We start from the raw sequence: 57671 nt of genomic DNA on the forward strand, positions 1-57671 counted from the left end.
GCGCGGCCGGGGCGGTGCCGACCGGCGCTGCAGCCGCAGGCGCGCTGGCCTGCACCGGAGCCGGAGCCGCCGGACTGTCGTCCACACGCGTAGTCAGGTAGCTCATCCCCACCAGCAGCCCAAGGGTCAGCGACCCCAGCGCGGCAATGGAAATGCGCCGCACGGCCTCGCGCCGCGCTGCCTTCTTCACCGCCGACTCCATGTCGCCGGGCAGGTAGGGAATCAGCATCGGCCACAGCGACTGGCCGTCCAGTACCTCCACGCCCTGCTTTTCAGCCGCGGCACGGCCGTCGCGCTGGACCTGGCCTTCGGTGATCAGGATGCCGCCCTTGGCCCCGGCCAGACGCGCGGCCGTGCCCAGTTCGTTCACTGCCGCCGGGCCGATGCGATACGCCAGGCCATGCTTGCAGGCCAGCAGCCATCGCTTGTGCTGCGGGTCTTCCATCAGGAAGTCGCTGCGCGGCTCGCGGTGGTCTTCGTCTTCATCGGGCACGTCGACCAGGCCGCGCTGTTCACGCATGGCGCGTTTGACGATCTCGGAAAAGTCCCGCCAATGCATGCCCGCCAAGGCGTTCAGCCCGAGCTTGACCTCCTTGCGGCGGCGTTTGACCAGCCAGAAGTAGGCGGTCGCCAGGGACCAGACGACGAGGGCCAACAGCAGAGCCAGAATCCAGGAGAACATGAGGTGCTAGAGAATGAACACGGAGTGCGTCGGGACAGTGTATATGCGCCCGCCGCCGTCTGCGTGGTGTCGTTTTCGGTTTTTTTAGACCGGCTTCGGCACCCCGGGTGACGAATGTCTCACTTTGTGCCGCGCTTTTCGGCAGGCAACAAAAAACCCGCCAATCCGGAGCCGAGAGGGGAGGGAACAATCGGCAAGCACTGGGATTGGCGGGTCGCGTTCGATTGTCAACAAACTTCTGCTGCTTTGCAACAATTCAATCCGTCGGCGTATGGCGCGCGGTCAGGCTCCGCCCGGCGATTGATGCGAACCCGGGGCCGGATCGTCGCTGGGTGAGGCTGCGCGGGCTTCGGCCCGGTTCAAACGGGCATTGAGCGCGTCGATTCGGGCGTTCAGTGCCGCCACCTCTTCGCCGGTGGGGATGTGCAGGCGCTTGAGTACGCCCTGGACGCGGTCATCGAAGGCTTTCTCGACCTTGTCCCAGGTGCCGGCGGCCTTCTCGCGGGCCTCGCCCAGCTGCTCTTCCACGTTGTCGCGCCAGCGCGGGGCGTCACCCGTGCGCTCGCGATTGCGGGCGTCGATGGCTTCGCCTTCCTTGACCAGGTTGTCGAAGAAGCGGCTGCCCTCGGCCTGCGCGCGACCGAACGCGCCAAGACCGGCCAGCCAGACCTGCTGGGCCGAGTCGGTCAGTTTGCGCGAGAAGCGCTCGGCCTGGTCCTGCAGCGAAGGCTTTTCGTCGGTGCTGCGGTCATCGAAGTCGTCGTGTGAGGTCATGGGGCGATTCCTGTGAGTGGCCACCCCTTGATCCTAGCCAGCCCCACCGTTGAGCGGCGTGATGGCGCGGCGCTGGTTCAGCCCAGCTTTTCCTTCAGCACACTCTTGATCTGGTCTTCCACCATGCCTTTCATCATCGAGACCGGAAAGCTCAGCTCCGCCACCACGTTGACCGCACCCGGTACCAGCTTGATCGCGCCTTCCACGCCGGAGCCGCTGAGGCTCAGGACGTCACCGGCCCAACTGCTGCGCACCTGGAACTTCTCGGTCAGCTTGGCGGCCATGGCGTCGATGGCGTGACGTGCGGCATCGCCGCTGAGGCTGTGGGCATGGGTGATATCGATCCTGGACATGTGTGCTCCTGGCAGGTGGGCGGGGAAGGGTCTGCATTGTGCGCAGGGTCAGCCATCCCGCCAAGAGGCGCGTCACACTTCTTCTTCCCGGACAGGCAACCTGATAGGCTGCGCCGCGTGCAGAACCTGCTAGTTCACTTCACCCAACGCCAACACCCCGACCAGCCGCTGCGGCCCGGGGTGCAACGGATCGTGCGCCACGCCTCCGGCAGTGTCCGGCTGGGTGGCGAGGCCGTGGGCACGCTTTTGCTGGCCCAGTTCTGCCTGGACGACCGCGGCCTGTGGCTGCAGGTGGCCAACGGCATGCGCGGCATCCACGTCAACGGGCGGCCGGTGCGGCGCATGGCGCTGCTGCGTCCGGGTGACGCGGTCTATGCCGACGGCGTGGAAATGCTGATCCAAGGGCCGTGCGAGGCGCTGCAGCACGCGCCGGCGCGCAGCGACGAACAGGGCGAAGACCCGCGCCTGCTGCGCGGTGTTGGCGGTCAGCATCATGGCCGAAGCTTCACCCTGGACCGCCCCCGGGTGATCGGGCGCGGTGCGGAGTCGGACATCCTGATCGACGACCCGGCCTTTGCCGAGCAGCACGCCCGGTTGGAGCGACATGGCGAGCGCCTGCTGCTGCGCGACCTCGGGTCAGGCGAGTCGACCCGGGTCAATGGCGTCAGTGTGCGCCACTGCTGGCTGCAGCCCGGCGACCAGCTGGTGTTCGACACCCAGCACCGCTTCGTGCTGGAAGTGCCGCACGACAGCAGCAAGCGGGTAGTCCGCGAGGAAGAGGACGATATTGAGCCGGTGGCGGCGGAGGAGGCACCGACGGTGCCGCGCCGGGTGAGTCGCTGGCCGTGGCTGCTGGGTAGTGCGCTGTTGCTCGGCGGTGTGATCAGCCTGTTGTTGCTGTTCGGCGCGCGATAGATTCAAACGCAACCAATTTCGCCTTGTGCGGCAAGGCCTAAACGCTGGTGCGCTGCGGCATACTAGGGGTCTTGCCCCATAGGTGTGACATGACGCGCGCGTTCAATTTCAGTGCCGGCCCCGCAACCCTGCCGGAATCGGTCCTGCGCCAGGCGCAGGCGGAAATGTTGGAATGGAACGGTGCCGGGGCCTCCATCGTGGAGATGAGCCACCGTGGCCCGGAATTCATGGCCGTGGCCGCCCAAGCTGAAGCCGACCTGCGCACCCTGATCGGCATCCCCGATGACTATGCCGTGCTGTTCCTGGCCGGCGGGGCCACCACCCAGCAGGCGCTGCTGGCGCTGAACTTCGCCGCACCCGGTCAGACCTGCGATTACGTGGTGACCGGCCACTGGGGCAAAACCGCAATCAAGCAGGTCGGGCACTACGTCCGCCCGCACGTGGCGGCCAGCAGCGAAGCCGGTGGCTTCCATGACATTCCCGCTCGCAGCAGCTGGCAGCTGTCGCCCGATGCCGCCTTCGTGCACATCACCGCCAATGAAACCATTCATGGCGTGGAGTTCCGCGACACCCCGGATGTCGGCAACCTGCCGCTGTTTGCCGACTTCAGCTCGTCCATCGCCAGCGAGCCGATCGACGTCTCGCGCTATGGCCTGATCTACGCCGGTGCGCAGAAGAACCTGGGCCCGGTCGGTGTGTCGGTGGTGATCGTGCGCCGCGACCTGCTGGAACGTGCCGGCCAGCCGCGCGCGGACATCTTCGATTACCGCTCGCACGTGGCGCGCGATTCCATGCTCAACACGCCGCCAACCTGGAACTGGTACCTGGCCGGGCTGATGTTCCAGTGGATGCTGGCGCAGGGCGGGGTGGAGGAGTTCGCCCGCCGCAATGCGACCAAGGCCGCGCTGGTGTACGACGCCATCGATGCCTCGGGCGGCTTCTACCGCAACGAGGTGGTGCCGGCGGTGCGTTCGCGCATGAACATTCCGTTCTTCCTGTCGGATGAAACCCTCACCGCACGCTTCGTCGGCGAGTCCAAGGCCGCCGGCCTGCTGGCGCTGAAGGGCCACAAAACCGTGGGTGGCATCCGTGCTTCGCTGTACAACGCCATGCCGGTGGAAGGCGCGCAGGCCCTGGTGGCCTTCATGCGCGATTTCCAGCAGCGCAACGGCTGACGCATTCGTTTTTACCTGGAGCCGATATGGCCAACAAACCCGCCAAGCCCAAGGCCGCCGCCGTCAAACCGGCGAAGAAGGCCAAGGCTGAGACCTCTCCCGCAGTCGCCGCACCGGTGCTTTCGGATGTGCGCGCCAAGATCGATCAGATCGACCGCAGCATCCAGTCGCTGATCGCCGAGCGCGCGCAGTTCGCCCATCAGGTCGGCAAGGCCAAGGGCAAGCTGGCCGCCGCCGTGGATTACTACCGCCCCGAGCGCGAAGCGCAGGTGCTGCGCATGGTGGTGGACCGCAACGAGGGGCCGCTCAGCGACGAACTGCTGGTGCACGTGTTCCGCGAAATCATGTCGGCCTGCCTGGCCCAGCAGGAGCCGCTGAAAATCGGCTACCTCGGCCCGGAAGGCACCTTCAGCCAGCAGGCCGTGCTCAAGCACTTCGGCCGCTCGGCGCTGGGCCTGCCGCTGGCCAGCATTGAAGAAGTGTTCCAGGAAGTGGAAGCCGGCAATGCCGATTTCGGCGTGGTGCCGGTGGAAAACTCCGGGCAGGGCACGATTCAGATCACCCTGGACATGTTCCTCACCTCCAACCTGAAGATCTGCGGTGAGGTGGAGCTGCGCGTGCAGCAGTACCTGATGTCGCGCAGCGGCCGGCTGGAAGATGTCGAGCGCGTGTACGGTCACCCGCAGTCGTTCATGCAGACCTCGTCGTGGCTGCGCGCCAACCTGCCCAAGGCCGAGAAGATTCCGGTGTCCAGCAATGCCGAAGGCGCGCGCCGCGCACGCAATGCCGATGACGCCGCCGCCATCGGCGGGGAAAGCGCCGGTCATGTGTACGGTCTGAAGAAGGTCGTCACCAAGCCGATCCAGAACGACGCCGACAACACCACGCGCTTCCTGGTGATCGGCCGCAACATCTTCCCCGGCTCCGGCCATGACCGCACTTCGGTGCTGGTGTTCATCCACGACAAGCCCGGCGCGCTGTTCGACGTGCTCAGCCCGTTTGCCCGCCACGGCATCAGCATGAACCGCATCGAGTCGCGTCCGTCGCACAACGCCAAGTGGGAATACGGCTTCTTCATCGACCTGGCAGGCCATGTCGAAGACGAAGCGATGCAGGCCGCGCTGGCCGAACTCAAGGCGCATTCGGCGCAGATCAAGGTGCTGGGTTCGTACCCGGTCGCTGTGCCCTGATTCTCCGCTTCCAACGAATTTCGCACGACTGCCGCCCATCGGGGCGGCCTTACAGGATTCTTCGATGACCGCTTCCGCTTCCTGGATCGCCCGCAAGGGCCAGCCCCTGCAGGGCAGCCTGACCATTCCCGGCGACAAATCCGTGTCCCATCGCGCGGTGATGTTTGCCGCGCTGGCCGACGGGGTGTCGCACATTGACGGCTTCCTGGAAGGTGAAGACACCCGTGCCACTGCGGCGATTTTCAGCCAGTTGGGGGTGCGCATTGAAACCCCGTCACCGTCGCAGCGCGTGGTGCATGGCGTGGGCGTGGATGGCCTGAAGGCTCCGTCCGCGCCGCTGGACTGCGGCAACGCCGGTACCGGCATGCGCCTGTTGGCGGGCCTGCTGGCGGCACAGCCGTTTGATTCGGTGATGGTGGGTGATGAATCGTTGTCGCGGCGCCCGATGCGCCGCGTCACCGGCCCGCTCGCGCAGATGGGCGCGAAGATCGACACCGAAGCGGACGGCACCCCGCCGCTGCGCGTGCACGGCGGCCAGGCGCTGCACGGCATTGATTTCGTGTCGCCGGTGGCCAGCGCGCAGGTCAAGTCGGCCGTGCTGCTGGCCGGCCTGTATGCGCAGGGCGAAACCGCCGTGACCGAGCCGCATCCCACTCGCGACTACAGCGAGCGCATGCTGCGTGCCTTCGGCGTGGACATTGAGTTCTCGCCCGGCAAGGCGCGCCTGCGTGGTGGCCAGCGCCTGCGCGCGACCGACATCGCAGTGCCTGCGGACTTTTCTTCGGCGGCGTTCTTCCTGGTCGCCGCCAGCATCATTCCGGGTTCGGAACTGCGCCTGCGTCAGGTCGGCCTGAACCCGCGTCGCACCGGTCTGCTGTCGGCGCTGCGCCTGATGGGCGCGGACATCACCGAGGAAAACCACGCCGAGCAGGGCGGGGAGGCCGTGGCCGATCTGGTGGTGCGTTATGCGCCGCTGCACGGCGCGCAGATTCCCGAGGCGCTGGTGCCGGACATGATCGACGAGTTCCCGGCGCTGTTCGTCGCCGCTGCGGCGGCGCAGGGCAACACCGTGGTGACCGGTGCGGCCGAGCTGCGGGTCAAGGAATCGGACCGTCTGGCCGCGATGGCCACCGGCCTGCGCGCGCTGGGCGTGCAGGTGGATGAAACCGAAGACGGGGCCACCATTCACGGCGGTGGTGTGCTGGGCAGCGGCACCATCGAAAGCCACGGCGATCACCGCATTGCGATGGCGTTTGCGATTGCCGGGCAGCTCAGCAGCGGCGAAGTGCGGGTGAATGACATTGCCAATGTGGCGACATCGTTCCCGGATTTTGATGGCTTGGCGACCGGGGCAGGATTCGGGTTGGCGGTGGCGTGATCGCGCCGACGGGCATGGCCCGTCGCTACGCAGCATGTAGTGCCGGGCCATGCCCGGCAAGGCCGTAACCAAAAGAAACGGGGCCATTGGCCCCGTTTCTCTTTACACCTTTCCCGTCAGCTTAGCGCTGCGTACGGAAATCCACCGGCACGCGCACCACGCTGGCCACGGCACGACCGTTCTGCATGGCCGGCTCGAACTTCCAGTCACGCACGGTGCTCAGCACGGCACGATCCAGATCACGGTCACGCGAACCGGTGCGCTGCACGATGCTGGCATCGGTTACCTGGCCACGGGTATCCACGTTCAGGCTGGCCACCACGCTGCCCTCAGAACCGTTACGCAGCGCACTGGCCGGGTAATCCGGCTTGGCATTGCTGGCCAGCGGACGCGCATCACGGTTGCGCACGGCGGGCACGGCGCGACGCTCACTGGTGGCCGGTGCGGCCTGGCGCTGTGCGGCCGGGGCCGGCGTGGTGGCGACCGGGGTCTCGGTGGCCGGCAGCATGCGCTGGCCCACCGGTGCGGTCATGGTGTCAGTCGGATTGGCATAGCGCAGCCACACCAGGGCAGCGGCAAACATCGCCACAATCAGCGCCATCCACAGCCAGGGAGAAGCGCGGCGGCGCGACGGATCATCGGTGATGTCGCGCTGCTGCTGCGGCGAGCTGTGCATGTCGTGGGCATGGGTAACACTCATGGCGGACTCCTCGTGTCGAGTTGACGTCCGCAGTCTTGCCCGCTTCCGGTTGCGTGGGTGTCACCGCGACGTCAACGCGGCGACTGCATTCCCATTGAGGTTCAGCTAGATGAGCCGCGCCTGCACATGGGCATGACGCGGCGATGAATCGGCCCGCGGAGTTTCACTCCGCTTTGAAATCAAACGGCACTTCAATGCTGCCCGGCACCGCCTGGCCATTGCTCTGTGCCGGCATGAAGCGCCAGCGGCGTACCGCATCGACGGCGGCGCGGTCGAGATCGCGCGAGCCACTGCGCTGCACGATGGTTGCGTTGAACGGCATGCCGGTGGCGTCCACATCCACGCGTACGACGACGCTGCCGCTGTCGCCACGGCGCAGCGCGGCGGGCGGGTAGGTCGGCGGCGGTGACTGGTCGGCGATCGGCTGCGGACGGTCACCCGCCGCCATAGGCTGCTGCGGTGCGGCGGTCTCGGGCAGCGGGGCGGGGGCTTCGGTCGGCGGCGGGGGCGCGGTTTCCACCAGCTGCGGCTTTTCTTCCTCGGCCGGCAGGGACTTGGCATCGGGCATGTCGCTGGAACCCGCGGCGGCCGCCAAGGGCTCGGGCAGGGGCTCCACCTCGGCCACCTGCTGCGGAGTCGGGGTCGGGCCCGCGGTGTAGAAGTCCTTTTTTCGGTTACCGGCCCACACCGCCACGAACAGCAGGATGCCCACGCCAAAGGCGACGCCGGCGATCTTCAGGCTGTGCGGGGGCAGGTGCAGGGTCAGGGTCTTGCCAGAGGAGGAACGGGACGCAGACATGGGCCATACCGGTGTGAACACCCCGATTCTGCCACGCCGGATATGAACCGGGCGGCAGAAAAGTGCATAACAGGCGATAATCCCCCTCCAACCCTGTAACCAACCGACTGCCATGCTCGATCCAGCCCTGCTGCGCCAGAACCCCGCCGACCTTGCCGACCGCCTGCGCGCCTCGCGCGGCTTCGAGCTGGACGTGTCCGGGCTGGCGTCTCTGGAGGCCGACCGCAAGCGCATCCAGGTGCGCACCCAGGAACTGCAGAGCCTGCGCAACAGCCGCTCCAAGGCCATCGGCCAGGCCAAGGCCAAGGGCGAAGACGTCTCCGCCATCATGGCCGAGGTCGCCGCCTTCGCCGACGAGCTGAAGGCCTCGGAAGTGGCCCTGGACGAACTGCGCGAGAAGATCGAAGCCATCGCCATGGGCATTCCCAACGTGCCGTCTGATGACGTGCCGCTGGGCAAGGATGAAAGCGAGAACGTCGAGCAGCACCGCTGGGGCACCCCGCGTACGTTCGATTTCCAGGTGCTCGACCACGTGGAACTCGGTGCGCGCCACCAGCGCCTGGACGCCGAAGCCGGTGCCAAGCTGTCCGGCTCGCGCTTCACCGTGCTGCGCGGCCCGATTGCCCGTCTGCACCGCGCGCTGGCCCAGTTCATGCTGGACCTGCACACCGGTGAACACGGTTTCGATGAAACCAACGTGCCGGTGCTGGTCAACCCGGAATCGCTGCGTGGCACCGGCCAGCTGCCGAAGTTCGAGGACGACCTGTTCAAGACTGCCGTGGGCGAGTCGCCGCGTTACCTGATTCCGACCTCGGAAGTGTCGCTGACCAATATCGTGCGCGACGAGATCGTGGACGCCGAAAACCTGCCGCAGCGCATGACCGCCCATTCGCTGTGCTTCCGCGCCGAAGCCGGCAGCGGTGGCCGCGACGTGCGCGGCATGATCCGCCAGCACCAGTTCGAGAAGGTGGAACTGGTCACCGTGTGTGCGCCCGCCGACAGCGAGGCCGAGCACCAGCGCATGACCCGCGCCGCCGAAGTGGTGCTGGAAAAGCTGGGCCTGCCGTACCGCAAGGTGCTGCTGTGCACCGGCGATATGGGGTTCTCGGCCATCAAGACCTACGACCTGGAAGTGTGGCTGCCCTCGCAGGACACCTACCGCGAAATCTCGTCGTGCTCCAACTGCGGCGACTTCCAGGCCCGCCGCATGCAAGCCCGCTGGCGCAACCCGGAAACCGGCAAGCCGGAACTGCTGCACACGCTCAACGGTTCGGGCGTGGCGGTCGGTCGCGCGATGATTGCGGTGATGGAGAACTACCAGAATGCCGATGGCAGCATTACCGTGCCGGACGTGTTGAAGCCTTATATGGGTGGCTTGGATACCATCGCCTGATGCATGAGGAACCCGCCGCAAGGCGGGTTTTTTGTGCGGCATCCAGCCGGTGCAGCCACGCAGGGCGTGGCTCTACGTTGCGTTTGGCGTAACGACGTGTGGCCTGAACAATCCACGCACCGTTGCTCGCAACGACGGACGGTCGGACCCATCGACGCGCCATTGGTCGCAACATTGCGTGGTCTGACCAATCGACGCATTGCCCGTAGAGCCACGCCATGCGTGGCTGGGGCTTTCCACGGAACATGCACTTCACCCGGCGCTAACCCACAGCCCCGCAAATTCCGCTGGTCGGGGGCGACGTCCTGCAGTCATTCCATTGACTGGAGTAGACACCATGAAGATGCCCAAGTCGCTTGTGCGTTTCAGTGGGGATCCAGCGAGACACTTCCAGCTCAGCAGGGTTCGGGAACCGCTCAGTCCCATGCGGCTCTTCGCACAACGCGAGCCCGCCTTCTCGGCAAGAGAGGTTCTGCCTGCGGAGGGCTGGGGATTGCTGGTTCCCGGCGAAACGGTTGTGGATAGGGGCTCCACCTCCATCCGGATCGACCCTCAGACTTCGCCTCCCGGATCGACATTCTTTCTACACTTCGAAGCAGATGGGGGCGACCGACATGAGCAGTCGCTGCCCTACATAGGGACGGAACCCGCTCTCATCTTCTTTCTGCCTCAAGAGTGGATGAGTGCCGCGATGGCAAAGAATGTGACGCTGGGCTACGAAGTACAACGGCCCGACGGTTCCCGGGTTGAGGGGCCTGGCATGTCATTCCGGATCCTTCCGGCGTTGGAGATATCCCCCATCCAGATCGAAGGGGTTGAATATGGCGAAGACATCGATACGGATCAGCTGCCCGAAACTTTCAACATGACGGTGGAGCGCATTCGCAATCTGGAAAACTTCCACGGCGCGCGGATGCGCTTCATTGTCAGTGGGGTGGACCCCGACGGATGGTATGGACCACACCTGGATTACCACTTCGATCTGGAAGGCGTGGGCGATGAAGCGCAGATCCTGCCGGTGATTCGAACGTGGTTGACCGGGCCTTATCTGTATTACGGTTACACGGATGTAGACGTTGCGATATATGTGCGGTGGACGATGTTGCCCCCGCCCAATTCGACAGACAATTGGGGAGTCCACACTCTCATAGGACGAAACAAGGTGTTGCCGCCTCAAGCGGGGCTTGCTTAGACGCAAGACTTCGGAGCCACGCCCCGGGACAATGCCGTCCCGGGCCACCACGATTCACACACCGCTAACCCGACTCCCTCAAACTCAGCACGTCGGGGGCGACGTCCTGCAGTCAATCACTTGACTGGAGTACGCATCATGAAGATGACCAAGTCGCTCGTACGTTTGAGTAGAAATCCGGCACTGCGATACAAATCGCGCCGGACGCAGGAGCCGCTGGCACCGGTACGTTTGTTTTTGAGTGACGCCCCGGGGCATGCATGGAGGGAAGTGCTGGCCGCGGTGCCGTGGGGACTACTTGTTCCGAGTGAAATCGTGTTGGACGGTGGCTCATGTTCTGTCTGGATCGATACCCAGTCCACGCCATCCGGATCGACATTCCATCTGCGGATCGAAGTTGAGGGGGGCGACCAGCACGAGGAGTCGGTCGAGTTTGTGGGGATAGAGCCCGACGTCGCCTTTTTCCTGCCCCAGGAATGGATGCTGGCCGCCATTGGCAAGCAGATGAAGGTCGATTACGACGTGGAATGGCCAGACGGAACACGGGTTCCTGGACCGGGGACGTCGTTCCGCGTACATCCGCCGCTGGAGATTGCTCCGCTGCAGATCGAAGGCGTGGGTTACGGTGAACCGATGGATCCGGCCCTGCTTCCAGAAAAGATCAAACTCACGATGGATCGCATCCGCAATCTGGAATCGTTCCACGAACCTCTGTTACTCATCATGGTGTTTGCCGGTTGGGACGGGCATGCGAATCCCGTTCTGACCGTCAATGTTCCACTGGACACTGTCGGCGACGGAGCGCAGATCGTCGAGATTCCTCGATCGTACCTGACCCAGCCATTCGAGGACGGCTACACCAAAGTGTTCGTTAGTTTCCTTCTCAATGTGACGATGTTGCCTCCGCCGAACGAGGAGGGGGACTGGGGCACATACATAGCCCTTGGCAGGAACGACGTAGTACCGCCAGCAAAAACGTAGAGCCACGCCCTGCGTGGCTGCCCCAAGAAAAGAAACGGCCCCGCAAAAAGCGGGGCCGCAGGGTGGGCCGGAAGGGGGAGGGGAGTTCCGGCCCCGGCAGGGCGTCCGACGAGGACCAACGCCTGCCGTGGGGAGACGTCAGGCCTCAGCCACTTCTTCAAACTCGGCGGCCGGCAGGCTGGCCAGCGCAGCCGCAATCGCGTCTTCGCGGTGCTTCGGCGAATAGGCAATGCCTTCAGCGCGAACAAATTCCACGTCGTTGATGCCCATGAACGCGAACACCTGGCGCAGGAACGGTTCCTGGAAGTCCGCCGGCGAATCGGTGTAGATGCCGCCACGTGCACTGGCGATGATCACCCGCTTGCCACCGGCCAGGCCGACCGGGCCGTTCTCGGTGTACTTGAAGGTGCGCCCGGCCACCGCCACGCGGTCAATCCAGGCCTTCAACGTCGACGGAATGCTGAAGTTGTACATCGGCGCGCCGATAACAATCACGTCCGCAGCCAGGAACTGCTGCATGATGACTTCGGCTTCGGTTGCCTCGGCGGCATCCGCCTGGGCCAGCGAACGGCTGGTCAGGTGCGGAATCGGGTTCTGGTCCAGGTCGCGGTAGGTCACATCCAGCGATTCGACCGTCTCATTGAATCGTGCGACGACAGCCGCAGACAGCTGACGGGAAACCGAGTTGTCGCCAAGGACGCTGGCGTCGAGGTGCAGAAGCTTCATGGCAGTTACCTATATTCTGGGAGGAGGCGGTCGTGCCGCCGACGGAGAGAACGATAGGTTGTTGCCAATTTGGAATAAAGGTGGTTGAATGCCACGTATTGTTCTATGAGTGGAACTGCCGTCATGCACGACCTGAACGACCTCTATTACTTTGCCATGGTGGTGGACCACGGCGGATTCGCCGCCGCCGAACGCGCCCTGGGCATCCCGAAGTCCCGCCTGAGCCGCCGTATCAGCCAGCTGGAAACCGACCTGGGTGTGCGCCTGCTGCAGCGCTCCACGCGCCGCTTTGCGGTCACCGACGTTGGCACCAGCGTGCACCGCCACGCCCAGACCATGCTGGCCGAAGCCCAGGCCGCGCGCGAGGTGGTGGACCGCCTCAGCGCCGAGCCGCGCGGCGTGGTCCGCGCCAGCGTGCCGGTATCGCTGGCGCAGATGCAGTTACCCAAGCTTCTGCCGAAGTTCCTCGCCCAGTACCCGAAGGTGCGGCTGCAGCTGAACATCAGCAACCGCCGCGTCGACATCATCAACGAAGGCTATGACGTCGCCCTGCGCGTGCGTTCGCGCCTGGATGACGACGGCAGCCTGGTGATGCGCAGCTTCGGCCAGGTGCAGGAACTGCTGGTCGCCAGCCCCAAATACCTCGACCGCGCCGGCCGCCCCAAGGACCCGGATGAACTGGCCAACCACGTCACCCTGAGCATCAGCGAAGACGAAGCCCGTCAGCGCTGGGAACTGCATGGCCCGGAAGGCGCGGTGCGTCGCGTGGACCTGCAGCCGCGCGTGGCCGGCTTCGACTTCCCGCTGCTGCAGAGCATGGTCAAGGACGGCTTCGGCATCACCATGCTGCCGGAAACCGTCTGCGCCGAAGCCGTGCGCAATGGCGAGCTGGAAGTGGTGCTGCCGGACTGGTCGCTGCCGCAGGGCATCTGCCACGCCGTCTTCGCCTCGCGTCGCGGCCTGCTGCCGGCGGTGCGGGTGTTCATCGACTTCCTGGCCGAGCACCTGCCGCCCCAGCTGGAGGCCTCGCGCCTGGACTGCGGCGGTGCCTGCGAGCGGGCCAAGGAGAAGATCAAGGCCAGCGCCCTCGGGGCTCTGGCGGTGGATGCTGGCTGATTGCGCCACCGGGGCGCGCAAAGTTGCCCCGGAAATGCGAGAATGCCCGCCCGAACGGAGAGATGGCCGAGCGGTTTAAGGCACCGGTCTTGAAAACCGGCGAAGGGTCAAACCTTCCGTGGGTTCGAATCCCACTCTCTCCGCCAGACACAAAAAAGGCCCCGCTGGGGCCTTTTTTGTGTCTGGCGGAGAGAGTGGGCAAGAGATCCCGCGCGGGTTCGACGGATTCGCCCGGAGCGAATCCGGACAGCCGAATGGCTGGCCCCGGAGCGCAGCGGAGGGGTTGGGTGCATGGATGCACCCAACAATCCCAGGCCGCCGGCCAACTATCAGTTCGTAAAGCAAATACGCCTAGCGCCCCGAAAGGAGCGTTCTGCGTATCCGCCGTAGTGACACGCCATGCGTGTCAGCATATGAAGCGCTCGCTAGCCTTTCTTTCCAAGTTCAACCGCCGCGGTAATCGCCGCCCTTGCCTGCGGACTGTTCTTCCAGCACGTGGATCCCACAGCAGCCGAAGCCTGCTCCAGAATCACACTGACATCTGCCGCACCCAGTTCGTGCAGCGTTGAGAACCCAAGCTGTTCCAAGCGGGAAATAACGGTGGGGCCGACGCCTTTTAGTTCAAGAAGGCGTTGCCGTTCATCGGGTGAAAATTCCATGCGTCATCGTCGCGGCCACGCGGCGCAGGTGTCAACCGACGCGCTCAGGTCCGCTCCAAAATCCGGCACAGAGCTTTCAATTCCCCCAAGCGATGTGTTGATCGGGCCAGCCGCCACACAGCCCCGCCCAGCAGGGTTGCAGCGGAAGCAAACGCTGCCATCGCCAGCGCGCTGTTAGTAACCCAAACCGCAACCGCACTACACAGAAAGAACGCCCCGGTTCCGCCCACCGCCATCCACCCGGCCACCACCTGCTGATGTACCAGCAGCGTGTCCCTGCGGGTCAGCGCCCACCCGGCATACACCGCCCAACCCGTTCCAAGCGCCAGCAGGGCCGAGAAGGCCACCTGCGTACGCCCCGGCAGGCCAGTCTCAGTGACCAGTAGCGCGCCCAGCAGCGTACACATGATCAGCGCAAGCACCAGCACCGCCACATGGAAATAGCGTGCGGGCGAGGACAAGGTCCGCTGGGTAAGCGTGCGAAGCCGGGCTTCCAGTTCAGCATGCTCAGTCGTGGTGTTCATCAGGTGGTCTCCAGTGCAGTGAGGTGGTGACGCAGCAGAATTCGGGCGCGATGCAGCCGTGATTTCACGGTGCCAATCGGGATGGCGAGTGCGGTCGCGATGTCGGCGTGTGGCATGTCCTCCAGATAGAACAGCGTGAGAATTTCGCGTTCGGTGACAGGGAGCGCGTCCAGGCCTTGGTGAACCGCGTGCTGTAACGAAAACGCATCCTCACCAGCATTCGGATCGGGCAGGGCATCGAGATCAATGTGCGCATCCGCAGGCTGCGCGTAACGAATACGGAGGCGGTCAACGAAGGTGCGGTGTGCGATGCCGAACAGCCAAGGGCGGAAGCGTTCTGGTTCGCGGAGGCGGCCGAGGCCTCGGAGGACTTTCAGCCAGACGTCCTGTACCAGGTCGTCAGCCAGGTCGCGGTCCTGGGCCAGCTTCAGGGCGTAGCGGTGGAGGGATGGGGTCCAGCGGGAGATCAGGGCGTCGAAGGCGGCCCGTTCGCCTAGTTGGCAGCGGACGACCAGCAGGGTGTCTTGCGGGTTGGGGGCTTGGCCCGGGGCATCCACTGTCGCGCTCCTTTCATGTGTTGATGGAGTAGTCGGATCAGGGGTGGGGAAGGTTCATGCCGGGTTTGGGGGTTTGGTGCGTGGGGCAGGCAGTTCAGCCACGCAGGGCGTGGCTCTACGTGTGGTTGGGGATTGTGTGGACACGCATGGCGTGTCCCTACAGTTTTCCTTTTATGCCTCGGTAGTCGCGGGGGGACATCCCTACGGTTGCTTTGAACTGTCTTGCAAACGCGCTCTGGTCGGCAAAGCCACATTGCTGCCCGATACTGGCGATGCTTTCCTCACCATGCAGCAGCCGCATCGCAGCCTCGATTCTCAGCTTGGTCAGCAGCTGCTGCGGCGTTACCTGGAACACGCGGCGAAAATGCCGCTCCAGTTGCGCCACGGAAAGTTCCGCGAGATTGGCCAAAGCCTGCACCCGCAACTGCTCGTCGTAGTGGTTCTGCATGTGCTCCAGCACCCGGTTCAGGCGCTCGAAGGCGGAGTGCTTGTTATCCGGCTGCCCCAGGTCGCGGGAGATGCCGATCACTCCGGACACGTCTTCGCTGTTGCACACGGGCCGCTTGAAGGTGAGGCACCATCCGGGCATGCGGTTGGGGTAGAGATGTACTTCCAACTGGTTGTCGATCACCTCGCCACACAGCACGCGGCGGTCCTGGATGGTGTAGCTGCCGCCTAAGGGAAGCGGGAAAAGCTCCAGTGGTGTTCTGCCGATTACGTCGCTGCGCTGCTTGCGCCCGAGGCGTCTGACCAGGGTCATGTTGCAGTGCGTGTAGCGACCTTCCTGGTCCTTGATGAAGAACACCACTTCAGGGAGTTCATCGAACAACGACTGCATTTCTTTGCCGGAAAGGTTGACGTCCATCGAATCCACTGGCGATCTGCTGGAGGGCACGTAGGTCCGATCCTAGCGCAAAGCATGGCCACTGCGGCATTCCGGCATTGTGCAGATTTCCGCATTTGCCACCGCCATTCCGCGCTAGTCGTCGGGACAGCCTGGGTGGGAGCATCGATGCCATGCACACCATCGACGTGATCGACTCCCACACCGCCGGCGAACCGACCCGGGTCGTGATTTCCGGCTTCCCCAGCCTGGGCGAGGGCGACCTTGCCGCCTCACGCGAACGCTTCCGCCGTGAGTTCGACCACTGGCGCAGCGCGATTGCCTGCGAACCCCGGGGCTCGGATACCATGGTCGGCGCGCTGCTGCTGCCGCCCCGCGACCCGAAAGCGGTCGCCGGGGTGATCTTCTTCAACAACGTGGGCTATCTGGGCATGTGCGGCCACGGCACCATCGGGCTGGTCCGCACGCTGGTGGAACTGGGCCGGATCGGCCCCGGCCAGCACCTGATTGAAACGCCGGTTGGCAACGTCGGCATCGAGCTGGACGCGGACGGCAACGTCTCGGTCGACAACGTGGAAAGCTACCGGCATGCCGCCGGCGTCGAGGTCGAGGTTGCCGGCCACGGCACGGTGCGCGGTGACATCGCCTGGGGCGGGAACTGGTTCTACATCACCGACCAGTCGCCCTGCACGCTGGAACTGGCCAACCAGCGCGAGCTGACTGCCTATACCGAGGCCATCCGCCAGGCGCTGGAGGCCGCTGGCATTACCGGTGCCGACGGTGGCGAGATCGACCATATTGAAGTCAACGGCCCAGCGCCGGACGGCAGCGGGCAGGCGCGCAATTTCGTGTTGTGTCCGGGGCTGGCCTACGATCGCTCGCCCTGTGGTACTGGCACCAGCGCCAAGCTGGCCTGTCTGGCCGCCGACGGCAAGCTGGCCGAGGGCGCCCGCTGGGTGCAACAGGGCATTCTGGGCAGCGCCTTTGAAGGCAGCTACCGGGTGAGCGGGCGCGGCATCGCGCCGCGTATTACCGGCACGGCCCATATCACCGCACGCGCGCAGCTGCTGATCGATCCGGCGGATCCTTTCGCCTGGGGCATTGGTGCGGAGCCTGTCGCGCAGGGATGAACACCTACGACCTCATCATCGTCGGTGCCGGCATTGTCGGTGCGGCCTGCGCCGAAGCGGCAACGGCGCAGGGCCTGCGCGTGGCGCTGGTCGAGCCGGGCCCGATTGGCGGCGGCGCGACGGCGGCGGCGATGGGGCACCTGGTGGCGATGGATGATGATCCGGCAGAACTGGCGTTGTCGGCCTTCTCGTTGGGACTGTGGGAACAATATGCGCAGCTGAAAGAGGCAGAATTCAGCCGCTGCGGCACCTTGTGGGTGGCCCGCAATGCGCGTGAACTGGCCGCGGTGCCTGCCAAGATCGAACGGTTGGCGGCGGCAGGGTTGCGCGCCGAATACGTGGATGCCACGCAGTTGTATCAGCTGGAACCGAACCTCGTCGCGGGCCTCGCAGGTGGCATGCGCGTCGCCCGCGAAGCGGTGGTGTATCCACCGCGCATGGCGCGTTACCTCGTGGATCAGGCCTGCCAGCGGAACGGCGAACTGTATGCCGGTCGCCGCGTGGTCGCGCTGACGGCAGACGGGGTGCGTCTGGACGACGGCGTAACACTGTCCGGCCCGGTGCTGGTCGCCAACGGCGTGGACCTGCCACAGCTGCTGCCGGAACTGCCGATGCGGCCGCGCAAGGGGCAGCTGGTCATCACCGACCGCTACCCGGGCGTGGTGAATCACCAGCTGCTGGCACTGGACTACGCCGATTCCGCACACGGTGACGCCGACACCAGCGTGGCCTTCAATGTGCAGCCGCGCCCGACCGGGCAGATCCTGATCGGCTCGTCGCGGCAGTTCAATGTGTCCGATCGCGAGGTGTCGCTGCCGCTGCTGCGGCAGATGTTGGCACAGGCGTTTGCGTTCCTGCCGGCGCTGCGCGAGCTGCAGGCGATCCGCATCTGGACCGGGCTGCGCCCGGCCACGCCGGACGGCCGTCCCTACATCGGGCCAGTGCCGGGGCGTCGCAACATATGGGTGGCCGCCGGGCATGAAGGCCTGGGTGTCACCACTGCGCTCGGTACGGCGCGGTTGATCGTGGACGGTCTGCTGGGGAGTACGCCGGCCATTGATCCCGCGCCGTACCTGCCTGATCGGGCCATTACCGGGAGGGCGGCATGAGCGCGTTGCTGAGCCTGATGGTCAATGCGCAACGCGTGTCCGTGCCCGAGGGCGCGACCGTGGCCGTTGCGGTGGCGATGGCCGGCACGGCATTCCGGACCTCGCGCGGTGGAGAGCCGCGCGCGCCGCTGTGCGGCATGGGCGTGTGCTTCGAATGCCGGGTGCAGATCGACGGCGTGGCTCAGCTGCGCGCCTGCATGGTGCCGGCACGTGAGGGTATGGAGGTGCTGACCGATGGCTGAGTCCGCGCTTCATTTCGATGTTCTGGTGGTTGGTGCAGGCCCGGCGGGATTGGCCGCCGCGCGCGCGGCTGCGTCACACGGTGTTCGGGTGGGCATCGTGGACGCGCAGCCGCGCGCGGGTGGGCAGGTGTGGCGGCATGACGTGACCCATGGCGTGCCAGGCATCGCCCGACGTGCGCTGGAGGTGCTCGGCACGCGCGAAGTCGAATGGCTGGCACAGACCCAGGTCACGCTGGCGCAACCGGGGTGGCTGCTGGCTGATGGGCCGGCCGGTGCCCGGCAGCTGCACTATCGTCATCTGGTGCTGGCTACCGGCGCACGTGAGCTGCTGCTGCCGTTCCCGGGCTGGACGCTGCCCGGCGTCACCGGTGCAGGCGGCGCGCAAGCGCTGGCTAAACAGGGCTGGCCGCTGGCCGGGAAGCGGGTGGTGGTGGCCGGCAGTGGGCCGCTACTGCTGGCCAGTGCGGCCACGTTGCGCCGGCATGGCGCACAGGTACTCGGCATCCATGAGCAGGCCGCGCGCGGTGCGCTGACGCGCTTCGCGCTGCAGCTGCCGCGCTGGCCGGGCAAGGCAATGCAGGCGGCTGCGCTGCAACTGCAGTTGGCCGGCGTCGGTTACCACGCGGGCAGTGTGGTGGTGGCGGCGCTGGGGGATACGCGCCTGCGTGAAGTCAAGATCGAAGGACCGCGTGGCCGCTACACCATCGCCTGCGATCAGCTGGCGGTCGGCTATGGTCTGGTGCCCAACACCGAACTGGCGCAACTGCTCGGGTGCCGGCTGGCGCACACCGGTGCACACCCTCAGGTGGACGTGGATGCGCAGCTGCGCACCAGCGTGCCGAACATTTTTGCCGCCGGCGAGGCGCTTGGCATCGGCGGCCGCGACAGTGCCGTGGTTGAAGGTGCGATTGCCGGCCACATGGCGGCCGGCGCACCGCGCGCAGCCGCTGCACTGCAGGGCCACCGGCGGCGCGCGCGCGCCTTCGCGGTGCAGCTGCAACAGACGTTCGCGCTCGATGCCCGTGTGAATGGGCTGGCCCAGGACAGCACCCTGGTGTGTCGCTGCGAAGACGTGCCCTTGGGCGCGCTACGGGACTTCACCGATAGCCGCGACGCAAAGTTGATCTCACGCTGCGGCATGGGGGCCTGTCAGGGCCGCATCTGCGGTACCGCGCTGGCCGAGCTGGGTCTTGGCAACGCTGAATCCTCCACCGATGGCGGCCGCCGGCCGCCGTTGTTCCCGGTCCGCCTCGCGGCGCTGGCCGACTCTTTCACCGACGACTCGCAAGGGATCCATCCATGAGCAATGCTTCTTTCTGGAAGGGCGTGCTGCCCGCCATCACCACCCCGTTCAATGCCGACGGCAGCGTCGACCACGCGTTCCTTGCCGAGCACGCGGTGAAGCTGGTGGATGCAGGTTCCACCGCCATCGTGCCGCTCGGTTCGCTGGGTGAAGCAGCCACACTGAGCTTCGACGAGAAGGTCGCCATCGTCACCACGCTGGTGAAGGCTGTCGGCGCACGCGTACCGGTGGTGCCCGGCATTGCCGCGCTGTCCACTGACGAAGCAGTCAAGCTGGCACAGGCGGTGAAGGCAGCCGGTGCCAAGGGCCTGATGGTGCTGCCGGTCTACGTGTACACCTCCGATTGGCACGAAGCCGCCGCACATGCACGTGCCGTGCTGGGTGCCACCGACCTGCCGTGCATTCTGTACAACAACCCGGTGGCGTACCGCACCGACATCCTGCCGGCGCAGATCGCGCAGCTGGCCGGCGAGTTCCCGAACCTGCAGGCGGTGAAGGAATCCTCCGGAGAGATCCGTCGCTTTGCCGCGATCAAGGAACTGCTGGGCGACCGTCTGGTGCTGCTGGTCGGCATGGACGATGCCATCGTCGAAGGTCTGGCGATGGGGGCCGAAGGCTGGATCGCCGGCCTGGTCAATGCATACCCGGTGGAATCGGTGAAGCTGTTCGAACTCGCCCGCGATGGCGGTTATGCGGCCTCCGCCGAGCTCTACAACTGGTTCCTGCCGCTGCTGCGCCTGGACACCGTGCCCAAGTTCGTGCAGCTGATCAAGCTGGTGCAGGCCAAGGTCGGCCTGGGCAGCGAGACCGTGCGTGCACCGCGCCTGGTGGTGGAAGGTGCTGAACGCGCCGAAGCGCTGAAGATCATCGACCACGCCATTGCAACCAAGAAGGCCTGATATGAGCAACGTCGAACCGCTCCTGCTGGCGGGACGCTGGCAAGCCAGTCTGTCATCCGAGGGAAGCTTCCGCGCGGCAGACCCCACCACGGGCGACGCCATCGGACCGGCATTCCCCGTCAGCGGCGCGGCCGACATTGAAGCGGCGGTTGCTGCGGCCAGTGCTGTCGCCGCCGAGTTGGCGGCGGCACCGGCCGAGCGCATCGCGGCGTTCCTGGAAGCGTATGCCGATGCGCTCGATGCCGACGCCGATACGCTGGTGGCGCTGGCCAACGCCGAGACCGCGTTGCCGGCTCCGACGCGACTGCGTGGCAATGAGCTGCCGCGCACCAGCGGCCAGCTTCGCCAGGCCGCCGCAGCGGTGCGCAGCTACAGCTGGACCCAGCCGGTGATCGATACGGCGGCCGGGCTGCGCTCGCACTTGGCACCGCTGTCCAAGCCGGTGCTGGTGTTCGGTCCCAACAATTTCCCATTTGCCTTCAATGCCATCGCGGGTAGTGATTTCGCCTCGGCCATTGCCGCGCGCAATCCGGTCATCGCCAAGGCGCATCCGTTGCATCCGGCCACCAGCCAGCGCATGGCACAGTTGGCGCACACCGCGCTGCTGGCAGCCGGCCTGCCGGCGGCGGCGGTGCAGCTGCTGTATCAGTTCGACAACGCGCTGGGACTGAAACTGGCCGGCGATGCACGCCTGGGTGCAATCGGCTTCACCGGCAGTCGCGGTGGCGGTCTTGCATTGAAGGCAGCGGCCGACGCCGCAGGCATTCCGTTCTATGCCGAGCTCTCCAGCGTCAACCCGGTCTTCATGCTGCCGGGCGTCCTGGCCGAGCGCGGGGAAGCACTGGCCCAGGAATTCTTTGCGTCGTGCACGCTGGGCAGTGGGCAGTTCTGTACCAATCCCGGCGTGGTCGTCGTGCCGCACGGCGCCGAAGGCGATGCGTTTGTCGCCGCAGCTACGGCCCACTTCGCAGCAGCGGCACCGATGGTGCTGTTCTCGCAGGGAGGCCTGGATCACCTCACCCAGGGCATTGCGACGCTGCGCGCGGCCGGTGCCGAACTGCTGGCCGGCGGTGCGGTGGGCGAGGGCGGCTTCCGCCATGCGCCGACCCTGCTGAGCGTCGATGCCGGTGCCTTCATCGCACAGCCGCAGGCGCTGCAGACCGAAGCCTTCGGTCCGGTCAGCCTGCTGGTGCGGGTGTCGGATGTGGAAGCCATGGTCCAGGTAGCGACCGCGTTCGAAGGCAACCTCACCGGTACGCTGTACCGCGCTGCTGACGGCAGCGACGATGCCGCCTGGCAACGCATCGCCCCGGTGCTGCGCGCACGCGTGGGACGCCTGATCAATTCACGTATGCCGACCGGTGTGGCGGTAAGCGCGGCACAGAACCATGGCGGTCCGTTCCCGAGTACCGGCCATCCGGGCTTCACCTCGGTGGGCATGCCGGCGGCGATCCAACGTTTCGCGGCGCTGCACAGTTACGACGCGGTGCCCGATGTGCTGCTGCCGGTGGAACTGCGCGACCGCAATCCGGGCAACGTGCAGCGCACGATTGACGGCGTGACTGGCGTTTCCGACGTGGGGGCTGCCTCGTGAGCGCTCAGATCGGCGGACTCACGCTGGCCGACGCCCAGGCCCAGCTCAAGCCATGGGAAGACCGTGCCCCGGCCATCGCAGCCGAGGAATACCAGGCGCGCATCGCCCATGCCCGTGCACTGATGCAGGCGCAGGGCGTGGACGCGCTGCTGGTGGGTGCCGGCACGTCGCTGCGCTACTTCGCCGGCGTGCCCTGGGGCGCGACCGAACGGCTGGTGGGCCTGCTGCTTACCCGCGAAGGCGAGCCGCTGCTGGTCTGCCCGGTGTTCGAGGAAGGCTCGCTGGACGCGGTGCTGAAGATCCCGGCGGACAAGCGCCTGTGGGAGGAGCACGAGGACCCGCACGCGTTGGTGGCCGGGTTGATGGCCGATCGCGGTGCGCGCACGCTGGCGCTGGACCCGGGCATCGCCTTCGGCGTGCACACGGGTCTGACCGTGCACCTTGCGGCGACCAACATCCGTGACGCCACGGCAATCATCGACGGCTGCCGCATGTGCAAGTCGCCGGCGGAGCTGGCGTTGATGCAGCAGGCCTGCGACATGACCCTGCACGTGCACCGCCTCGCCGCGGGCATTGCACGGGAAGGCATCGGTACCGATGAGCTGGTGCGCTTCATCGACCAGGCGCATCGTGCCCTCGGGGCCGACAACGGATCCACCTTCTGCATCGTGCAGTTCGGTCATGCCACCGCGTTCCCGCATGGCATTCCCGGTGTGCAGCATCTGATGCCCGGCCAGCTGGTGCTGATCGATACCGGATGCACGGTGCAGGGCTACCACTCCGATATCACCCGGACCTGGATCTTCGGTGAGCCCAGCGATGAGCAACGGCGCATCTGGGATATCGAACACGCTGCACAGGCAGCGGCGTTCAAAGCAGTGCGTCCCGGCGTCACCTGTGCCTCGGTCGACGCGGCAGCGCGCGCGGTGCTGGAAGCCGCTGGGCTGGGCCCCGACTACCGTCTGCCCGGGTTGCCGCACCGCACCGGCCATGGTTGTGGTCTGGCCATCCACGAAGCCCCGTACCTGGTACGCGGCAACGACACCGTCCTGCAGCCGGGCATGTGCTGCAGCAACGAACCGATGATCGTGGTCCCGGGTGCGTTCGGTGTGCGCCTGGAAGACCATTTCTACGTGACCGAAAGCGGCGCGCAGTGGTTCACGCCGCCGTCGCCGACGATTGACCGCCCGTTCGCCTGAGGACATCACGCCCCTACCGGAGTAAGCGCATGGCCCCGTTCCGTCCCCTTGTCATCGGCGTGCTTGCCGCAGCGCTGTTCACGGCCTGCTCGCCGTCCACGCCTACGCCGGGCGCTGCCGATGCATCGGCAGGCGCGGCAACCCAGGCGACTGCCGCACAGGGCTTCGATGCGCTGCTGGACGAGCAGTGGCAGTACCAGCTGGCACATAGTCCGGAGTTCGCCAGCATCATCGGCGACAAGCGCTACAACGACCGCTGGACCGACTACAGCCTGGCGGCGGTCGCGGCGGATCGTGCGGCCACGGCGGATCTGCTCACGCGCTTCGAGGCGGTGGATGCCAAGGCCCTGGACGAGCAGCGCCAGCTGAGCCTGCAGATGATGCTGCACCAGTTGCGTGACAGGTTGACGTCAATCGATCTGAAAACGCATGAGATGCCGCTGGAGCCGGTCGGCGGCATCCAGCTGTCGCTGGCCGGCATGGGCGATGCGTTTCCATTCGAGAATGCCAAGGACTACCAGGACTACATCGCGCGCCTGAATGCCATTCCGGCGTTGCTTGACCAGATCGTCGAGGTTTCGCGACAGGGGGCGAAGGATGGCCTGGTGCAGCCGCGCTACCTGCTGGAGAAGCTGCCGGCGCAGATCGCGCGGATTGCCGAACCGTCAGGCGCGGACAGCGCGTTCGCGTCGCCGCTGAAAAAGCTGGACACCGCGGTGACGGATCCGGCGCAGCGGGCGGAAATCCGCAAGCAGCTGATCGCCGCCATCGACGAACAGGTGCGACCGGCCTACACGAAGCTGGCCGCCTTCGTGAAAGACGAATACGCCGCGCAGGGCCGGGCGCGCGAAGGGATCTGGTCGCTGCCGGATGGCGACAAGCGCTACCAGTTCGCCGTGCGGACCCAGACCACCACGGACAAGACGCCGGAAGAGATCCACCAGATCGGCCTGGCCGAAGTGGCCCGGATCGAAGGCGAGATGACCCGGATCGCGAAGGAGCAGGGCTTCGCCGATCTGGCCAGCTTCCGCAAAGCGGTGGCCACCGACAAGCGTCACTTCGCCACTTCAAGCGAGCAGATTCTGGCCTTGTACCGTGGCTACATCGCCGACATGGAGCCGGAGCTGCCCAAGCTGTTCGGCCATCTGCCGAAGACGCCGCTGGTGGTGCAGGGCATGCCGGCATTCCGTCGTGAGGCACCCGGCGCGGAATACTGGCAGAGCAATCCGGAGGGCACCAAGCCGGCGATCGTGATGGTCAACGCCAACGATGCCACCGAACGCACCCTGGTGAACATCGAAACCACCGCGTACCACGAAGGCGTGCCAGGGCATCACCTGCAGATCTCGCTGTCGCAGACGCTGCCGCTGCCGCCGTTCCGTCAGCAGGCCAGCTACAACGCCTTCATTGAAGGCTGGGCGCTGTATGCCGAACGACTGGCCGGCGAGGTCGGTTTCTTCAAAGACCCGTACAGCCGCTACGGTCACCTGGCCGGCGAACTGCTGCGCGCCAACCGCCTGGTGCTCGACACTGGCGTGCACTACAAGCGCTGGACGCGCCAGCAGATGGTGGACTTCTTCCACGCCCATCCGTCCGACGACGAACCCAGCATCCAGGCCGAGACCGACCGCTACATCGTGTGGCCGGGCCAGGCGCTGGGCTACAAGATCGGCCAGCTCGACATCCTCGCCCTGCGTGCCAAGGCCGAAAAGGAACTGGGTGATCGCTTCGACATCCGCGCGTTCCATGACGCGGTGCTGGGCGGTGGTGCGATGCCGCTGGACCTGCTCAACGCCCGCATCGAGGCCTGGATCGCCCAGACCAAGGAGACTCCATGAACCTGCGTTCCCCGCTTTCTCTTGCCCTCATGCTCGGAATCAGTGCCTCCGGTTTGCTCAACCCCGTCGCGTCTGCCGCCGATACCGATGCCGGTGCGCGTTTCAAGGCGCTGTACACGCGTGAATGGACCTGGCGGTCGCAGCAGAATGCAGGGGGCGATGATGAAAACGGCGGCAGCCGTCCGGCCGACCACCTGCCCAAGGTGGACCCGGCCACGCAGGACCAGCGCACCGCGTACTGGACGCAGGTGCTGAAGGAGCTGAAGGCCGTGCCGCAGGCGCAGCTGTCGCCGACTGACCAGGTGAACTACCAGGTCTATCAGCAGCAGATCGAGGTGCTGCTGGACCAGCAGCGCTACCGCGCCTGGGAGATGCCGTTCAACAGCGACACCGCGTTCTGGACCAACCTTGGTTTCACTGCGCGGGGTACGTTCCACAGCGCCGACGACTATCGCCGCTACCTGGCCCAGCTGGCCGACATTCCGCGCTACTTCGACGACCAGACCCGCAACATGCAGGCCGGTCTTGCGCGTGGCTTCAGCCAGCCGCGGGTGACGTTGACCGGACGCGACCAGTCCATCGCCGATGTGGCCGAGGCCAAGGGCGAGACCAACCTGTTCTACACCCCGTTCAAGCAGATGCCGGCCAGCATTCCGGCCGCGCAGCAGGCGGAGCTGCGTCAGCAGGCGCTGGCCGCCATCGACGCCAGTGTGATACCCGCCTACGAAAAGCTGCTGCACTTCATGCGCAAGGAATACCTGCCCCAGGCCCGCACCACGCTGGCCGGCGAAGCATTGCCTGATGGCAAGGCCTACTACCGTGCGCAGATCCGTGAGTTCGTCACCCGCGACATGGACCCCGCGCAGATCCACCAGATCGGCCTGGACGAGGTCGCCCGCCTGCGCCGCGAGATGCAGGAGGTGATGGACGAAGTAGGCTACAAGGGCAGCTTCGCCGACTTCCTGACTTTCCTGCGCACCGATCCGCAGTTCTACGCGAAGACCCCGCAGGAGCTGCTCGACCGCGCGGCCTGGATCTCCAAGACCATGGATGGCAACCTCGGCCGCTATTTCGGCCGGGTGCCGCGCCAGCGCTTCACCATCAAGCCGGTGCCGGATGACCTCGCGCCGTTCTACACCGGTGGGCGTGGCGGTCTGGACACCTACTGGCTGAACACCTACAACCTGCCGTCGCGGCCGCTCTACGTGCTGCCGGCGCTGACCCTGCATGAATCTTCCCCCGGTCACTCGCTGCAGATGTCGCTGGCCGCCGAGGACACGCAGCTGCCTGACTTCCGTCGCTATACCTACATCTCTGCCTACGGCGAAGGCTGGGCACTGTACTGCGAGTACCTGGGTCTTGAGATGGGCATGTACACCACGCCCTACGAGCGCTTCGGCTACCTGACCTACCAGATGTGGCGCGCGGCACGGCTGGTGATCGACACCGGTGTGCACAGCCAGGGCTGGACCCGTGAGCAGGCACTGGCGTACCTGCGCGACAACGCCGCGCTGAGCGAGCACGAGATCACAACCGAAGTGGACCGCTACATCGCGTGGCCGGGCCAGGCGCTGTCGTACTACCTGGGCGAGCTGGAAATCCTGAAGCTGCGTCGCAAGGCCGAAGCCGCACTGGGTGCGAAGTTCGACATCCGCAACTTCCACGATGCAGTGCTGTCGCTGGGCTCGGTGCCGTTGCCGGTGCTGGAGGCGAGGATCGACCGCTTCATCGCCGAAGGCGGCGCATCGCCGTGGAGCGACACGAAACACTGAGGCCACTCGCACCACTTCTGCTTGCATTTCATGCACCAACCGGGGAACCCCATGGCACCTGCAGGAAAGTTCCACAAGCGCCTGAGCCTGACCGATCTCACCTTCATTGGCCTCGGCTCGATCTTCGGCTCAGGCTGGTTGTTCGCCGCCAGCCACGTGTCTTCGATTGCCGGGCCGGCCGGCATCCTGTCCTGGATCATTGGCGGCATTGCGGTGTTCCTGCTGGGCCTGGTGTACTGCGAGCTGGGTGCGGCGCTGCCGCGCGCGGGCGGTGTGGTGCGCTACCCGGAATACTCGCATGGCACACTGCTGGGCTGGCTGACCGGTTTCATCACCCTGATCGCGTTTTCCAGTCTGATCGCCATCGAGGTGGAGGCCTGCCGGCAGTATGCAGCGGCGTGGTTCCCGTCGCTCACCCAGCCCAACAGCACGCATCCGACGCTGCTGGGCTGGCTGCTGCAGTTCGCGCTGCTGGTGGTGTTCTTCCTGCTGAACTACTTCAGCGTGAAGACCTTCGCGCGGGCCAACAACATCATCAGCGTGTTCAAGTTCCTGGTGCCCCTGCTGGTGATCGTGCTGCTGCTTGCGCACTTCAACCCGGACAACCTCACCAGCCAGGGCTTCGCGCCCTCGGGCATGGCCGGTGTGGAAGCGGCGATCTCCGCTGGCGGCATCATCTTCGCCTACCTCGGGCTGACCCCCATCGTTTCGGTTGCCAGCGAGGTGCGTAACCCCCAGCGCACCATTCCGTTCGCGCTGATCCTGTCGGTGGCGTTGTCCACGGTGATCTACGTGCTGCTGCAGGTGTCCTTCCTCGGCGCGGTGCCGGGCGACGTGCTGGCCAATGGCTGGGCCGGCATGGACAAGCTGTATTCGCTGCCTTACCGCGACATCGCGCTGGCGCTGGGCATGGGGTGGCTGGCCACGCTGGTGGTGGCCGATGCGGTGGTGTCGCCCAGCGGCACCGGCAACATCTACATGAATGCCACGCCGCGCGTGGTGTACGGCTGGGCACGCGGCAGCGGGTTCTTTCCGGCGCTGACCAAGGTGGATGCGAAATCAGGCATTCCGCGCACGGCGCTGTGGTTGAGTTTTGGGCTTTCGGTGTTCTGGACCCTGCCGTTCCCGTCGTGGGAAACGCTGATCGGCGTGGTCTCGGCAGCGCTGGTGCTGAGCTACGCCATCGCCCCGGTCACGGTGGCGGCCCTGCGCCGCAGTGCGCCCGATCTCGAGCGCCCGTTCAAGGTACGCGGCCTGGCGGTACTGGGACCGCTGTCGTTCATGATTGCCGCGTTGATCGTGTACTGGTCCACCTGGAAGACTGTCTCGTGGCTGCTGGGCCTGCAGGTCGGGATCTACGTGGTGTATGTGGTCTCGCAGCTGTTCAGTGCCGAGCGGCGGGTGCGGGTGCTGCGGCAGGTGCGCAGCTCGGCATGGCTGATCGCATTCTTCGTGCTGGTGATGGCGGTGTCCTATCTGGGCACGTTCGGCGGCATCGGCGTGATTGCGCACCCGTGGGATACCGCAAGCGTCGCGGTCATTGGCTTTTTCATCTATCAATGGGGTGCCCGCAGCGGCTTGACCCCGAGCGAACTGAAACTGGACGAAGACGATGGGGAATAAGGGGTATCGGGGGCTGGCGCTGGTGTGCATGGCGTGGGCAAGTGCCACGGTGTCGGCCGCTCCGGGTGTTGATGACTATCGCCGCTCGCTCGGCCTGCGTGAGGCCTGGAGCGGGCTGACCCGCGACGTGGCGTTCCCGGCGCAATGGCGCGGCGATGGGCACTTCTACTATCGCCACACGGTGAAAGGTGGTTTTGCCTTCGTGCTCGGTACGCCGGACAGCGCGCAGCTGCAGCCCGCATTCGACGCGGTGCGGCTGGCGCAGGGGCTGTCCTCCGCCAGCGGCCAGGACGTGGCACCGTTGAAGCTGCCGTTCTCGCAGTTCACCTACGTGGCTGAAGCAGGCAACCCGAACGGTGCGATCCGCTTCACGCTGGACAGCACCTATGCCGCATGGCGGTGCACCTTGACCGATTACCTCTGCGCGCCGGTCACGCGGGCCGGCCGGCCGCGCGGCTTCGGCGTGGTGCGCGATCTGCGTGTACCGGCCGACAACGCGCCGCGTCGGTCGCCGGACGGTCAATGGGAAGCCTATGCCGACGGCTTCAACGTGGTGCTGCGCCACGTGGCCGACGGCAAGGTCACCCCTCTGACCCGCGATGGGCGCGGCGATGCCTTCTACGATCCGGAGACCATCGCATGGTCGCCGGATTCCCGGCATGTGGCGTTGTACCGGGTGACGCCCGGGTTTCCGCGCCTGGTGACCCGTGTTGAAAGCTCCCCGGCCGGCCAGCTGCAGCCCGTGCTGCAGACCCAGCTGTATCCCAAGCCCGGTGATGCGGTGGACATCGAGCAGCCGGTCCTGTTCGACGTGGCGGGAAACCGCAAGATCATCGATACCCCGTTGCTGTCCAACCCGTATTCGATGTCGCCCATTCAATGGCGCAGCGACAGTGGCAGCTTCAGCATGGAGTACGTGGCGCGCGGCTTCCAGACCGTGCGGGTGGTCGCGGTTGACGCGGGCACCGGCAAGGCGCACGCGGCCGTTGAAGAGAAGGCCGACACCTTTGTGTATGCCGATCGCACCTTCCTGCACGACGTTGGCGGGCAGGGCAGAGAGCTGCTCTGGATCTCCGAGCGCGACGGTTGGCGGCATCTCTACCTGATCGATGGCACGGACGGCAGCGTGCGAAAGCAGATCACCCAGGGCGACTGGGTGGTGCGCGATGTACTGCATGTTGACGATGCCCAGCGCCGCATCTGGTTCAGTGCCAGCGGCATGGACGCGGGCCAGGACCCGTACCAGCGGCATCTGTTCAGCGTGGACTTCGACGGCCGCAACCTGACCCGCCTGACCCAAGCCCGCGCCGATCACGATGTGTCCATCTCCCCGGACGGGCGCTTCTACATCGATGTGTATTCGCGCCCGGACATGGCTCCGGTCGCGTCGCTGCACCGCATCGACGGCACCCCGGTCCGTGAGCTGGCACGTGGCGATATCTCGCGGCTGCTCGTCGCCGGCTGGAAGGCACCGGAAACCTTCGTGGCCAAAGGACGCGACGGCAGCACCGACATCTGGGGCATGGTGGTGCGCCCCCGTGATTACGACCCCAAGCGGCGCTACCCGGTGGTGGAGAACATCTATGCCGGCCCCCACGATGCCTTCGTGCCCAAGACGTTCTGGCCGTTCGGCTACCACTCCGGTGGTGACAAGCAGATCGGCATGCAGGCACTGGCCGACCTCGGCTTCATCGTCGTGCAGATCGACGGCATGGGCACCGCGCACCGCTCCAAGGCCTTCCATGACGTAGCCTGGAAAAGCCTGGGCGACTCCGGCTTCCCCGACCGCATCGCCTGGCACAAGGCGCTGGCGGCCAAGGATCGGTCCTACGACATTTCCGGCGGCGTGGGCATCTATGGCGCATCAGCGGGCGGCCAGAGCACGCTGGGCGCGCTGGAACGGCACCCCGAGGTGTACACCGTGGGGGTGGCCTTGGCCGGTTGCTTCGACAACCGCATGGACAAGATCAGCTGGAACGAGCAGTGGATGGGCTGGCCGGTGGACGCCAGCTACGCGCGTGCCTCCGGTGTGACCCATGCGGCCAGGCTGCGTGGCGACCTGCTGTTGGTGGTGGGCGAACAGGACAGCAACGTCGATCCGGCCTCGACCGCACAGGTCGTCGATGCACTGATCAAGGCCGGCAAGGACTTCGATCTCTTGAATGTTCCCAACGGCGAGCACTCGGTGGGCCGCTCCACCGGGCCCATCGACTACGTCACCCGACGCCAGTTCGATTTTTTCGTGCGCCATCTGATGCGCGCGCCGACGCCGCGCTGGAATGCAGAAGAGGACGCACAGCCATGACCGTCTCCGGAACTTCCCCGCGCCGCGCCATGGCGTTCAGCGTGACTGGCCTGTTGCTGGCATGCCTGAGCCTGCCTGCGTTCGCAGCCGAACAGATGCCGCGCTTTGTGACCGAGAACGGTCGGCATGCGTTGCTGGTCGATGGTGAACCGTACACCGTGCTGGCGGCGCAACTACACAACTCCAGCGCCTGGCCAGCGGTGTTGACGGGAGCGCTGGACCAGGTGGTGGCGTTGAACGCCAACACCGTCGAGGCCCCGATCTACTGGGAGCAGTTCGAACCGGCACCGGGGCAGTACGACACCACCAATGTCGACGCGCTGATCGAGCAGGCCCGCCGCCGCAACCTGCGGGTGGCCCTGCTGTGGTTCGGCAGCTGGAAGAACGGGCAGATGCATTACGTGCCCGAGTGGATCAAGCGTGATGCGGTGACCTACCCACGCACCCTGGACGAGCGCGGCGAACCGGTGGATGTGCTGTCGCCGCACGCCAGTGCGAATGTCGAGGCGGATGCGCGCGCGTTCGCTGCGTTGATGCAGCATCTGCGCAAGGTCGATGGCCAGCGCCATACCGTGATTCTGGTCCAGGTGGAGAATGAGCCGGGCGCGATCGGTGCGGTGCGTGACCACGGGGCTGCGGCCAATGCCGCGTTTGCCCAGCCGGTACCGACGGCCATCACCACGCGCCTGGGAAAGCCGGCCGGCACCTGGCGCGAGGTGTTCGGGCCGGAGGCAGATGAAGCCTTCAACGCCTATGCCACCGCTCACTACATCGAACAGGTGGCGGCCGCCGGCAAGCGTGCCTACGACATGCCGATGTATGTGAACACCTGGCTGCGCTACAAAGGCAAACGCTACCCGGGCGTGGACTACCCCTCCGGCGGGGCCACGGTCAATGTGTTCGACCTGTGGCGCGCGGCCACGCCGTCGATCGATTTCATCGGCACCGACATCTACACCACCGACTACAGCGAATACACCAAGGTCATCGGCCAGTATGCGCGTCCGGACAATCCGGCCTGGGTGTCGGAGACCGGCTTTGAGCCGGGCACCGCGCCTTATCTGTTCCACGTGCTGGGGCAGGGCGGGATCGGCTTCTCGGTGTTCGGCATGGACGGGCTGGATTCACCGGAGAAGCGTGCGGCAACCACGGCGCATGCCGCCAACTTTGGACAGCTGGCACCGCTGCAGCGAATCATTGCGAAGGCGGCGTACGAGGGCCGGCTCCAAGCCGTGGCCGAGCAACCGGGTCAACCGAAGCGCAGCCTGCACTTCGGCGACTGGGAGGTGCGCGTGTCCTACGGCGCGCCGTACTGGGGCGATGCCGATCCGATCCTGCCCGGCAACGCCGACCACGGCGGCCGCTTGCTGGTGGCGCAGACCGCCAAAGATCAGTTCCTGTTGACCGGCTTTTCCGCCCGCGCTGAGTTCGTGCGGGTTGCCAAGGATGCGTTGCATGGGCAGCTGCTGCGGGTGGAGCAGGGCCGCTATGTGGACGGCCAATGGCAGTTCGAACGGCTGCTCAACGGTGACCAGACCGACTATGGCCTCAACTTCGTGCGCGAGGATCCGCCGGTGCTGCGGGTAACGGTCGGGACCTATTGAGTACGCGAAACTATGCGGAAAGCCGCATCGATGTCATCGGTCGGTAACAAGACGCCCAAGGTCGCACCGCGCAGCATGGAGACTCGTCACCACAGGTGGGGTTGAATGGATCGCAGAACATTCCTGCGTCAGGGCGCAGTGGCTACCGCCGGCATGGGCCTGCTGCCGTCCCTGGCCAGCGCCGCCGCTGCGGAAGCTTCCACACCGGCCGTGGCAGCGCCGCCGGTCCCGTTGCTGGAGCCTGCATCTACGGTCGACCTGACCGGATTCACCGCGCTGGCCACCTTCCAGCATCGCGGCACACAATGGACCGTCCATGAAGATCTGCGCACGCCGCAGGGGGCCTTGGTATGCGTCTGTGCAGCCGGCGTACTGAATCTCGGCAAGCGCACCGAAGCGGTGTGGGGCAGCGAAGCGCCGCCGTATCTGGGGTTGCCACTGGCCGAACTGGCGATGGCCGAAGCAGACCTGCTGGCCGACCGGCTGCTGCGCGATGGGGATCCGGATGAGGCCGCCGTGCGTGATGTCGCACCACCGCCGGCGTCCCGGCTCGACCCGAAGGATCACAACGGGAGACTGCCGTGGACAACCTTCGTCGGCACGGTGCAGGGCAACGACACCATGCAGATCTACCCGGACGGGCGCAGCCGCACCTACCGGCCGATTCACGCGTTCCCGGAGCTTGCCGACGCGGACAAGGTCGCACACCGCGAGGAGGGGCTGCTGGGCGGGTGGATGCCGGCGGTGCACAAAGTGGTGCCGGCCGGTGAGGGGCGCTGGTACGACGTGTCGGTGTTCGCCGACGTCAACGCGCAGGACCGCTTCATCGTGCAGACCTGGCATCGCACCGTGCTGGTCGAACACGGCACGGCGGTGCGCACCGTCGTGGGCTACAGCTATCCTGACTTTCCACCGCGCCGCCACGGTGCCAGCGCCGAGGACTTCTACCGCGGACTGATCGACTTTGCCGCGACCTGGCAGGCCCAACTGGCCGAGGCCAGTCCAGCGCGGCTGCCCGATGCGAGCTGGTCCGACCTGGCCCGCTTCGCCTTCGCACGTGAGCTCGTCGTCCGCCCGGGCGGTGTGTATCCGAAGTATGGCGCGGTGGATCGCGATTACGCCGGCAACGAATACGACGGCTTCCAGGACACCTTCACCAGTTCGCTGTACGCCAATCTCGAATGGGGCCGCTTCGCGCAGGCGAGGGCAGTGCTGGACAACTATCTGGGTGAGTACACCCAGGCCGACGGCCTGGTGAACATGCGGGGCCCTCAGGTGGGGCAGTTTGGCCTGACCTTGTCACTGCTGGCGCGCTACCTCCGATACACCGGTGACACGGCGCTGCTGCGCCGCCATCAGGCAAAGATCGAAGCGACCGCCGCGCTGCTGGTCGAACTGCACGACGCCAGCCTCGCCTTGCCGCGAAGTGATCGCGGCCATGGCCTGATCCATGGCTGGAGCGAGTCCGATGCCTGCCTGTATCCGGATCCCTCGCTGTGGTGGAAGCCGTACTTCGGCAACAGCGCCTTGGTGATCCGGGGTTGGGAGGACATTGCCACGGTGTGGCCGGCGCTGACCGGCAACGACGCAACCAGCCGCGACTGGCAACGCCGCGCCCGGCAACTGCGCCTGCGCCTGCTGGACAGCATCCGCGCGGATTTCCGGCATGACCTGCAGCCGGCTTATCTGGGTCCGCTGCCGGGCACCAACGAGACGTTCCGCCAGGCCATGTCGCAGGAAGACCCCAGCAAAAGTGAACAGCTGTGGTCGCACCGTTCCTATGCCGAACTGCTGCAGGCCGACGTGCTGCCGCCCGATCTTGCCAGCCTGGTGATCGATTGCCTGCGCGGCCATGGCGGCACCACGCTGGGCATCGTGTCCAACATCTGGAAGCCCACCCCGGAAGCGCGGGACATCCTCGGTTTCATCTCCTACGGCCACGCCCAGCAGCTGCTGCGGCTGGACCGGATCGAGGAGTATCTGCTGTTCCTGTATGTCCATCGCTACCAGGCGCATACCCGCGGCAGCTGGACCGCAGGCGAGGTGGCGGGCATCACCGGCGGCATGCCGCTGTTCTGCATGCCCGCGCAGATGACGGTACCGCTGCTGCTGCGCTGGATGCTGGTGTTCGACCAGCACCAGGACCTGTATCTGGCGCGTGGCGTCCCGCGCGACTGGCTGGCCACCGGCCAGCCGATTGCACTGCAGGACGCGCCTACGCCTTGGGGCCGGGTTGGCCTGCAGCTGCGTGCGGACCCGGCGCAGCAGCGCATCGAGGCCGAGGTGACCCTGTCTCCGCAGCAACCCGGCACCACCTGGCTGACCCTGCGGGTGCCGGCTGGCACTCGCCTGCTGGAGATTTCGGTGGATGGCAAGGCGGCCAAGGCCGGCGGTCCCCACCACGACCGCGTGCCGCTGCCGTTCACCGCCGGGGCCACCGTGCGCGTGCAGGCCCGCTATGGCTGAATCCATCGAGGAGACTTTCATGACTGATCCGTCCCGCCGACGTTTCCTGCAATGGAGTGCGCTGGCCGTTGCCGCCGGCATGCTGCGCTTCCCGCTGGACGTGGCCGCGTCTACCGCTGGACGGGTGACCGCGCTGCCGCTGCAGGATGTCACGCTCAAGCCGTCGATGTTCCTCGATTCCCTGCACGTCAACCGCCGCTATCTGTTCGAACTGGAGCCGGACCGCCTGCTGCACAACTTCCTGCAGCAGGCCGGGCTGCCGCCCAAGGGTGCGGTCTACGGCGGCTGGGAAGGCGACACCATCGCCGGCCACACACTCGGCCATTACCTCAGCGCACTGTCCAAGCTGTACGCGCAGACCCGCGATGTACAGGTCCGGCAGCGCATCGACTACATCGTGTCCGAGTTGGCGCGTGCGCAGGCCCAGGACAAGGATGGCTACGTCGGCGGCCTGACCCGCAAGACCGATGCGGGCGATATCGAGGGCGGCAAGCACGTCTTCGAGCGCATCCGCGCCGGTGAAGTGACCGGCAGCAAGTTCAACATCAATGGCAGCTGGTCGCCGCTGTATACGGTGCACAAGCTGTTCGCCGGCCTGTTGGATGCGGATGCGCTGGCAGGCAGCCGCCAGGCGATGTCCGTGCTGCTGCCGCTGGCGACCTACCTGGCCGATGTGTTCGACGCACTCGATCACGACCAGATGCAGTCCCTGCTGGCCACCGAATTCGGTGGCCTCAACGAGTCGTACATCGAGCTTGGCGCGCGTACCGACAACCCGCGCTGGATCGCGATCGGCAAGCGCCTGCGCCACGAAGGCATCGTCGACCCGGCCATCGCCGGCAAGGACAACCTGCCGCACCATCACGCCAACACGCAGGTGCCCAAGTTCATTGGCGAGGCCCGCCAGTTCGAGGTCACCGGTGATCTCGATTCCGCCGCTGCGGCGCGCTTCTTCTGGGAAACGGTGACCACGCACTACAGCTATGTGATCGGCGGCAACGCCGACCGCGAGTACTTCCAGCAACCCGATACCATCGCCGCGTTCCTGACCGAACAGACCTGCGAGCACTGCAACAGCTACAACATGCTCAAGCTGACCCGGCACCTGTATCAGTGGACGCCGCAGGCGCGCTACTTCGATTACTACGAGCGCACGCTGCTCAATCACACGATGTCGGCCCAGCACCCGGAGACGGGCATGTTCACCTACATGACGCCGATGATCACCGGCGGTGAGCGTGGCTTCTCCGACAAGTTCGATTCGTTCTGGTGCTGCGTGGGCAGCGGGATGGAGGCGCATGCCCAGTTCGGCGATTCCATCTACTGGCAGGACGGGCAGTCGCTGTCCGTCAACCTGTACATCCCGTCCACGCTGGACTGGAAGCAGGGCGGGCTGGGCCTGACCCTCGACAGCGGCGTGCCGCTCAATGGACAGGTGCGCCTGCAGGTAACGCACGCGGACGACGCCGCACCGCAGCGGCTGCTGCTGCGGATTCCCGCGTGGACCGAAGGGCGCTTCGCGCTGAAGGTGAACGGCCGCAAGGCGGCAACTACCCTGCATGACGGTTACGTGCTGCTGGAACGTCGCTGGAAGGCCGGCGATGTCGTCGAGCTGGACCTGGCCACCCCGTTGCGCTTGGAGCCCGCCGCCGGCGATCCCGATACCGTCGTGGTGATGCGTGGTCCGTTGGCCCTCGCGGCCGATCTCGGCGCGGTCAGCGATCCCTGGGATGCACCCGATCCCGCGCTGGTCGCCGATGCGTCGCCGCTGGCAGGGTTCAGCGCGTTGCCCGAACCGGGTCGCTTCCTCGCCAGCACCACCCGTCCGCAGGCGCTGGAGTTCGCTCCGTTTTACGCCCAGCACGACCGCCGCAGCGCGCTGTATTTCAAGCGCATGGATGCCGCGCAATGGGCCGCCGAAGCGAAACGCCGCGAACAGGCCATTGCGGAACGCGCACAGCTGCAGGCCGATGCCGTGGACATGATCCAGTTCGGCAACGAGGCCTCCGAGAAGGCCCATGGCCTGACCAGTGACACGTCGTTCGCTGCGGCGTATCGGCGACAGGAATGCCGTGACGTACGCGGCAAGGGCTTCGTTGAATTCGTGATGCAGGGCAGCCCCCAGCCGCTGGCGCTACGGTTGCGGTTCTGGGGAAGCGACAAGGGGCGTTTCAACATTCTGGTGAACGGAACGCTCGCGGTGGAGGTCGAGGTGGAGCGGGGGCAGGTTCTCGATTTCGTCGACCACGACTACGCCTTGCCGCACGCGCTTACCCGCGAGGGGACGCCGCTGAAGATCCGCTTCGAGCCGCAACACGGCGACACCGCAGGCCCGCTGTTCGGTGGCTGGCTGACCCATGCAACGTAGCGCCACGGCCTGCGTGGCTGGGCCGTTCCCAGTGCACCTGCCGCCATGCCTTATTCCGCATCCAGATGCAGTAAAAGCGTCAAGACGTCGCACGGGGTGGCCGGCACATTGTGACCGTGTGATGAAAAACACGTAGTCATCTTCAGGGCGTGGAACGCCCGTCCATAACTCCGAAAGAACCGATCCACTGGCGCATGCCGGTGCGGGGACGTGTTGTCCCCCGAACTCCGGCAGTCGCATGACCGAGGAAATTCGCCATGACGTTCCACCCGTTCCATGCACCGAATGCGTCGTCGTTGTCCCTGGCGGTGGCCGCCGTGCTGCTGCTCGCGTCTGCTGCACCCGCCGTGGCGCAGGAAGCGCCGGCCGCCGGCAGCGGGGCGACCACCAACCTGGACAGCATCGTGGTGACCGGCTCGCGCCTGCGCCGTGTCGATACTGAAAGCGCCAACCCGGTGGTCACCGTCTCCCAGGAGCAGATTGCCGCCACCGGCAAGGCGACCGTGGGCGACCTGTTGCAGGAGCTGCCCTCCATCGCGGGTAACTCCACCAACCCCAACACCAACAACGGCGGCGGTACCGGCGCATCGACCATCTCGCTGCGCGGCCTGGGTGACAAGCGCACGCTGGTGCTGGTCAATGGCGTCCGCCTGGCCTACAACGACGTCAATGCGATTCCGGCCACCATGATCGAGCGCATCGAAGTGCTCAGTGATGGTGCTTCTGCCATTTACGGCTCCGACGCCATCGGCGGCGTGGTCAACTTCATCCTGCGCGACCGCTTCGAGGGCGTGCAGTTCACAGCCGACTTCGGTACCAGCAGCGAGGGCGATGGCAACCGCCGCAACTTCTCGCTGACCGGCGGCAAGGCGTGGGATCGCGGCAGCATCGTGGCCGGCGTGTCCTACCACAACCTCGATGCGGTCTCCGCGCTTGATCGTGACTACTCCAAGGACGCGTTGTACCTGAGCAGCGGTGAGGCGGTGAAGCAGGGCTCGTCGGCCACGCCGAGCGGGTCGATCAACTTCAATGACGGCTCGGCCGCCTCGGATGCCCTGGCAGCCGCCAATGGCTGTTCGCGCGTGACCTTGAACAGCGGCGTGTCCGGTGCCACCGGCCCGGGTGATTTCCACTGTTACAACGCGGCCAATGATTCGTACAACTACCAGCCGTACAACCTGCTGCAGACCCCGCAGGAGCGCAGCAACGCGTTTGTGCTGGCGACCTTCCGTTTCACCGACAACATTGAAGGCTACGTCAACACCTGGTTCAGCAAGACCGAGTCGGCCTCGGTGATCGCGCCGATTCCTATCTTCGCCAACGGTGACAACTTCCTGGTGTCCGCCGACAGCTACTACAACCCGTTCGGGGTCAACTTCGGCACCGATCGCACCACGGGGGTGTCCTACAACGACCTCAACGGCCGCGCCACCGTGCTCGGCAACCGCCGCTACGAGTACAAGACCGACAACTTCCAGATCAGCCCGGGCCTGCGCGGGGGCTTTGGCAGCAGCTCCTGGCAGTGGGACGTCAACGTGAACTACGGGCGGGTGAAGCAGACCTCCACCAACTATGGCTTCCTGGACTATGCGTCGTTCAACCAGGCGGTGGGTCCGTCGTTCCTCGATGTCGACGGCACGGTGAAGTGCGGCAGCGCCGGGAACGTGATCGCGGGCTGTACGCCGCTCAACATCTTCAACCTCAACGACGCCTCCAGCTTGGGCACGCTGCAGTCGATGATCGTCAACCCGGTGGTCAGCAGCGTCTACACGGTCAAGCAGGCCGAAGCCAACGCCAATGGCGATCTGTTCGAGCTGCCGGCCGGCATGGTCGGGTTGGCGGTCGGCGTTTCCTACCGCGAGGAGAAAAGCACCAGCAAGGCCGACGCGCTGTGGACCGGTGACGAGAACGGGCTGTGCGGCGTCATCGAATTCTGTGCCTCCCAGCTGAGCGGCAGCTTCGACGTCAAGGAAGCCTACGCAGAAGCCCTGTTCCCGCTGCTGAAGGATCTGCCGGGCATCCAGTCGCTCAACGTCAGCATCGGTACGCGCTTCTCGGATTACAGCTCGGTCGGCAGCAAGACCAACAGCAAGCTGTCCATCGAGTACCGCCCCGTGCAGGACCTGCTGCTGCGCGGTACGGTGTCGGAGGTGTTCCGTGCGCCCAACATCAACGAGCTGTACTCGGGCGTGGTGGGCGACGCGCCGACGGTCAATGACCCGTGCAACGGTTACACCGGTGGCAATGACGTGGCCTGCGCCAACGTGCCGACCGATGGCAGTTACCACCAGGCCGACGGCCAGATCTCGGGCAAGGCCTCGGGCGCTGAAGTGGCGGGGTACCAGCTGAAGCCGGAAACCGGCAAGTCCTACGACGTCGGTTTCGTGTATGACCCACGCTGGCTGGAGGGACTGTCGATCAGTGCAGACTGGTGGCGCATCGACCTGGAGGACACCATCACCGGCGTCTCCGCCCAGACCGTGCTGAACCAGTGCTACTCGAACCCGGCAAGTGCGTTCTGCGCGCTGATCCACCGCAACGGCAACGGCACCATCAACTATGTGGCCGAGCCGACCGTCAATCTGGGCACGCTGGCCACCCGCGGCGTGGATTTCAGCGTGAACTACCGGCTGCACGAAACCCCGTGGGGCCGCTTCAGCGCGAGCCTCAACGGCACCTATCTGGAGCGCTACGACGTGCTGCCGGACACCACCGACCCGAGCACCGTCACCATCCGCAACGGCGGCATGTACACCTACGCCTATGGCAACTTCCCGCGCTGGCGCGGGCTGGGCACGTTGAGCTGGAACAAGGATGACTGGAGCGCCTCATGGCGGGTCCGTTACATCGGCAAGACCCGGATCGGCAGCAGCGACCTGGATCAGGGCCTGTCAGCCGATACCGACGAGGCAGGGGTAGTGCGCAGGATCGGATCGTTCGTCTACCACAACCTGCAGGTGGGCTACACCGTGGCTCCGTGGCACACCGCGTTCGAGCTCGGCGTGGACAACGTGACCAACAAGCAGGCTCCGCTGTACTACGCCAACAACGGCGGCAACGGCAACACCGACGTGGCCACCTATGACGTGCTCGGCCGCTTCTACTGGGCGCGCATGTCGATCAAGTTCTGATCAGCGTGTTGGGCGGCCGGCCACCGAGAGGTGTCCGGCCGTCCTTGGCCGAAACTTCTGAAATGAGAGTTATCTGATAGCCGAACCTGCCTTCTCAGTGCGTCATAGACGTCCCGTTGAATCGTTCATCGGACGTTTGTCTCCACACGTGACGCGAGAGGGAATCAAGGATGTGCAAGAGGACACTGGCTACGGCCATCGGTACCGTGGTGATGGCAGCTTCGGTAGCTACCGCACAGGCTCAGGACGCGGGGCAGCCTGCGGACGAAAGCTCCGATGTCAAACAATTTGATGCAGTGACCGTCACCGGCTCGCGCATTCCACGGGTGGATTACCTGTCTGCATCTCCGGTCGGTACGCTGACCGCCGAGGACATCCGCGCCACCGGCGCGGTGACGCTGGGCGACGGGATCAACGCACTGCCGCAGATGTCGACGACTTACTCGCTGGGCAACTCGACCCGGTTCATCGGCACCGCCGGCCTCAACCTTCTCGACCTGCGCGGCCTGGGGGTGGATCGGACCCTGGTGCTCGTCAATGGACGCCGGCACGTCGCCAGCGCCGCAGGCTCGTCGGCCGTTGACATCAATACCATTCCTGCCGCGCTGGTGGAGCGGGTAGAGATCCTCACCGGTGGTTCGTCCGCCATCTATGGCGCGGACGCTGTCAGCGGTGTGGTGAACTTCATCCTCAAGAAGTCCTTTGACGGGACTGTCATGAATGCCCAGATCGGCCATGCCGGAGAAGGCAACTTCAACGAGCGTTCGGTCAACATCGTCAGTGGTGGAACGTTTGCCGGTGAACGGGGCCAGTTCGTGGTCTCGGCCGCTTTCAACAACCAGGATCCGCTGTACCTGCGGGATCGCGCCTTCAGTCGCGACTCGCAGCGCTACCTCACCGACCCGGACGATTCAACCCAGACCCGTACCCTGCTGACCCGCAATGCCAGCGTCTACAGCTACACCGCGGGTGGCGTGGTTGACCTCGATGGTCGCAGCGCGACCACCCATGACCGTTACGTCTTCGATACCGATGGCAGCCTGCGCCCGCAGCGTTTCGATGGTCAGATCGACACCACGCGAACCGGCTGTTCCGACTGCGACAGCCTGGACCCGAATCAGTACGGCCAGATGCAGCCCAGCAACAGCACCAGTTCGGTCAATGCGAACGTCGGTTTCGACCTCAACGACAACCACCGGATCTTCGTTGAAAGCAAGTGGGCGCTGAACAAGGTCAAAGCGTTCTCTACGTCCGGGCCATCGTTCGGTACGTACGTAATTCAACGTGACAATGCGTACATCAGCGACGAGCTGGGGCAGTTCATGGACGACAACGGCCTTACGCGCCTGCGCATCAACCGAAACAACACGGATGCCGGGTTCCGCGGCGAGGACACCACGCGTAAGACCGGCCGCATCGTCGCGGGCATCCAGGGCGTGTTCGGATCGGACTGGTCCTATGAGGCCAGCGCCAACTACGGGCGAACCGTGGAGACCCGGGCGAATCTGAACAATCAGATTCCCGATCGCTTCAACGCTTCGATTGATGCGGTATTTGACGACAATGGCAACATTGTCTGTCGTGCCACGCGTGATGGTATTGCGGGTCCGCAGAATCCGCTCACTGGTCAGGACCTGCTTGCTGGCTGCATCCCCACCAGCATCTTCGGCGAAGGCGCGGTGTCTCCGGCAGCGGCAGCCTGGTTCAACGCGCGTACCCCCAGCCGAACCGAACTGACCCAGCAGGTTCTCTCGGCCAACCTCTCCAAGGGCGAACTGTTCGCTCTGCCCGCCGGCGCGGTGGGCATTGCCTCAGGTGTCGAGTTCCGCAAGGAGACCAGCCAGCAGACCACCGATCCGCTGCAGCAGGCCGACCTGACCTTTCTCAATGCGATCCAGAACCAGCGTGGCCAGTACTCGGTCCGCGAGGCGTTCGCGGAACTAAGCCTGCCCCTGCTGGCCGATCTGCCCTTCGCGCAGAGCGTCAATCTCGACCTGGCAGGTCGTGTCTCCGACTACACCACGGTGGGTACCACGGTCAGCTGGAAGACAGGGCTGGATTGGGCGTTCAACGACTCCCTGCGCCTGCGCAGCACCTACTCCAATGCGGTGCGCGCGCCGAACATCTCCGAGCTCTTCGATCCGCAGTCGGTGAACTTCTTCGCCATCAGCGATCCGTGTTCTGCACCCAACATTGGTCGCGGCGCGGATCCGGCAGTGCGCCAGGCCAACTGCAGTGCACTTGGCGTGCCGGTGGGCTGGACGCCCAACGACACGTCCACGCGTCGCGGTCTGTCGGGCGGAAACCCGGCGTTGTCTGAAGAGACCAGCAGGACGTTCACCGTAGGGGCCGTATTCACGCCGACGGCGCTGCCGGGCTTTGGCATCACCGTGGACTACTGGGACATCCAGATCGAGGACGCCATCAGTGCCGTCAGCGGCCAACAGCTGGCAGACCGCTGCGTGGACGCGGCGGGTGGCATCGACAATGAGTTCTGCGGTGCCATCAGCCGCGACATCGCCGGTACCACCGACGACCCGTACGCAATCACGGGATTGCAGGTGGTGCCGCTCAACATCTCCAGGCTGCGGGCGCGCGGCATCGACTTCGGCATCGACTACGCCGTCGAGAACGTGTTCGGTGGGCGGCTGACAGCTAAGCTGGAAGGGACCTACCTCAGGCAGTTCCTCAGCTACCCGTTCCAGAGCTTCCCGGACGAGGTCGAGGATGAGCGCAACGTGCTGGGCACGCCGAAGTGGAAAGGTACTCTGACCCTTGGCTATGCCCGTGGTGCCTGGGATGTCAGCCTGCGCACCCGCTATGTGGACAGCCAGATCCTGGTGAGCAACGAGCAGTACGCGACCAACCCGGACCTGCAGGATCCCATCAAGGTTTCGTGGATGACGCTGACGGATGCCAGGGTCGGGTACAAGGCGACCGAAAGGCTGAATCTGTATCTGGGCGTGCGGAACCTGTTTGATCGCGATCCGCCGTTCAACCTCTATGGCACGGGAGTCGGTAGCGCGCAGTACGACAACGTCGGGCGGCTCTTCTATACCGGTGTGAAATACCGGTTCTGAGGAGCTGGAGGGGGGAGGCGCAGCCACGCAGGGCGTGGCTCTACGCTTCGATCAGGGATTTCATGGACACGCATGGCGTGTCCCTACGTGGCTCAGCCCTGCTGTTCGCAGGCAACGTTCTGTGCACGCCCCTGCCTCTCCACCAGCACCGCCACGCTCCACAGCAGCAGGCCACCCACAGCGGTGGCTGCGCCGACGTATCCGGTGACTGCCGGGCTGAAACCGGCACCGATGGCCATGCCGCCGAGCCACGGGCCCAGTGCATTGGCGGTGTTGAACGCGGCGTGGTTCGATGCCGCGGCCAGCGTCTGTGCCTCACCGGCCACGTCCATCAGGCGGGTCTGCAGCACGGCGGCCAGGGCCCCCATCGTGCCGACGGCGACAATCACCGGCACCACGCTCCACACGGCGTTGGCCGCCAGCGGGAACAGCATCAGCACCACCACCGACCACAACAGCACGATGGGCGCGGCGCGGAACTGGAACTTGTCCACCAGCCAGCCGCCGGCGACATTGCCGATGATCGCGCCGACGCCGAAGATGCCCACCGCCACCGGCATCCACGATTCGCGCACGCCGGTCACCTGCACCAGGGTCGGGGCCAGGTAGGTAAACACACAGAACATGCCGGCAAAGCCGACCGAGCCAATGGCCAGCGCCATCCATACCTGGGTCCGGTTGAACGCGCGCAGTTCGCGCATCGGCGAGGTACGGACCTCGTCCGGGTCGGGCAGCAGATAGCGCGCAATCATCGCCACCGTGGCAATGGCCAGCACGCTCACCAGGGCGAACGCGGTGCGCCAGCTCAGCTGCTGGCCCAGCCACGTGGTCAGCGGGTTGCCGATCAGAATCGCAATGGACAGGCCCAGCAGCACTTTGGACACGGCCTTGCCGCGCTGCCCCGGAGGGCTGATCGCCGCAGCCACCAGCATCGCCACGCCGAAGTAGGCACCGTGCGGCAGGCCGGCGACAAAGCGGGCCAGCAGCATGGTGGTGTAGTTAGGGGCCAGCGCACTGGCCAGGTTGCCCACCGCATAGAAGCCCATCAGGCCCAGCAGCAGGGTGCGGCGCGCATAGCCGGCACCGGCGAACGCCAGCACCGGGGCACCGACCACGACGCCGATGGCGTAGGCGCTGATCAGGTGACCCACCTGGGTCTCGCCGATGCCCAGGCCGCGGCTGATCTCCAGCATCAGGCCCATGGCGGCGAACTCGCTGGTGCCGATGGCAAAGCCGCCCAGCGACAGGGCCAACAGGATCAGGGTGCGCTCGCGCGGGGTCAGGCGCTCGGCCAGGGTAGGGGCGGTGGAGCTCATGCGGCGGGATGTAATCGTTTTTACGGATCGCCATTGTACTTGGTGCGGTGCAGCAAATCCGTACCAGCATGGCCCGATTTCGTGGAAATCAGTGGTGCGTATAGCGAGTTGCGGGGTTCATGTCTCCTGGCTGAACGATAAGGGGTCAAGGTCACGCATTGTTCCATTGGTGGCATTTAACGACATTTTTATGACATCGATAATGCGCGCCCTTGGTGTGTGGCGCGGGTGCTCTCGATGAAAAATGATCTTCAGTTGCTGGTGTCCTACCTGGGCCGTGCGTTCCTGTTTGGCGTGATGGTGATGTTGCCGCCGCTGCTGGCGTGGCTGGACATCCATTGGCTGGGCAACGCGGTGGGCGAGTGGTCGCTGGTGGAGCTGACCCAGGAAGGCTTCCTCGCGGCCAGCGTGCTGGCCTTCGTGCGCTTGGCGATCGCGCGGCGTGATGACCGTCGCTTCGCCCTGCTGGCAGCCGCGTTCTTTGCCTGCATGTTCCTGCGCGAGATGGATGAAGCACTGGATCTGATCGCACATGGTCTGTGGAAGTACCCGGTGGCGCTGTTGATCGTGGGATCGTTGGTCTGGGCAAGTCGTGACCTGCGCACAACGCTGTCGGGGCTGGTCCGCTTCCTCGGCTCGCGCCCGGGAATGGTGATGGTCATTGGCCTGGTGCTGCTGCTGTTCTACTCGCGCCTGATCGGCATGACCTCGCTGTGGACCGGTCTGCTTGGCGACCAGTACATCCGGGTGTTCAAGAACACCATTGAAGAGACCACCGAACTGCTGGGCTACACCTTCATCCTGGCCGCGAGCCTTTCCTATGTGGCGCAGCGGGTGAGGGAACCGGTGGTCATCCGGCGCAACGCCGGCGATGCTGCGCCGAACGTGTCAGTCACGTCACGCATCAACCAATCCATGTAACGCATCGATGTAACGTGCGGCGGGCACCGTATGGTGCCTGCCGCGCCTTGCCGTCCGTCTGTTACCTACTGCCGGGTAAGGAATTTCTGATTGGCATACGCGGCAGTGTGGATTAGCATGCGCCCACTGGAGTCGACCGGGGAGCTTGCACGATGGTCCAGTACCCTCATGCATTGCGGGCCGATGGCAGGTATCAGCTGGTAGCGTTGACACATTCACCGGTCTACAACCCGGCGGACGTGATCGGCTATGCCGTGCTGACGACTGGCGGTGAGAGAGTCAGTGAGGTTCTCTCGCTCGAACAGGCGCACGCCCGCTGGCGGGAACTGCTGGAACAGGACGAACCCGTCCTGGCGGAAGACGAAAGGAAAGAAACGCGTTCGAAGCCGCGCCGGCGTCGACGCTAGCCGCAGCGCCCCTCGGGGCGCGTCATGGAGGATAGGGTTTGTCCACGCAGAAGTCTGTTGCCACTGCCGTACTTGTTCTGGTGACCGCGATTGTCGGCTATGCGCTGGCCGGCTACCTGACGCTGACGTTCCTGGGCGTGGAGACCACTTATTTCAAGTGGAATACCTACCTGCAGTACCTGCAGGCCATGGACCAGCCCGCGGTGGCTCCGTACCTGACCAAGATCAAGCTGGCCGGCGTGCTGGGCTTCGGCCTGCCGCTGCTGGTGCTGCTGGTCGTGCTGTTCTTCATGTTCAAGCCGAAGAAGAAGTCGATCCACGGTGACGCACGCTTCGCCACCGCCGCCGATCTGGCCAAGCACGGCATGTTCAAGAAGAGCGACAGCGGCATTGTCGTTGGCAGCTTCGGTGGCAAGCTGGTGCGCCTGGGCGGCCAGCAGTTCGTGATCCTGGCCGCACCCACCCGTTCGGGCAAGGGCGTGGGCGTGGTCATTCCGAATCTGCTCGAGTACGGCGAATCCATCGTCGTGCTGGACATCAAGCAGGAAAACTTCGACCTCACCAGCGGCTGGCGTGCCAGCCAGGGTCATGAGGTGTTCCTGTTCAATCCCTTCGCCGAAGACAAGCGCACCCATCGCTGGAATCCGCTCAGCTACGTCTCCGACGACCAGAATTTCCGCGTCTCCGAACTGATGAGCATCGCCGCCATGCTGTATCCGGACGGCTCGGACGACCAGAAGTTCTGGATCAGCCAGGCGCGCAATGCGTTCATGGCTTTCGGTCTGTACCTGTTCGAGAACTGGGACGACGAGCGCGCCATGGGCTTCCCGGCGGGCAGCGGCACGCCCACCCTCGGTGCCATCTTCCGCCTGTCCACCGGTGACGGCACCGACCTGAAGAAATACCTGCAGTCGCTGTCCACGCAGCCGTTCCTGTCCGGCAATGCCAAGGCCGCATTCGCCAACATGCTGTCGCAGGCGGACGAGACCTTCGCGTCCATCATGGGCACCTTCAAGGAACCGCTGAACGCCTGGATCAACCCGGTGCTGGACAAGGCGACCAGTGCCAACGACTTCCTGCTCACCGACCTGCGCAAGAAGAAGATGACCGTCTACATCGGCATCCAGCCCAACAAGCTGGCCGAGAGCCGCCTCATCATCAACCTGTTCTTCAGCCAGATCATCAACCTCAACACCAAGGAGCTGCCCAAGGGCAATCCGGAGTTGAAGTACCAGGTGCTGCTGCTGATGGACGAATTCACCTCCATCGGCAAGGTCGACATCATCGCCTCGGCCGTGTCGTACATGGCCGGCTACAACGTGCGCCTGCTGCCCATCATCCAGAGCATGGCCCAGCTGGATGCCACCTACGGCCGGGACGTGTCGCGCACCATCATCACCAACCACGCGCTGCAGATCCTGTACGCCCCGCGCGAACAGCAGGACGCCAACGACTATTCGGAAATGCTCGGTTACACCACCGTGCGCAAGAAGAACGTCACCCATGCGCGTGAGAAGACCCACAACTTCACCGAAGAGCGCCGCGCGCTGATGCTGCCGCAGGAACTCAAGGCCATGGGCATGGACCACGAGGTGTTCCTGTACGAAGGCATTCCGCACCCGGTCAAGTGCGACAAGATCAAGTATTACAAGGACAAGTACTTCACCTCCCGCCTGTTACCCAAAACGGATGTGAAGATGCTTGAGCTGTGACGGTGTGCGTGCGGCAATGTGACGCACATCGCAAAATGGGGCGGCAAATGTAAAAAATTTGTCGCGGTTGACATCGATCTGACGCTGAACTGTGGCATCGTATTTGTGATGGACGTTCCAGTCGTCAGGTTTTTGTAGTTGAGTACAGTGCCGGAAGTGGGCACTGAAGTAGTCAAGAGGAACATGGATGGCTTTTCTCGGAGCAGGTGTGCAGCGCAGGGGCCGAACCCGGTGTTCGGGGCGTGTGCACATCAGACGGGGCGGGGGCCCGGTCTTACCGTTGAAAGGTGTTTCACGGTTGTACCGATACGCACCACACGCACGTCGCGCCTGAAGCAGGGCTCGACGCGCCAACGCGTTTTCTGAATCTCCGAGTTAAAGCCGCTATTCCGTACGCCATAGGGAAGTCCGTATGAAGCAAGCGTTTCTGTCTAAGGGTTGCGTTGTTGCCGTGGTCACTGCCGCCGTCATGCTGGCCGGCTGTGCAACCAAGCCGGCACCGGATTTCGGTGGCCGCTGGAAGCCGGTGAATCGTTTCGCCAACACCACCCAGGAAATTCCGCTGTATTCCAGCTACGTCTATCAGGCTTCGCCGATGGACGGCACGCTCAAGGCCATGCTCGAACGTTGGGCCAAGGACTCGGGCATGACCCTGGACTACCGCCTCAGCTCCGATTACACGCTGTACGGCGCGGTTTCCACCATCACCACCACCAATCCGCAGCAGGCGATGATCGACGTCAGCGCCGCGTATGCCGGGCAGGGCGTGTCGGTTTCCATCGTGGGCAACCAGATCGTGGTGCAGTCGGTTTCCGCTTCGACCGTGTCGGCACCCGCTGCCGCTGCGTCCAACGGAAGCTGATCGCCTCCGGGTGCCCACGAACGCGTTGCTCCCGGCGCTGCATGCCGGGGTGCCGTGCCCATTGATCTTCCAGCAGTACGGATGAATTCCATGTTCCGAAAAAAGGACGCAGGCAACAGCCCCAAAGTGGACCAGGCCATCGCCAAGGCGGTGAGCTACGAGGTCACCGTGGCCGATCTTGCACGTCGCAGCGAACGCCGCGCGTGGTGGGTGGCGGGTGCTTCGCTGGTGATGTCGCTGGCGCTGGCCGGTGGCTACTACTACATGCTGCCGCTGAAGGAGAAGGTGCCGTTCATTGTCATGGCCGATGCCTACACCGGCACCGCCACCGTAGCGCGCCTGAACGGCACGTTTGAAGGGCAGAGCGTTACCGCCAGTGATGCCATCAACCGCAGCAACGTGGCGCAGTACGTGATGGCGCGCGAGTCGTACGACTTCGCGGTGATGGGCCTGCGCGACTGGCAGCTGGTGCATGTGATGTCGACCAAGCCGGTCAGCGATGCGGTCCGCGCGCGTTATGCGGGCAACAACCCGCAGAGCCCGATCACGCTGTACGGCAAGGAACGCGCCATCCGCGTCAAGATTCTCAGCATCACGCCGCTGGAAGCGCAGCAGAACGGTGGCTTCCGTGGTGCGTCGGTGCGCATCCAGCGCAGCATCTATGACAAGGTCAAGGCCACCACCAACTACCTGGACAACCAGCTGGTGACCCTGCGCTTCCGCTACAACAACAACCTGGCGTTGAACGAGCAGGAACGCATTCTCAACCCGCTGGGCCTGGAAGTGTTCGAGTATCGCGTGGATAACGACTATTCCCGCGGCGTGCCGGGGCCGGACGATGCAGCGTTGCAGCAGCAGTCCGAGCAGGCGGCGTTCGAAGCCAACCAGGCCGCGCAGGCCGCAGCGGCTGCCGCCGCCGCGAACCCGGCCATCGACCCGGTCACCGGCCAGCCGATCGCCGTCCCGCCGCAGGGTTACCCGCAGGGGCAGGGCGTACCAGGCCAGCCGGTGCAGGGCCAGCCGTACCCGGGCCAGCCGGCACCGCAGGGCGGCTATCCGGCGCAGCAGGGCGTGCCGGGTCAACAGATGCAGGGGCAGCCGGCCATGAGGCCAGCACAAGGTAATTCCACCGGAACTGCTGATGGAGCAAGCAACCGATGAGTCGTCGAAAGGTAAAGGGAGGCGCATTGGCCTTCGTGTCAATGCTGTCGTTGATGTTCTCCGCAGGCGTTTCGGCGCAGGCGGTCGATCACTACGAGTATGAGCAGGACCGCATCTATCCGGTTCGCACCGGCCTGGGTCTCACCACCCAGATCGAACTGAGCCCGAACGAGAAGATCCTCGATTACAGCACCGGCTTCAGCAGTGGCTGGGAGCTGACCCGCCGCGAGAACGTCTTCTATCTGAAGCCGAAGAACGTGGACGTGGACACCAACATGATGGTGCGCACGGAAACCCACTCGTACATCTTCGAACTGAAGGTCGTGGCCACCGACTGGCGTCAGCTGGAACAGGCCCGTCGCGCAGGCGTGCAGTACAAGATCGCCTTCACCTATCCGAGCGATACCGAATTCGGCATCGCCCAGACCGCCGTCGAGGAAGAGGCCAAGCCGCTGCTCAGCACCGAGCTGGCCAAGGACCGTCAGTACAACTTCGACTACTCCTACTCGACTCGCCGCCCGAAGAAGATGGGCTGGCTGATTCCGGTCAACGTCTACGACGACAGCCGTTTCACCTACGTGAAGCTGCCGAACTCGCCTGAGTACAAGACCGGCATTTTCCCGGCGGTGTTCGGCCGTGACGCGGAGTATGGTGAGGAGTACGTGGTCAACACCACCGTGGAAGGCAACACCCTGATTGTCCACGGCACTTACCCGTACCTGGTTGTCCGCCATGGCGACAACGTTGTGGGCCTGCGAAGGAACGTGAAGAAATGACCCAGCACAACACTCCGGGCAACGACCCGAACGACAACCGCGACGACGGGCAGGGCCAGTACGGCCACGACAACGTCGATCCGTCCAACCCGTACTTCGGCAACACGCAGGCGCAGGCGGCTCCCAACCTGGACGCCGCGGCACCGCAGCTGCGTTCGGCCGAAGAGCAGCGCCTGAACCGCAAGGCACTGGCGTTCCTGGGCGGCATCCTCGTGCTGCTGGTGGCCATGGGCTTCCTGCTGTTCCGCAAGGGCACCACTGACGACGACGTCAAGAAGCGGGCCGAAACCACGCGTGCTTCGGCACCGGAAATGCCGCGCCTGGGGCCGGAGGGTTCGGCCATGGTGCCGCCGGTGCCGACCGAACAGGCCGAGCCGATCCCGATGCTGCCGCCGCTGCCGCCGCAGCAACAGCAGCAGGACCGGGCGGCGCGCTATGCCGCTCTGGAAGCAGCCGCTGCACAGCAGGGTGAACGTGACATCGATCGTGGTCCGTCGCTGATGGACCGCCGCATGGGCGGCGGTGCGGGCGTGGGTGCCGGTGATGGCTCGGCCGGTTCCAGCCAGAACGACGACTACAGCAAGATGATGATGGCCGCCATCCAGGCCAGCAACGGTGGGCCGCCGGCTCCGCCGGCCAAGACCCAGCGCGGTCCGGACGTGGAAGATGTGTCCAGCGCGACCTACATCCGCTCGCCGGATGCGCTGCTGGTGCGCGGCACCTACCTGCGCTGCATCCTGGAAACCCGCATCATCACCGACTACGCCGGCTACACCTCGTGCCTGCTGACCGAACCGGTGTACTCCATCAACGGCCGCACCCTGCTGCTGCCGAAGGGCTCCAAGATCTATGGTGCCTACGGTGGCGGCCCGGTCGGCGATCGCGTGGAAGTGATCTGGGACCGCATCACCACTCCGAACGGCATTGACGTGGCCATGTCCAGCCCGGGTATCGACGGTCTGGGTGGCGCAGGCATTCCGGGGCAGTACACCGCTCACTGGGGTCGGCGCGTGGCTTCGGCGCTGATGATCAGCCTGCTGGCTGATGCCTTCAAGTACGCCGCTGCCGAGCATGGCCCGGAAACCACCACCGTGACCAACAGTGGCATGGCCGTGCAGTCGCCGTATGAAAGCGCCACCGCGCGTCAGATGGAACGTCTGGCCGGCGAAGCGCTGAGCAACCGTCCGCGCCCGACCGTGACCATCAACCAGGGCACGCGGATCAACGTGTATGTCGCCAAGGATGTCGACTTCAGCCAGGTTATTGGACGCCGTTGACGGATTGACCTGACCATGGACGCAGAAGTGGCCCCCATTGCCCAAGTCTCCAGTGATTTCCTGCGCTATCAGTACGAAGTGCTGGGAATTGCCGAGTACATGAGCTCGCCGGATGTGACGGAAATCTGTATCAACCGTCCCGGCGAGCTGTACCTGGAAACCCGGGCGGGGTGGCAGCGCGTGGAAGTGCCGACGCTCACCTTCGAGCGGGCGCGGCAGTTCTGCACGGCGGTGGTGAACGAAAGCAACACCGGTCAGCGTATTACCGACGCTGACCCGGTGGTGTCGCTGACGTTCCCCACCGGCCAGCGTGCGCAGTTCGTGATCCCGCCGGCGTGTGACGCCGGCAAGGTCTCGATCACCATCCGTCTGCCGTCCAAGCACACCAAAACGCTGACCCAGTACCACGAGGATGGTTTCTTCAACCAGATCCTGGAACAGGACGGCAGCCTGAGCGAACAGGACCGCGAACTGCTGGAGCTGCGCGCCAGCAAGCAGTACGCCGAGTTCTTCCGGCACGCAGTGAAGTACCGCAAGAACATCGTCGTTTCCGGTGCCACCGGCAGCGGCAAGACCACCTTCATGAAGGCTCTGGTCAACCACATTCCGGACAACGAGCGGCTGGTCACCATCGAGGACGCCCGCGAGCTGTTCCTCACCCAGCCCAACGTGGTCCATCTGCTGTATTCCAAGGGTGGCCAGAGCACCAGCAACGTCACCGCCAAGAGCTGCATGGAAGCCTGCCTGCGCATGAAGCCCGAACGCATCATCCTCGCCGAGCTGCGCGGCGATGAGGCCTTCTACTTCATCCGTAACTGTGCGTCCGGTCACCCCGGTTCGATCACCAGCTGCCACGCCGGCAGCCCGGAACAGACCTGGGACCAGCTGGCGCTGATGGTGAAGGCGTCCACCGAAGGCTCCGGCCTGGAGTTCGACGTGATCAAGCGCCTGCTGATGATGACCATCGATATCGTCGTGCACATCAAGGCGCACGCCGGTTCGCGTTACATCACCGGCATTGATTTCAACCCCGGCCGTGCACAGGGACAGGAGGGCTGATGCTTCCCGGAATTGAAGCCGCCGTCTGCCAGGACATGGCCGTGCCCATGGACGTGATGCAGCACGTGATCAATGTGGAGTCTTCGCGCAACCCCTTCGCCATCGGTGTGGTGGGCGGTGCCCTGGCGCGCCAACCCAAGCAGCTGGATGAAGCGCTGGCCACCGTGCGCATGCTGGAAGAGAAGGGCTACAACTTCTCGGTCGGGCTGGCCCAGGTGAACCGCTACAACCTGGCCAAGTATGGTCTGGACTCCTACGAGAAAGCCTTCCGCCAGTGCGACAACCTGGTCGCCGGCTCGCGCATTCTGGCCGAGTGCTACAAGCGCTCCGGCGGGGATTGGGGCAAGTCGTTCAGCTGCTACTACTCGGGCAACTTCACCACCGGCTTCCGCCACGGTTACGTGCAGAAGATCTACGACTCGATCTCGCGCAGCCAGCGCGTTGCCGCCGCGAGTGGGGTCAATCCGATTGACGTGGTGCCGCGCGGCACCTCGCGTCGCAGCGTGAAGGTCGAGCACCACCCGCAGTTCGATTCGCCGGCTCCCAGCCGCATCATCGCCCAGAACACCGCCGCCGCCGCTGCGTACGCGCAGGCGCTGCCCGATGACCCGGCGCGCGCCTTCGTGGTCTACCCGTCAACCAAGGCCGCCGTGCGTGGCAGCCTGCTCAACACCGCCGACCAGGCATTGTCGCGTGTGGTGCTTGGGGCTGTGGATGCGGCGATGCCGCAGCCCGCCGCCGCGCCGCAGCAGCTGCCCGTGCAGCAGGCCCCGATGCCGCAGCAGATGGCACCGGTGGCGGCCAGCCAGGAAGGTCCCGTCATGCTGCGGCCGTGGAGCGAGCGCAATGCGTCCGTTCCGGCCGTTTCCGCACCCGCGCAGTACACCCCGCCGGCATCGTTGCCGTCGGGTCCACCGGTTCCCGCAGGGGATGCAGCCTTCGTTTTCTGACGAAGGCGCGGCACGGTCAAGCCCCCGATTGACCACTTCAGTAATGCAAGCCCATCAACAAGGATATCCACCCATGAAGCGATTCAATCTCGACCTCGTCAACGCCCAGCGCACCCTGAAGACCGTGCTGATGGCCACCGCCTTCGTTGGCGCGCTGTTCGCCCCGTCGGCGTTCGCACAGGAATTCGGCGGCACCGACCAGAAGGTCTGCGGCTTCTTCGAAAGCATCAACGGCCTGCTCAGCATCGCCTCGATCGCCGTTGTCACCATCGCCGTCATCTTCGCCGGTTACCAGATCGCCTTCGCCCACAAGCGTATTGCCGACGTGGCTCCGATCCTGATCGGTGGCCTGCTGATCGGTGCCGCCGGCCAGATCGCCAGCATGCTGCTGGGCGGTGAAGGTGGCAGCAGCTCCTGCAGCCAGGGCACCGCGATGCTGAACAACGTTCTGACCTACTACGGTGCATAAGAACGTCGTTTTTCGCGGCTGCACGCGCCCAGCGATGTTTCTGGGCGTTCCCTACGTGCCGTTCTTTTTCGTCGTGGGTGGCCTGTTCCTGTTGAGCGTGTACACGAACTTCTGGTACCTGGGGTCCATTCCGGTTGCCGTGTTCATCATGCGCAACATGGCCAAACGTGACGAAATGATCTTCCGTTTGCTCGGTCTTCGCCTGCAGTTCAAGTTGAAGGCCCGCAACGTGAAAGACCACGACGGCATGTGGGTGTTCACCCCGAATCACTACCGCAAGACCCCGGCACCCAGGGATTGAGTGCCGGAATGGCCCTGGCAGCCACTGCCCGGGCCATTCCAACCCCGCAACGCCCACCATCGGAAACTGACGCAGTCATGTTCAGCCCAGACACCTCCATTGCCGAATTCATCCCGCTGTCGTCGCACGTGTCTGCCAACGTGGTCAAGACGACCGGTGGCGATTACCTGCTGACCTGGCATCTGGAAGGGCTGCCGTTCGTCGGTCGCGAAGAGTGGGAGCTGGAGCACAAGCACAATACGTTCAACCGTCTGCTGCAGACCCTGCGCGCGCCCGATTTCGTCAACGTGGCGTTCTGGGCGCACGACATCCGTCGTCGCCGCACCTTGAAGGGCAAGAGCGTCTACAAGCAGAAGTTCAACCAGGACGTGTCCGACGAATACATGGGCATGCTGGGTTCGCAGCGCATCATGCAGAACGAGCTGTACCTGACCATGATCTACCGCCCGGTAGTGGCGGGTAAGCGCTTCGTGGAAAAGTCGGCCGATACCAACAAGCTGCAGGCCGAGCAGACCCAGGCCATTGAAAAGCTGATGGAACTGGCCGGCAACGTGGAAGCGGTGATCCGCGACTACGCACCGTATCGCTTAGGGATGTACGAAGCCAAGAACGGCATCGTGTTCTCGGAAACGCTGGAGTTCTTCGGCTACCTGATCAACCGCATTGACGAGCCCGTTCCGGTGCTCGGCGCGCCGGTGCCGGACTACCTGCCTGTCAGCAAGCACATGTTCTCGGCGAAGACTGGCGACTTCGTCATTTCCACCCCGAACGGCACGAATCACTTCGGTGCCATCCTGAACATCAAGGAGTATGCCGAGGGTACCTACCCGGGCATTCTCAACGGTCTGAAGTACCTGGACTTCGAGTACGTGGTGACGCATTCCTTCAGCCCGATGGGCCGACAGGACGCGCTGAAGGTGCTCGACCGTACCAAGGGCATGATGATCTCCTCCGGCGACAAGGCCGTCAGCCAGATCATCGAGCTGGACCAGGCCATGGACCAGCTGTCGTCCGGTAACTTCGTGCTGGGCGAGTACCACTACACCCTGGCGGTGTTTGGTGACAGCCAGGCCAAGCTTTCCCAGAACGTGGCCGCCACCCGCGCCGAGCTGTCCAACGCCGGTTTCGTGTCGGTGAAGGAAGACGTGGCCGTCACGTCGTCGTTCTATTCGCAGCTGCCGGGCAACTGGCGCTACCGCACCCGTCTGGCCAACCTGAGCTCGCTGAACTTCCTGGGCCTGTCGCCGCTGCACAACTTCGCCACCGGCAAGCAGCACAACAACCCGTGGGGCGACTGCGTCACCACCCTGCAGACCACCAACGGCCAACCGTACTACTTCAACTTCCACGCCACGCACCCGTCGGAAAACTCCCTGGGTGAAAAGGCCATCGCCAACACCATGGTGATCGGTAAGTCCGGTACCGGTAAGACCGCTTTGATCAACTTCCTGCTTAGCCAGGTGCAGAAGTACGATCCGTCCCCGACCATCTTCTTCTTCGACAAGGACCGCGGTGCCGAAATTTTCGTGCGCGCCTGCGGCGGCAACTACTTGGCGCTGGAGAACGGTGCGTCCACCGGTTTCAACCCGTTCCAGTGCGAGAACAGCGAAGCCAATGTGCAGTTCCTGGCCGACCTGATCAAGGTCCTGGCCGGCAAGAAGGAATACAGCGCCCGCGAGGAAGAGGACATCTACCGCGGCGTGGAAAGCATGCTGGACACACCCATGCATCTGCGCAGCATGACCAACTTCCAGAAGAGCCTGCCCAACATGGGCGACGACGGCCTGTATGCACGCATGCGCCGCTGGACCGCCGGCAATTCGCTGGGCTGGGTGTTCGACAACCCGGTCGACACGGTGGATCTGAGCAAGGCCAACATCATCGGCTTTGACTACACCGACATCATCGACAACCCCGAAGTGCGCGTGCCGGTCATCAACTACCTGCTGCACCGCCTGGAATCGCTGATTGACGGCCGTCCGCTGATCTACGTGATGGACGAATTCTGGAAGATCCTGGACGGCGAGGGCGGCCTGAAGGAATTCGCCAAGAACAAGCAGAAGACCATCCGTAAGCAGAACGGCCTGGGTATCTTCGCCACGCAGAGCCCGGAAGATGCGCTGAAGAGCGACATTTCGGCCGCACTGATCGAGCAGACCGCCACGCTGATCCTGCTGCCCAACCCCAACGCCAGCAAGTCCGACTACATGGACGGCCTGAAGCTGACCGAGGCGGAGTTCCGGGTGGTGACCGCGCTGGACGAGCGCTCACGCTGCTTCCTGGTCAAGCAGGGCCACGCCTCCAGCGTGTGCCAGCTGAACCTGCGCGGCATGGACAACATTCTTTCGGTGATCTCCGCGTCCACCGATAACATCGAGATCATGCACCGCGTGCTGCAGACCGCCGCCGTGCGCAACCGGATTTCGGTCAACGAACTTACGCCGGAACAGTGGCTCGAGGAGTTCTACAAGAATCGCAAGGGATCGGGCAAGCCGGCAGCGGCCAGCTCGGATGCGGCCTAACACAGGGTGGGGATCATGAAAGACATGACATTGGAGTACACCATGAACGACACGAACAAGCGCACTACCAAAGCAAAAGCCGCCAAGCGCACGCGTCTGCGCGCCCTGGTGGTCGCCGCCGCCCTGATGATGGGCACGCAGAACGCCTACGCCGGCTGGCCGGTGATCGACATCACCTCGATCATGGGCGAGATCCGCTCGTGGATCGACGACACCACCGAGTACGCCAAAGAGGCCGTACGCTGGGACCAGATGAAGCAGCAGATTGATGAGCTTCGCGCCATCTTCGACGCGTTCAACTACATGGTGAACCTGCC

Annotated in this window: 48 protein-coding genes and 1 tRNA gene (1 of these 49 running past the window's edge); 38 read left to right on the forward strand and 11 right to left on the reverse strand. The window is 64.9% G+C overall.

The genetic code is table 11. The features are described 5' to 3' along the window. From RT551_RS08475 to RT551_RS08485, 3 genes are all read right to left on the reverse strand, one after another. Positions 1-682, reverse strand: a 682-nt coding sequence (locus RT551_RS08475; protein WP_313457460.1) for a restriction endonuclease, incomplete at its 3' end; no start/stop codon positions are given. Between the two features lie 282 nt (positions 683-964). Next, entirely contained in the window at positions 965-1456 is a 492-nt protein-coding gene (locus RT551_RS08480) for a phasin family protein (protein ID WP_313457462.1), read from the reverse strand. A 77-nt stretch (positions 1457-1533) separates the two neighbouring features. Continuing rightward, entirely contained in the window at positions 1534-1809 is a 276-nt protein-coding gene (locus RT551_RS08485; protein WP_313457464.1) for a polyhydroxyalkanoic acid system family protein, read from the reverse strand. Positions 1810-1926: 117 nt separating this feature from the next. On the opposite strand from RT551_RS08485, the gene RT551_RS08490 reads away from it, so the two are divergent. From RT551_RS08490 to aroA, 4 genes are all read left to right on the forward strand, one after another. Continuing rightward, positions 1927-2724 (forward strand): FHA domain-containing protein, encoded by a 798-nt coding sequence (locus tag RT551_RS08490; protein WP_313457467.1) that lies wholly within the window; start codon positions 1927-1929, stop codon positions 2722-2724. Positions 2725-2813: 89 nt separating this feature from the next. Continuing rightward, entirely contained in the window at positions 2814-3899 is a 1086-nt protein-coding gene (serC, locus tag RT551_RS08495; protein WP_313457470.1) for a 3-phosphoserine/phosphohydroxythreonine transaminase, read from the forward strand. Between the two features lie 26 nt (positions 3900-3925). Continuing rightward, entirely contained in the window at positions 3926-5089 is a 1164-nt protein-coding gene (pheA, locus tag RT551_RS08500; protein WP_313457473.1) for a prephenate dehydratase, read from the forward strand. Between the two features lie 64 nt (positions 5090-5153). Then, the gene (gene aroA / locus RT551_RS08505) at positions 5154-6467 is read left to right on the forward strand and encodes a 3-phosphoshikimate 1-carboxyvinyltransferase (RefSeq protein WP_313457476.1); all 1314 of its coding nucleotides are present in this window, start codon (positions 5154-5156) and stop codon (positions 6465-6467) included. Between the two features lie 121 nt (positions 6468-6588). Here the strand turns inward: aroA and RT551_RS08510 are convergent, their stop codons facing one another. Next, a complete protein-coding gene (locus RT551_RS08510; RefSeq protein WP_313457478.1) occupies positions 6589-7167 on the reverse strand; it encodes an energy transducer TonB in 579 nt (192 codons plus the stop codon). 163 nt (positions 7168-7330) lie between these two features. Continuing rightward, positions 7331-7966, reverse strand: a complete 636-nt coding sequence (locus RT551_RS08515; protein ID WP_313457481.1) for an energy transducer TonB — start codon at positions 7964-7966, stop codon at positions 7331-7333. Between the two features lie 112 nt (positions 7967-8078). Between RT551_RS08515 and serS the strand changes: the two genes are divergently transcribed. The 3 genes from serS (at position 8079) to RT551_RS08530 (ending at position 11532) form a co-directional block, all read left to right on the forward strand. Further along, on the forward strand, positions 8079-9359 hold the full coding sequence (gene serS / locus RT551_RS08520) for a serine--tRNA ligase (protein WP_313457484.1): 1281 nt from the start codon (positions 8079-8081) through the stop codon (positions 9357-9359). A 337-nt stretch (positions 9360-9696) separates the two neighbouring features. Further along, positions 9697-10551 (forward strand): hypothetical protein, encoded by an 855-nt coding sequence (locus tag RT551_RS08525; RefSeq protein WP_313457486.1) that lies wholly within the window; start codon positions 9697-9699, stop codon positions 10549-10551. Positions 10552-10689: 138 nt separating this feature from the next. After that, positions 10690-11532 carry a hypothetical protein gene (locus tag RT551_RS08530; RefSeq protein WP_313457489.1) on the forward strand — a complete coding sequence of 281 codons (843 nt, stop codon included), beginning with the start codon at positions 10690-10692 and terminating at the stop codon, positions 11530-11532. 138 nt (positions 11533-11670) lie between these two features. On the opposite strand, the gene RT551_RS08535 is transcribed toward RT551_RS08530, so the two are convergent. After that, complete coding sequence (locus RT551_RS08535; protein WP_313457492.1) at positions 11671-12258, reverse strand: NAD(P)H-dependent oxidoreductase; 588 nt, start codon at positions 12256-12258, stop codon at positions 11671-11673. A 123-nt stretch (positions 12259-12381) separates the two neighbouring features. Between RT551_RS08535 and RT551_RS08540 the strand changes: the two genes are divergently transcribed. Continuing rightward, on the forward strand, positions 12382-13374 hold the full coding sequence (locus tag RT551_RS08540) for a LysR family transcriptional regulator (RefSeq protein WP_017357441.1): 993 nt from the start codon (positions 12382-12384) through the stop codon (positions 13372-13374). A gap of 56 nt (positions 13375-13430) precedes the next feature. Next, a tRNA-Ser gene (locus RT551_RS08545) sits at positions 13431-13520 on the forward strand. A gap of 279 nt (positions 13521-13799) precedes the next feature. On the opposite strand, the gene RT551_RS08550 is transcribed toward RT551_RS08545, so the two are convergent. The 4 genes from RT551_RS08550 to RT551_RS08565 form a co-directional block, all read right to left on the reverse strand. Continuing rightward, positions 13800-14033 carry a helix-hairpin-helix domain-containing protein gene (locus tag RT551_RS08550; RefSeq protein WP_313457496.1) on the reverse strand — a complete coding sequence of 78 codons (234 nt, stop codon included), beginning with the start codon at positions 14031-14033 and terminating at the stop codon, positions 13800-13802. A 44-nt stretch (positions 14034-14077) separates the two neighbouring features. Beyond that, positions 14078-14557, reverse strand: a complete 480-nt coding sequence (locus RT551_RS08555; RefSeq protein WP_313457499.1) for a hypothetical protein — start codon at positions 14555-14557, stop codon at positions 14078-14080. Then, a complete protein-coding gene (locus RT551_RS08560) occupies positions 14557-15114 on the reverse strand; it encodes a sigma-70 family RNA polymerase sigma factor (protein WP_313457502.1) in 558 nt (185 codons plus the stop codon). Before RT551_RS08560 ends, RT551_RS08555 begins: the two co-directional genes overlap by 1 nt. A gap of 157 nt (positions 15115-15271) precedes the next feature. Beyond that, entirely contained in the window at positions 15272-15988 is a 717-nt protein-coding gene (locus RT551_RS08565) for an AraC family transcriptional regulator (protein ID WP_311193843.1), read from the reverse strand. A gap of 143 nt (positions 15989-16131) precedes the next feature. Here RT551_RS08565 and RT551_RS08570 point away from each other — a divergent pair, with 143 nt between their 5' ends. The 16 genes from RT551_RS08570 to RT551_RS08645 all read left to right on the forward strand — a co-directional run bounded on the left by RT551_RS08570 (position 16132) and on the right by RT551_RS08645 (position 43621). Next, positions 16132-17088 (forward strand): proline racemase family protein, encoded by a 957-nt coding sequence (locus tag RT551_RS08570; protein ID WP_313457506.1) that lies wholly within the window; start codon positions 16132-16134, stop codon positions 17086-17088. Continuing rightward, positions 17085-18197 carry an FAD-dependent oxidoreductase gene (locus RT551_RS08575; RefSeq protein WP_313457509.1) on the forward strand — a complete coding sequence of 371 codons (1113 nt, stop codon included), beginning with the start codon at positions 17085-17087 and terminating at the stop codon, positions 18195-18197. Before RT551_RS08570 ends, RT551_RS08575 begins: the two co-directional genes overlap by 4 nt. Further along, positions 18194-18439, forward strand: a complete 246-nt coding sequence (locus tag RT551_RS08580; RefSeq protein WP_313457512.1) for a (2Fe-2S)-binding protein — start codon at positions 18194-18196, stop codon at positions 18437-18439. The genes RT551_RS08575 and RT551_RS08580 overlap by 4 nt, the downstream gene beginning before the upstream one ends. Further along, complete coding sequence (locus RT551_RS08585; protein WP_313457515.1) at positions 18432-19742, forward strand: FAD-dependent oxidoreductase; 1311 nt, start codon at positions 18432-18434, stop codon at positions 19740-19742. The genes RT551_RS08580 and RT551_RS08585 overlap by 8 nt, the downstream gene beginning before the upstream one ends. Next, entirely contained in the window at positions 19739-20641 is a 903-nt protein-coding gene (locus tag RT551_RS08590; RefSeq protein ID WP_311191723.1) for a dihydrodipicolinate synthase family protein, read from the forward strand. Before RT551_RS08585 ends, RT551_RS08590 begins: the two co-directional genes overlap by 4 nt. A 1-nt stretch (position 20642) precedes the next feature. Then, complete coding sequence (locus RT551_RS08595) at positions 20643-22235, forward strand: aldehyde dehydrogenase family protein (protein ID WP_313457518.1); 1593 nt, start codon at positions 20643-20645, stop codon at positions 22233-22235. Next, positions 22232-23434 (forward strand): Xaa-Pro peptidase family protein, encoded by a 1203-nt coding sequence (locus RT551_RS08600; protein ID WP_313457521.1) that lies wholly within the window; start codon positions 22232-22234, stop codon positions 23432-23434. The genes RT551_RS08595 and RT551_RS08600 overlap by 4 nt, the downstream gene beginning before the upstream one ends. Positions 23435-23463: 29 nt before the next feature. Beyond that, entirely contained in the window at positions 23464-25272 is a 1809-nt protein-coding gene (locus tag RT551_RS08605) for a DUF885 family protein (RefSeq protein ID WP_313457523.1), read from the forward strand. Further along, positions 25269-27044 carry a DUF885 family protein gene (locus RT551_RS08610; RefSeq protein WP_313457526.1) on the forward strand — a complete coding sequence of 592 codons (1776 nt, stop codon included), beginning with the start codon at positions 25269-25271 and terminating at the stop codon, positions 27042-27044. Before RT551_RS08605 ends, RT551_RS08610 begins: the two co-directional genes overlap by 4 nt. A 51-nt stretch (positions 27045-27095) precedes the next feature. Continuing rightward, positions 27096-28667 carry an APC family permease gene (locus RT551_RS08615; RefSeq protein WP_313457529.1) on the forward strand — a complete coding sequence of 524 codons (1572 nt, stop codon included), beginning with the start codon at positions 27096-27098 and terminating at the stop codon, positions 28665-28667. Positions 28668-28695: 28 nt separating this feature from the next. Then, positions 28696-30972 carry a DPP IV N-terminal domain-containing protein gene (locus RT551_RS08620; protein ID WP_313457610.1) on the forward strand — a complete coding sequence of 759 codons (2277 nt, stop codon included), beginning with the start codon at positions 28696-28698 and terminating at the stop codon, positions 30970-30972. A gap of 29 nt (positions 30973-31001) precedes the next feature. Then, positions 31002-32576: a DUF5597 domain-containing protein gene (locus tag RT551_RS08625; RefSeq protein WP_313457612.1), complete on the forward strand. Its 1575-nt coding sequence runs from the start codon at positions 31002-31004 to the stop codon at positions 32574-32576. Between the two features lie 105 nt (positions 32577-32681). Then, positions 32682-35042, forward strand: a complete 2361-nt coding sequence (locus RT551_RS08630) for a Tat pathway signal protein (protein ID WP_313457532.1) — start codon at positions 32682-32684, stop codon at positions 35040-35042. Positions 35043-35061: 19 nt separating this feature from the next. Further along, the gene (locus tag RT551_RS08635; RefSeq protein ID WP_313457534.1) at positions 35062-37410 is read left to right on the forward strand and encodes a glycoside hydrolase family 127 protein; all 2349 of its coding nucleotides are present in this window, start codon (positions 35062-35064) and stop codon (positions 37408-37410) included. Positions 37411-37667: 257 nt separating this feature from the next. Continuing rightward, positions 37668-40541 (forward strand): TonB-dependent receptor, encoded by a 2874-nt coding sequence (locus RT551_RS08640; protein WP_313457537.1) that lies wholly within the window; start codon positions 37668-37670, stop codon positions 40539-40541. Positions 40542-40711: 170 nt separating this feature from the next. Then, complete coding sequence (locus RT551_RS08645; RefSeq protein WP_313457540.1) at positions 40712-43621, forward strand: TonB-dependent receptor; 2910 nt, start codon at positions 40712-40714, stop codon at positions 43619-43621. A 92-nt stretch (positions 43622-43713) separates the two neighbouring features. On the opposite strand, the gene RT551_RS08650 is transcribed toward RT551_RS08645, so the two are convergent. After that, positions 43714-44937, reverse strand: a complete 1224-nt coding sequence (locus tag RT551_RS08650; protein WP_313457543.1) for an MFS transporter — start codon at positions 44935-44937, stop codon at positions 43714-43716. A 237-nt stretch (positions 44938-45174) separates the two neighbouring features. On the opposite strand from RT551_RS08650, the gene RT551_RS08655 reads away from it, so the two are divergent. The 13 genes from RT551_RS08655 to RT551_RS08715 form a co-directional block, all read left to right on the forward strand. Continuing rightward, a complete protein-coding gene (locus RT551_RS08655) occupies positions 45175-45858 on the forward strand; it encodes a hypothetical protein (protein WP_313457546.1) in 684 nt (227 codons plus the stop codon). Between the two features lie 152 nt (positions 45859-46010). Beyond that, positions 46011-46265, forward strand: a complete 255-nt coding sequence (locus RT551_RS08660; RefSeq protein ID WP_313457549.1) for a hypothetical protein — start codon at positions 46011-46013, stop codon at positions 46263-46265. Between the two features lie 38 nt (positions 46266-46303). After that, on the forward strand, positions 46304-47977 hold the full coding sequence (locus RT551_RS08665) for a type IV secretory system conjugative DNA transfer family protein (protein ID WP_313457552.1): 1674 nt from the start codon (positions 46304-46306) through the stop codon (positions 47975-47977). Positions 47978-48389: 412 nt separating this feature from the next. Continuing rightward, positions 48390-48839 carry a hypothetical protein gene (locus RT551_RS08670; protein ID WP_311191710.1) on the forward strand — a complete coding sequence of 150 codons (450 nt, stop codon included), beginning with the start codon at positions 48390-48392 and terminating at the stop codon, positions 48837-48839. Positions 48840-48929: 90 nt separating this feature from the next. After that, positions 48930-50000, forward strand: a complete 1071-nt coding sequence (locus tag RT551_RS08675) for a VirB8/TrbF family protein (RefSeq protein ID WP_313457557.1) — start codon at positions 48930-48932, stop codon at positions 49998-50000. Beyond that, a complete protein-coding gene (locus tag RT551_RS08680) occupies positions 49997-50776 on the forward strand; it encodes a TrbG/VirB9 family P-type conjugative transfer protein (RefSeq protein WP_125362319.1) in 780 nt (259 codons plus the stop codon). Before RT551_RS08675 ends, RT551_RS08680 begins: the two co-directional genes overlap by 4 nt. Then, positions 50773-52053, forward strand: a complete 1281-nt coding sequence (locus RT551_RS08685; protein ID WP_313457560.1) for a TrbI/VirB10 family protein — start codon at positions 50773-50775, stop codon at positions 52051-52053. The genes RT551_RS08680 and RT551_RS08685 overlap by 4 nt, the downstream gene beginning before the upstream one ends. A 15-nt stretch (positions 52054-52068) precedes the next feature. Next, positions 52069-53112 (forward strand): P-type DNA transfer ATPase VirB11, encoded by a 1044-nt coding sequence (gene virB11 / locus RT551_RS08690; RefSeq protein WP_311191707.1) that lies wholly within the window; start codon positions 52069-52071, stop codon positions 53110-53112. Continuing rightward, the gene (locus RT551_RS08695; RefSeq protein ID WP_313457564.1) at positions 53112-54062 is read left to right on the forward strand and encodes a lytic transglycosylase domain-containing protein; all 951 of its coding nucleotides are present in this window, start codon (positions 53112-53114) and stop codon (positions 54060-54062) included. The genes virB11 and RT551_RS08695 overlap by 1 nt, the downstream gene beginning before the upstream one ends. 73 nt (positions 54063-54135) lie before the next feature. Next, on the forward strand, positions 54136-54531 hold the full coding sequence (locus RT551_RS08700) for a TrbC/VirB2 family protein (protein ID WP_311191705.1): 396 nt from the start codon (positions 54136-54138) through the stop codon (positions 54529-54531). Next, positions 54524-54832 (forward strand): VirB3 family type IV secretion system protein, encoded by a 309-nt coding sequence (locus RT551_RS08705; protein ID WP_311191704.1) that lies wholly within the window; start codon positions 54524-54526, stop codon positions 54830-54832. Before RT551_RS08700 ends, RT551_RS08705 begins: the two co-directional genes overlap by 8 nt. Before the next feature lie 77 nt (positions 54833-54909). Continuing rightward, positions 54910-57354, forward strand: coding sequence for a VirB4 family type IV secretion/conjugal transfer ATPase (locus RT551_RS08710; RefSeq protein WP_313457567.1), 2445 nt, complete (start codon positions 54910-54912; stop codon positions 57352-57354). A gap of 42 nt (positions 57355-57396) precedes the next feature. Continuing rightward, positions 57397-57671: the 5' end (the start) of a hypothetical protein gene (locus tag RT551_RS08715; protein ID WP_313457569.1), read on the forward strand. The gene runs 511 nt beyond the window's last position; the window shows 275 of its 786 coding nt (coding positions 1-275); it begins with the start codon at positions 57397-57399; its stop codon lies off the right edge, out of view.

It is taken from the genome of Stenotrophomonas sp., assembly GCF_032103445.1.
Taxonomy (GTDB): Bacteria; Pseudomonadota; Gammaproteobacteria; order Xanthomonadales; family Xanthomonadaceae; genus Stenotrophomonas.

Bases quoted from the DNA above. Each gene is read 5' to 3' on its own strand.
- RT551_RS08480 (WP_313457462.1), bottom strand. From the start codon at position 1,456: ATGACCTCACACGACGACTTCGATGACCGCAGCACCGACGAAAAGCCT.
- RT551_RS08485 (WP_313457464.1), bottom strand. From the start codon at position 1,809: ATGTCCAGGATCGATATCACCCATGCCCACAGCCTCAGCGGCGATGCC.
- serC (WP_313457470.1), top strand. From the start codon at position 2,814: ATGACGCGCGCGTTCAATTTCAGTGCCGGCCCCGCAACCCTGCCGGAA.
- pheA (WP_313457473.1), top strand. From the start codon at position 3,926: ATGGCCAACAAACCCGCCAAGCCCAAGGCCGCCGCCGTCAAACCGGCG.
- aroA (WP_313457476.1), top strand. From the start codon at position 5,154: ATGACCGCTTCCGCTTCCTGGATCGCCCGCAAGGGCCAGCCCCTGCAG.
- RT551_RS08510 (WP_313457478.1), bottom strand. From the start codon at position 7,167: ATGAGTGTTACCCATGCCCACGACATGCACAGCTCGCCGCAGCAGCAG.
- RT551_RS08515 (WP_313457481.1), bottom strand. From the start codon at position 7,966: ATGTCTGCGTCCCGTTCCTCCTCTGGCAAGACCCTGACCCTGCACCTG.
- serS (WP_313457484.1), top strand. From the start codon at position 8,079: ATGCTCGATCCAGCCCTGCTGCGCCAGAACCCCGCCGACCTTGCCGAC.
- RT551_RS08525 (WP_313457486.1), top strand. From the start codon at position 9,697: ATGAAGATGCCCAAGTCGCTTGTGCGTTTCAGTGGGGATCCAGCGAGA.
- RT551_RS08530 (WP_313457489.1), top strand. From the start codon at position 10,690: ATGAAGATGACCAAGTCGCTCGTACGTTTGAGTAGAAATCCGGCACTG.
- RT551_RS08535 (WP_313457492.1), bottom strand. From the start codon at position 12,258: ATGAAGCTTCTGCACCTCGACGCCAGCGTCCTTGGCGACAACTCGGTT.
- RT551_RS08540 (WP_017357441.1), top strand. From the start codon at position 12,382: ATGCACGACCTGAACGACCTCTATTACTTTGCCATGGTGGTGGACCAC.
- RT551_RS08550 (WP_313457496.1), bottom strand. From the start codon at position 14,033: ATGGAATTTTCACCCGATGAACGGCAACGCCTTCTTGAACTAAAAGGC.
- RT551_RS08555 (WP_313457499.1), bottom strand. From the start codon at position 14,557: ATGAACACCACGACTGAGCATGCTGAACTGGAAGCCCGGCTTCGCACG.
- RT551_RS08570 (WP_313457506.1), top strand. From the start codon at position 16,132: ATGCACACCATCGACGTGATCGACTCCCACACCGCCGGCGAACCGACC.
- RT551_RS08575 (WP_313457509.1), top strand. From the start codon at position 17,085: ATGAACACCTACGACCTCATCATCGTCGGTGCCGGCATTGTCGGTGCG.
- RT551_RS08580 (WP_313457512.1), top strand. From the start codon at position 18,194: ATGAGCGCGTTGCTGAGCCTGATGGTCAATGCGCAACGCGTGTCCGTG.
- RT551_RS08585 (WP_313457515.1), top strand. From the start codon at position 18,432: ATGGCTGAGTCCGCGCTTCATTTCGATGTTCTGGTGGTTGGTGCAGGC.
- RT551_RS08590 (WP_311191723.1), top strand. From the start codon at position 19,739: ATGAGCAATGCTTCTTTCTGGAAGGGCGTGCTGCCCGCCATCACCACC.
- RT551_RS08595 (WP_313457518.1), top strand. From the start codon at position 20,643: ATGAGCAACGTCGAACCGCTCCTGCTGGCGGGACGCTGGCAAGCCAGT.
- RT551_RS08605 (WP_313457523.1), top strand. From the start codon at position 23,464: ATGGCCCCGTTCCGTCCCCTTGTCATCGGCGTGCTTGCCGCAGCGCTG.
- RT551_RS08610 (WP_313457526.1), top strand. From the start codon at position 25,269: ATGAACCTGCGTTCCCCGCTTTCTCTTGCCCTCATGCTCGGAATCAGT.
- RT551_RS08615 (WP_313457529.1), top strand. From the start codon at position 27,096: ATGGCACCTGCAGGAAAGTTCCACAAGCGCCTGAGCCTGACCGATCTC.
- RT551_RS08620 (WP_313457610.1), top strand. From the start codon at position 28,696: ATGGCGTGGGCAAGTGCCACGGTGTCGGCCGCTCCGGGTGTTGATGAC.
- RT551_RS08625 (WP_313457612.1), top strand. From the start codon at position 31,002: ATGGCGTTCAGCGTGACTGGCCTGTTGCTGGCATGCCTGAGCCTGCCT.
- RT551_RS08630 (WP_313457532.1), top strand. From the start codon at position 32,682: ATGGATCGCAGAACATTCCTGCGTCAGGGCGCAGTGGCTACCGCCGGC.
- RT551_RS08635 (WP_313457534.1), top strand. From the start codon at position 35,062: ATGACTGATCCGTCCCGCCGACGTTTCCTGCAATGGAGTGCGCTGGCC.
- RT551_RS08640 (WP_313457537.1), top strand. From the start codon at position 37,668: ATGACGTTCCACCCGTTCCATGCACCGAATGCGTCGTCGTTGTCCCTG.
- RT551_RS08645 (WP_313457540.1), top strand. From the start codon at position 40,712: ATGTGCAAGAGGACACTGGCTACGGCCATCGGTACCGTGGTGATGGCA.
- RT551_RS08650 (WP_313457543.1), bottom strand. From the start codon at position 44,937: ATGAGCTCCACCGCCCCTACCCTGGCCGAGCGCCTGACCCCGCGCGAG.
- RT551_RS08655 (WP_313457546.1), top strand. From the start codon at position 45,175: ATGAAAAATGATCTTCAGTTGCTGGTGTCCTACCTGGGCCGTGCGTTC.
- RT551_RS08660 (WP_313457549.1), top strand. From the start codon at position 46,011: ATGGTCCAGTACCCTCATGCATTGCGGGCCGATGGCAGGTATCAGCTG.
- RT551_RS08670 (WP_311191710.1), top strand. From the start codon at position 48,390: ATGAAGCAAGCGTTTCTGTCTAAGGGTTGCGTTGTTGCCGTGGTCACT.
- RT551_RS08675 (WP_313457557.1), top strand. From the start codon at position 48,930: ATGTTCCGAAAAAAGGACGCAGGCAACAGCCCCAAAGTGGACCAGGCC.
- RT551_RS08680 (WP_125362319.1), top strand. From the start codon at position 49,997: ATGAGTCGTCGAAAGGTAAAGGGAGGCGCATTGGCCTTCGTGTCAATG.
- RT551_RS08685 (WP_313457560.1), top strand. From the start codon at position 50,773: ATGACCCAGCACAACACTCCGGGCAACGACCCGAACGACAACCGCGAC.
- virB11 (WP_311191707.1), top strand. From the start codon at position 52,069: ATGGACGCAGAAGTGGCCCCCATTGCCCAAGTCTCCAGTGATTTCCTG.
- RT551_RS08695 (WP_313457564.1), top strand. From the start codon at position 53,112: ATGCTTCCCGGAATTGAAGCCGCCGTCTGCCAGGACATGGCCGTGCCC.
- RT551_RS08700 (WP_311191705.1), top strand. From the start codon at position 54,136: ATGAAGCGATTCAATCTCGACCTCGTCAACGCCCAGCGCACCCTGAAG.
- RT551_RS08710 (WP_313457567.1), top strand. From the start codon at position 54,910: ATGTTCAGCCCAGACACCTCCATTGCCGAATTCATCCCGCTGTCGTCG.